The following is a 57,671-nucleotide window of genomic DNA, read 5'->3' on the forward strand; positions in this document are numbered from 1 at the left end:
ATTTTCCACCCACCCGAGAAGCTGTCGAGCGGCTGCCCCTGATTTTCCTCGTCAAAGCCAAGGCCGACCAAAATCCGCGAGGCCCGCGCAGGCGCGGTGTAGGCGTCAATCGCGATCAGGCGTTCATGCACTTCGGCCATGCGGTCGGGGTCAAGCCCCTCTTGCTCGCTTTCGGCCATCAACGCCGCGCGCTCGGTATCCGCCGCCAGCACCGTGTCAAACGGCGTGGAATCGCCCGCAGGCGCCTCTTGCGCGATATAGCCAATGCGCGTGCCCTTGGGCATCTCCAGCGACCCGTCATCGGCCTCGAGCGAGCCAATCATCACCTTCATCAACGTCGATTTACCCGCACCATTGCGCCCGATCAGGCCGATGCGCCCATAAGGCGGCAAAGCCGCCGTGGCGCGGTCAAGGATAGTGCGTCCGCCAAGGCGCACGGTGATACCGTTCAGATTAAGCATGGAGCGGCGCGTAGCAGACCAAGCGCCCGCTGTCAGTCAGAGAATTGGGGTTTATGCGCGGCCAATGCAGATGAGAGAAACCCACGTCGCCACAGCGCAGGATGGGGCCTGTCGCGGCGGTCGTTCGATGCGTGGAGTTCGTAACAAGCGTCCAGGCTGAACGCAAATGGCGGGAGGCCATTGCGGCGGAGAAAAGTTGGGTGCGTTTCCAAATCTCAAATAATACGGCATTGCCGTATTTTAACATTGACTATTCTTACGGCATTGCCGTATAAATATGTCTATGGATGATGCGCCAATCCACACGGTGGTCGAAACCAAGGCTTTTACGGCACGGGCAAAGAAGCTTGGTCTATCCACCGACGAACTGGCATTGATTTATGACACCTATGCCACGACCCCGGATTATGGGAAGGTCATACGCAATACTGGCGGCCTGCGCAAAGGGCGGGTCGCGAAGGACTATGGCGGGAAAAGCGGTGGATACCGTGTGTTCAGCTTTTTTGCCGACCGCAACAACCCGGCGTTCCTGTTCTGGCTGCTAGACAAGACCGACGAGGATACGCTGACCGACGAGCAAGAAAAGACGTTCAAGACACTGACGATGATATTGAAGAAGGAATTGCGAACATGAAGGATGAAGATTTCAAAGGCATCGTTGCCGGGCTGAAGGATGCCATCGCCTTTGCACAGGGCGATGCGACCAAGGGTCGCGTTGTTGCAGGACCCGACGTAAAGGCCATCCGCGCCAAAACCAAATTGAGTCAAGTGAAATTCGCCAGCAAGCTTCGCGTGCCCGTCGGCACCGTGCGCGATTGGGAACAGCACCGCCGCTCCCCCGATGCACCAGCGCGGACGTTGCTGGGTATGGTGGATGCCGATCCTAAGGCGACGCTGGCTTTGATTGAGAAGGCGGCAGTTTAACCGCACCCAAAGCACCCACGCCCTTAAGCTATGGCACAAAAGGACCTTGATCGTGCCCGATCAATTGCCGACCGTGGTTTTATCAGCGGGCGCGATTTGCAGGTGCGCGAAGAAACCTTGCTTGCGCGGCAACAAGGCTTATCGCAGATAGAACAATCGCTTGCCGCCAAGCGCGCAGCCTTGGCCGAAAATGGACGCAGCAAGGGACAGATAATGGCCCAAGCCGTTGCGTAACGGATACAGTTAAAATACTGTATTTTTCTCTATTAAAAAATATGATGGTATCACCTTGCGGACCGGGTCCTCTTTGCGCTTTGCGATATGCAAACGTAATGTCGGACCGCATCGGGGGAAGTCTCGGTGCGATTAAGCGTCAATATTGTCGTTTTTTGTTCTGCGTCTTCCTCTGATCCATATCATAAACCCAACTCTGGTTGGAATGAAGAGAGGATTATTTATGTCTTATATGGATACACATGCCGCCTTTGCACCCGCTGGCGGAATTAAGGAATTGAGCTTTGATGAGATTGATCAGGTTGATGGCGGTGGCGTGAATTGGACGGCAGTAGGCAAATTTGCCGGTCGGGCAGTCGGCGTTGGAGTAAGATTAGGGGTTTGGGGTCTCGCTGGCGCGGCAGTTGCTACCCTCGCATATGTGGCAATTGATGCGATCGACTGAGTTTTTATAGACTAATCTTAATTTTGGAGAAACGATATGCAAATCGTAGATTTAACGAACGTTGAAATTGAAAATGTTGCTGGAGGTCCTTTCTTTCTTGGATTTATAGCAGGGTTCAAGGCAGCAAAAGTAGGGGTGACCCTTGCTGCGGCTGCTTTTGGTGTTGGCGGCGCATCTGCAATTGCAGCGTTAGAAAACGACGATTAACGACTTGAACGCAACAGGGCCATCGGCATCAGCCGATGGTCATGTTGTCTGTTAACGAAAGGACGGCTTATGAGAAGCTTTTTGGAAGGATTTTACGATCAATGGTCAAAAAATGACGAGATTATTCCCGCGATTTCTTTAATCATAGGCGGTGGAATAGCCATATTTGTATTGGTTGGCTGATCCGTTTTTGATTCTGGTAAGATTTTTGCTTTTGTTTAGGTCAGAAGCCATCTTGTATCGGGGCGATCGCTTGTCTGGTGACGTAGCGATTGCGGTGCCTCTACCTTGGCAAAGCATCGGCTTTCTTATCTTCGGCGGTGTCGCACTAAGCGTGCTCTTCCTATCGCTCGCCAGCTACTCCCGCGTCGAGACAGTCACTGGCATCATCACCCCCAATACAGGCGTTTCGAATATTGTCCCCACCCGTGCGGGCATGATCGCGTCGTTGGCCGTGCGCGATGGTCAGAATGTTCCTGCTGGCGCAGCATTGGCCACGATCCGCGCCGAGGAAGATGGCGCAGCGGCGCAGTCGCCCGCCGCGCTCGTGCAATCCGCCATAGACAGACAGGACGCCAGCCTCGCGGCACAGTCCGATGCCGCACTTGCCGCTGCCCAAGCGCAAGGCGCACAGCTTGCGGCGCAACGCTCCGGCTTGGTTGCCGAAATGGTGCAGTTGCAGTCGCAAATAACAACGCAGGAAGCTTTAATCGCTTCGGCACAAAAGGACCTTGATCGCGCCCGATCAATTGCCGACCGTGGTTTTATCAGCGGGCGTGATTTGCAGATGCGCGAAGAAACCCTGCTCGCACGGCAACAGGGGTTGTCGCAAATAGAACAGGCGCTTGCCGCCAAACGTTCAGCCTTGGCCGAAAATGAGCGCAGCAAGGGACAGATAATGGCCCAAGCCCGCGCCCAGACCGCCAGCCTTTCGGCCACACGCGCGCAAGTCGCACAACAAGCGGCGAGTGCAACGGGTGCACGATCCTATGTTTTGCGCGCACCCGTGGCGGGACGCGTGACCGCGCTGACGGCCCGTGTCGGCCAACCAGCCAGCCCGCAAGGGCAGTTGATGGCTATCGTGCCCGCTGGCGCGAAGCTGCATGCCGAATTGGCCGTGCCGAGCGCCGCCATTGGTTTTGTAAAGCCGGGCCAACAGGTCCGTCTTGCCATCGACGCCTTCCCCTATCAACGCTTCGGCACCGTCACCGGCAAAGTGCAAACCGTGTCGGCAAGTGCGGTTAACGCGCAAGGACCGAACGGTGCGCCGATTGCGGTGTATCCGGTCACCGTCGCCATCGATAATGCGCGCGTTGCTGCTTATGGCCGCAATGAACCCTTGGTATCCGGAATGACCCTGAGCGCGCGAATTGTCACCGATAAGCAATCATTGCTTGAATATTTGTTCGAACCGTTATTCGCTGTGCGGCAACGGTAGGCGTTTATGCTTGACCTTGGTTTTTTCACTCGCGCGCGTGTGCGCCTTGTCCGGCAGACCGAAATTGCGGAATGCGGGTTGGCCTCGCTCACGATGGTTGCCAATTTTCATGGGTTGGATATTGACCTTGGCACCATGCGCCGCCGCTTTGCGCCGTCCTTGCGCGGGGCCGCGCTCAAAACGCTGATCGGCCTTGCCGACCGGATTGGGTTGACGCCGCGCGCGGTCAAGCTGCCGCTTGAACAGCTTGGCAACCTGCATGTGCCAGCGGTGCTGCATTGGGACATGAACCATTATGTGGTGCTGGAACGGGTAAAAGGCGAGAAGGCGCTCATCCATAATCCCGATGGCCGCTCGACCTGGATGCCGATGGCAGAGGTGTCGGACCATTTTACCGGCGTTGCCTTGGAATTACGCCCAAGCAATGATTTTCAGACCGGCAAACAGCGCGAGCGGTTGCGCCTGTCGCAGCTCTGGCAACGTATGACGGGTATCAAGCGGGCGTTGCTTCAGGTGCTGGTGCTGACATTGGTGTTGCAAGCCTTTGTCCTTGCCTCGCCTTATTATATGCAGTTGGCGATTGACCAAGCCATACCCGCGCTCGACAATGACCTGATGACGGTGTTGGCGTTGGGGTTCGGGCTGTTCACGATCATTAATGCGGGCGCGGCGTTGTTGCGTTCATTTGTGCTTTTGGTTGCCGGGACAAGCATCGGGTTTAGCCTTGCCTCCAACATTGCGCGCAGGCTGTTTCGCTTACCTATCGACTGGTTTGAAAAACGGCATACGGGCGACATTCTTTCGCGGTTTCAATCCATCAGTCCAATCCAGTCAATGCTGACCACCGGTGCCGTCGCGGCGCTTGTCGATGGCATCATGGCGATCCTGACACTGGCGTTGATGCTGTGGTATAGCGCGCAGCTGGCGGGTGTCGCGCTGATCGCTTTTGCGCTTTACACCGTTGTTCGGCTTGTCTCCTTCTCGTTTGAACGCGAAGCCATTGAGGCGTCGATTGTTACCGGCGGCAAAGAGCAAAGCACGCTTATCGAAACCTTACGCGGCATGACGACGTTGCGCTTGTTCGGACGCGAAACCTTGCGCCATGCGTTGTGGCAAACGCGGCTAACCGATGCCGTTAATGCCGATGTCCGTGTGGCGCGGATTGGCATTTGGCAAGGCACGGCCAATACGCTGATTTTCGGGATTGAGAATATCGTCACGATCTGGCTGGCGGTGGGATTTGTGATCGAAGGGGCTGGGTTCAGCGTCGGCATGGTCTTTGCCTATATGGCCTATAAGGGCCAATTTATCGGCAAAGCTGCCGCGCTGATTGACCAAGTGATCGCATTTCGAATGCTTGGGCTTCATCTTGAACGCTTATCCGACATTGCGCTGTCGGAGGAGGATAGAAGCTTTGGCCAGAGCGCCGACACCGAAACCACGCTCAAAGGCCGGATCGAGCTACGCGATGTGTTCTATCGTTATAGCCCCAGCGATCCATTGGTGCTTCAGGGTGTCAATTTGATTGTGGAACCCGGCGAGCATGTTGCAATCACTGGACCATCGGGCGGCGGCAAATCCACACTGGTCAAGCTGCTGCTCGGCCTTGTCGAACCGGAAGCCGGCGATGTGCTCGTCGATGGGCTGCCGCTGGCACGGTTCGGTTATAAAAGCTTTCACGGGCAGATTGCGGCGGTGCTGCAAGAGGATAGCCTTTTTGCGGGCAGCCTATCAGACAATATCGCATTGTTCGATGAATCGGTTGATATGGAGCGCGTCGTCGGTGCGGCGGTCGCAGCGTCCATCCATGAAGATATATCGCGGATGCCAATGCAATATGAAACGCTGGTTGGCGACATGGGCTCGACGCTATCTGGCGGGCAAAAGCAACGCGTGCTGCTCGCACGCGCGCTTTACCGCCAACCGAAAATATTGGTGATGGACGAAGGCACGGCGCATTTGGACTCCGCGCATGAGCAAGCTGTGAATGCAGCAATCGGGGCAATGGGCATTACTCGCATTATCATTGCACACCGACAAGAAACTATCGCAGCCGCCAACCGCATTGTAGTGATGGACGCGGGAAAGCTTATTCCTCCCCCATCCGCAACGCCGCAATAAACGCTTCCTGCGGGATGCTCACATTGCCATATTCCCGCATCCGTGCTTTGCCCTTTTTCTGCTTTTCCAGCAGCTTTTTCTTGCGGCTGATGTCGCCGCCATAGCATTTGGCGGTTACGTCCTTGCGCATGGCGGCGATGGTTTCGCGGGCGATGACTTTGCCGCCGATGGCCGCTTGCACGGGGATTTTGAACAAATGGCGCGGGATCAGGTCTTTTAGGCGTTCGCACATGCCGCGGCCGCGCGATTCCGCGGTGCCACGGTGGACGATCATGCTCAACGCGTCGACCGGGTCGCCATTGACCATGATGCTCATCTTCACAAGGTCGCCTTCGCGATGGCCGATCTGGTGATAATCGAACGAGGCATAGCCACGGCTGATGCTTTTTAGGCGGTCGTAAAAGTCGAACACAACCTCATTCAACGGCAATTCATAGACGATCTGCGCCCGGCCACCGACATAGGTAAGCTGCTTTTGAATACCGCGCCGGTCTTGGCATAGTTTCAGGATAGAGCCGAGATATTCATCGGGGCAGTAAATCGTCGCCTGTATCCACGGCTCCTGAATTTCGTCGATGCGGTTGACGTCGGGCATGTCGGACGGGTTGTGCAGTTCCATCTCGCACGCGTCTTCGGTTTTGCTGCGGCTGAGTTGCAGCTTATACACAACGCTGGGCGCGGTGGTGATGAGGTCGAGGTCAAATTCGCGAGTCAGGCGTTCCTGAATGATCTCCAAGTGGAGCAACCCAAGGAATCCGCAGCGAAAGCCAAAGCCCAAGGCGGCGCTGCTTTCGGTTTCAAAGCTGAACGATGCGTCGTTCAGGCGCAGCTTGCTGATGCTTTCGCGCAGCTTTTCAAAGTCGGCAGCGTCGGTCGGGAACAGGCCGCAGAACACGACGGGCTGCACTTCCTTAAAGCCGGGGAGCGCTTCTGTGGCGGGGCGCTTGGCATCGGTAATGGTGTCGCCGACGCGGGTTTGGGCGACTTCCTTAATCTGCGCGGTGATGATGCCAACCTCGCCCGCCGCGATTTCGGGGAGTATCTCCAGCTTTGGCCGCATACATCCGACGCGGTCGACCAAATGCTTTGTGCCGGCGGCCATGAACTGAATTTCCTGGCCTTTTTTGATGACGCCATCAATGACGCGGATCAGGATGACGACGCCGAGATAGGGGTCGTACCAACTATCGACGAGCATGGCCTTTAACGGCGCGTTGCGGTCGCCCTTTGGCGGGGGAATGCGGGTGACGACCGCCTCAAGCACTTCGGCTATGCCGATGCCCGATTTGGCGCTGGTCAGGACGGCGTTGTCGGCGGGCAGACCGATGATTTCCTCAATCTCGGCCTTGACCTTGTCCACCTCTGCCGCGGGCAAATCGATCTTGTTGATGACGGGGACGATTTCATGGTCATGCTCGATGGATTGGTAGACATTGGCGAGCGTTTGCGCCTCCACCCCTTGCGCGGCGTCCACCACGAGCAACGCGCCTTCGCATGCGGCGAGGCTGCGGCTGACTTCATAGGCAAAGTCGACATGGCCGGGGGTGTCCATCAGGTTGAGCTGATAGGTAAGGCCGTCGTTCGCGGTGTAATCCAGCCGCACCGTCTGCGCCTTGATCGTGATGCCGCGTTCTTTCTCAATGTCCATATTATCAAGGACTTGGCTCGTCATTTCCCGCGCAGTGAGCCCGCCGGTTTGTTGGATCAACCGGTCGGCAAGGGTCGACTTCCCATGATCTATGTGGGCGATTATCGAAAAGTTGCGGATGAGAGAGAGTTCAGTCATGCAGCCGCCCCTAGCAGGGCCGCCCCGCCCCTTCAAGCATGGCGGAACGCCTGTATCACGCTATGTGAATCGGGATAATGGATGGGGATGTGTGTAGGAAAGTGGTTTTTGCCGTGCCGCCATCGAAAACAAGCGCTTCTACAAATTTCCCTCGAGCAAATCGAACGCGCCGTTGGCATTCATGATTGCCACGATACCTGCGTGAAGTTTCACGATATTGCAGCGCAATCCGATTTAGCTCTCTTTCCAATCTGCGTAGCGGGAGCCGGACCTACATCGAGACGAGTAAGGATTTACCCATCCAAAGTATCGGAAATCAGTATCTCAGCAGGTACGCTTCCGTCACCAGTGGTGCATAACCCAGAGTTCAGTACCTCTGGCTCGTAAACATTAGCCTCATATCCCGATTCCCCTCGGACAGCACAGAAAAGTAAGGGGTAATGAAGGTTACCAAAAGTGTTTCTGATGGAATTCGAATCCAAGCCGCGCGGAGGATGTAACTGGAAATTCGAACTGGATATGGCACCGCTCTCTCGAGCAGCATACCACGCCTCACACATTTTTCTAAATTCGGAATCTTTTTGTGTTCGGACGCACCAGATACGGCACCGGGCTTCTTTCTGAACAGTTTGGTCCCACATAACCAAAAAAAGATATGGCATCTCATCTAGTGAAGCGAGAGAGTCCGACGTGGATGACTTCGTCCCAGCTTTTACTACCCCATTGAAACGGGGAGTGTCTATAGCTTCCCACGTGTTTGCAGCCTTAACGTCTGAACCATCCTCTAAATCAGCTCCTTTTTTTCGAGCTAACCCGCTTAGACCGGTGATCACGCTAGCCAGTATTTGTGACCAACCCCTAGTATCCATCGGAACCGGGTGTCCCGTCGCTCTGGAGATGGGTACGAGCTGGTAAAATTGATCGTAATGCATGTCCAAAAGTTTAATAGCTTCTTCAACATTGTTTTGCTTGGCGCTCATAATTTTCGGTCATTTCGGTCAGTGAGATGTTCAATCCCTTTGACAGCGCAAGAAGCGTCGAAAACGAAACATTGGCTTCTCCACGCTCCACTTCACCAACATAGGCTCGGCTAAGCTCACAAAGCGCCGCGAAGCTCTCTTGCGAAAGACCTCGCTGCTTTCGTTCTTGACGGATAACGGCTCCAAGTGTTGCCAGTTCGCGGGACACAATTCACCTTGTCTTTCATATGAGCTTAGTTCTACATGCCAAGGACATCAAAAACGATTGTAATCGAGAAAATGAATGACTGACCTTTTAGACGTTCTAGAAAGCCCATACATAACCATTAACCGGTCGCTAGGCGAAGTAAGAGAGTTATTCCATCGCAAAGGCCGTATTGCAGACGCGAACGCCAAACTCGATGAGACGATCAAGTTGATGGCCGTCCATTATGCGCACGTCACTGAGCGATTATCGGAAGCATTGTATAGACCATTATCACGTAGGGACAGTTTTTCACTTCAAGGTGTAAATGATGCTCTTAGGGCGATTGCTCACGCACCGCCATTCACGGATGGTTTAGGTCACTCCATATTCGGGCCAACACCTGCTGTCGCATTTGAGAAGGGAGAGGAAGATCTTGCCTTTGAACTGTTCAAATTGGCGGGCATCGCCATCACGGCACAAGCTAGCTCCACCGACCCCCTTGATGTAGTTAATGAGGCGTTTGGTCATCATGTGCGAGATAATTTTCGCAGTAATACTGAAGACGCTCAGTATATGACTCCACCCGAAGTGGTTGAGTTCATGATACAAATTGCAAAACACGAACTCTTGAAAGATGTTGAACGATATAAATGCAATGAGCATTTAGTTGTTTGCGATCCATCCTGTGGAGTTGGTTCTTTTCTAGTTTCTTGGCATAGACTTTATGAGCGTGAACTAATCAATTATCCTGAAATCCCGGAGCCTATGATTATCGGGCAAGATAAAGTTGATAGAATGGCCCGCCTTGGTAAAGCTAATCATATTTTTTCCGGATTTGAAAGTGATAAAATATACGTTGGAAGTTCTATTGAAGATGGAACACCAATTTCGCAATTTGATGGACAGGTGGATTTAATTTTAACAAACCCTCCGTTTGGCGCGAGATTTAATATTGAAGAACTTAGTTACACATCGTGTAATTCTGTTCCATTTTTTTCAAGTGGGAATACATCTGCTAAGACAATTGATTCTGAGGACCTATTCATAGAGCGCTACTTAACTTTGTTGCGTCCAGGAGGTTTATGTATAGTCGTTGTACCTGACAGCGTGATATCGGCAAAAGGTCCATCCTCGTTAGTCCGCCAGCTTCTTGCGCGATCGGCAGAACTCATAGCCGTCATCGAGCTTCCACCCGTTACCTTTGCGCAAGCCGGAACCCGGACAAAGACAACTATCATTGCATTCCGCAAATGCTTGGAACCGTGCAAAGATCAAAACGTATTTTTTGCTGAAGCGCACAGCCTAGGTTTCGAAGTTTCGAAAAGAAAAGGTGTATCCCTAAAGCGATTAGAAGGTAAAAATGAACTGATTCCAATTCTTAATTCTTTTCAAAATCGACAAAATTTTGATTCGGATAATGGCACTTTTGCGGATTGGAGAATCATAAGCCCAACATCTTTAGATGCCTGGACTCCTCGGCGTTTTCGTAGTTTAAATAACAGCAGTTCAGGGCTGCCAGAAGATATCGAATTTAAAACTATACCACTATACGATTTGGTAAAAGTACGCGAAAAAAGGAAACCCAAACCTTATTCACCGGATACGTATTTTATAAGCATTCTTCACGTAATTGGTGAAGGGATTTTGGATATCCCTACCATGATAGGGTACCGCCCGATAACGCCCGGCATCCCGGTTACTCCCGGCAGTGTTATTTTTTCTCGATTGAACCCCCGGATTCCGCGCGTGATGGTGGTGCCAGACTTAGGTCGCCCGTTACTGTGCTCGTCAGAATTTGAAATATTGGAGCCGGTAGAGGGAATTTCGCCATACGCCATCGCATTTTTGATGCTGTCTGGCCCCGTGCAGGCGCAAATTGCGACCTTGACCGCCGGCACCTCGGCGTCACACAGTCGTGTGCGTCCGGATGAAATAAGAAAAATTCTTCTGCCATGGCCTTTGCAGTGCGACGGTAAATTTTCAAATCTTATTGAAAACTACAAAGAAGCTAACCAAGCTATAGTGAGTTCAATATTCCGGATTTTCAGCATGCGATCACAGGAACAATAATTACTCGGCACAGAATTTGATCAGGCAATTTTCAGAAAAAGTGTATTTCAATGACAACACTAGAAAACATACAAGAAGAGTTTGGACTTTTAGAAGCCGACGATCGATATCGTCTGCTGATCGACTTGGGAAGGCAATTACCAGAAATGCCGAGCGCGCTCAAAACATCTGCAACTTTGGTGCGTGGGTGCTCAGCCAGCGTGTGGGTATATCCTGCTTTCGAAAAAGGACACATCAACTTTTTAGCTGACAGCAATACCGCAATCACAAAAGGTATTATCGCGTTAATATTAAAAACGATAGAGGGAAAGGATGCTTCACAAATCCTCGGCACAGACATTGATAATTGCCTTCTCCCATTTAAACTAGAAAGTCAGCTTAGCTCAAACCGGACGCAAGGCATTCCAAATATGATCGCGATCATTCGGTCGACCGCGATGCGGTTGATTAAAGAGCACTAAACTAAATTGGAACCGGCAACGAGGGTTAGAACATTGCTAGCTTGCCATCCTTTTTGGAGACCCAAACGAGTCCTCCAAGTGTAAAGTAAGATCCTGAAACAAGTTCACGATGACGCGCTGGGAGGAAAGCAGCCGAGGATGACAGGCTCCGCCCATCTCTGAACCGCCACACCCCCCTTGAAATGTAGGATTTGCCCTGCCACCATCGCTGACGACATCGCCAACTGCCCCTCTGGCTGAACGGGGCGTCGACAACAGCCGTCCTGCACGTCTCTGCACATTGATTTAGGTGAGAACTTAGTGTGACTTTTCGCGGATAATTCGCGGATAAGACGTGGCGTTTTCTGGCGCAGCTCGCCCTTGACCCCCGCCCCCTGCCCGCCTATACCGCCCTCAACATCCAACCCATCGGGAATGGCCTTGTCGTCGCGCAACTTGGCTAACGTATTGATGGATATGGGTTTTCACATACGCGAAACGGCTGCACGGCAGGGCTCGATTCTTCGGGGCATTGCTATGCGGCCTTTTCTTGTCTGTGGAATGGCACGCCGCGACTGACATTTCTAACTGAGGCAAAGCACCTTATGGCATCCCGTCCCGCTCCTGCGACCCTGTCGCGTCAAAAGCGTATCCGCAAAATCTTCGGTAACATCCATGAAGTTATCGACATGCCCAACCTCATTGAGGTTCAGCGCGAGAGCTATGAACAGTTCCTGCGTTCTGACCCGTCAATTGGTTATGTCTCCGGCCTTGAAAAGACGCTACGCAGCGTGTTTCCGGTTAAGGATTTTGCCGGCACCTCGGAACTCGACTTCGTGCATTACGAGCTTGAAGATCCCAAATTTGACGTCGAAGAATGCCGTCAGCGCGGGATTACCTATGCGGCGCAGATGAAGGTGACGTTGCGCCTGATCGTGTTTGAGGTTGACCCCGACACCGAAGCGCGCTCGGTCCTCGATATTAAAGAACAAGACGTGTATATGGGCGACATGCCGCTCATGACGCACAACGGCACGTTCTTCATCAACGGTACAGAGCGCGTTATCGTATCGCAGATGCACCGTTCGCCGGGCGTCTTGTTCGACCATGACCGTGGCAAAACGCACAGCAGCGGCAAATATCTGTTTGCAGCGCGCGTTATCCCTTACCGTGGTTCGTGGCTCGACTTTGAATTTGATGCCAAGGATATTGTCAACGTCCGTATCGACCGTAAGCGCAAATTGCCGGTCACGACCTTGCTCTACGCACTGGGTCTGAACGACGAAGAAATCTTGGGCCATTTCTATGACCGCGTAACGTTTGAGCGTGGCAAGGGCGGATGGAAGATCCCGTTCAATGCAGAGCAATGGCGTGCGTCGAAACCGATGTTCGACATTGTCGATGCCAAGACGGGCGAAGTTGTGTTCCCTGCGGGCACCAAGGTAACTCCACGCGCCGCCAATAAGGCCGTGAAGGATGGCCTGACCAGCTTGCTTATTCCGACCGAAGAAATCTTTGGCCGTTACTCCGCGTACGACCTGATCGACGAAAAGACGGGCCGTATCTATGTCGAAGCAGGCGACGAAATCACCGCCGAAAACCTCGAAGCTTTGGACAAGGCCGGGATTGACAGCCTTGAGCTGCTCGACATCGACCATGTCATCACCGGCGCGTGGATGCGTAATACGTTGAAGGCGGACAAGGCCGAAAACCGCGACATGGCGCTCGACGCCATTTACCGCGTCATGCGTCCTGGCGAACCGCCAACGCGCGAAACCGCAGAAGCCTTGTTCGCTGGCTTGTTCTTCGATGCGGACCGCTATGACCTCAGCGCAGTTGGCCGCGTGAAGTTGAACATGCGTTTGAACTTGGACGTCGAAGACACGCTGACGACCTTGCGCACCGAAGATATTCTTGCGGTGGTCAAGGAGCTGGTAAATCTGAAGGACGGTAAGGGCGAAATCGACGATATCGATAACCTTGGCAACCGTCGTGTCCGTTCGGTCGGCGAATTGCTGGAAAACCAGTATCGCGTTGGCTTGCTGCGCATGGAGCGCGCGGTGAAGGAGCGGATGAGCTCGGTGGATGTATCGACCGTAATGCCAAACGACCTGATCAACGCAAAACCTGCTGTTGCTGCGGTTCGTGAATTCTTTGGCTCGTCGCAATTGTCGCAGTTTATGGATCAGACCAACCCGCTTTCGGAAGTCACCCATAAGCGCCGCGTTTCGGCCCTTGGACCAGGTGGTTTGACGCGCGAGCGTGCCGGCTTTGAAGTCCGCGACGTGCACCCGACGCATTATGGCCGTATCTGCCCGATTGAAACGCCAGAAGGCCCGAACATCGGCCTGATCAACTCGCTCGCCAGCTTTAGCCGCGTCAACAAATATGGCTTTATCGAAACGCCTTATCGCAAGGTCATCGACAATAAAGTCACCGACGACGTGGTCTATCTCTCCGCCATGGAAGAACAAAAGAACACCATCGCGCAGGCGAACGCCGAACTGAACGCCGATGGCAGCTTTGCCGAGGACCTGATTTCGTCGCGTGAAGCGGGTGAATTCCTGATGGCACCGCGTGACCAGATTACCTTGATGGACGTATCGCCAAAGCAGTTGGTTTCGGTTGCGGCATCGCTCATCCCATTCCTCGAAAATGATGACGCCAACCGCGCATTGATGGGGTCAAACATGCAACGTCAGGCCGTGCCTCTGCTACGTGCAGAAGCGCCGTTTGTCGGCACGGGCATGGAAGAAACCGTTGCCCGTGACTCCGGCGCTGCCATTGGCGCACGCCGCACAGGCATTGTCGACCAAGTCGATGCAACGCGTATCGTTGTGCGTGTCACTGGTGATGTGGAACCCGGCAAATCGGGCGTCGACATCTATACGCTGCAAAAGTTCCAGCGTTCGAACCAGAACACCTGCATCAACCAAAAGCCATTGGTGAAGGTCGGTGACGTGATTGAGGCCGGCGACATCATCGCCGACGGTCCTTCGACTGAACTGGGCGAACTCGCATTGGGCAAGAACAGCCTCGTCGCGTTTATGCCTTGGAACGGGTATAATTACGAAGATTCGATTCTGATCTCCGAACGTATCGTGAAGGACGATGTGTTTACATCGGTCCATATCGAAGAATTCGAAGTCATGGCCCGCGATACCAAGCTTGGACCAGAAGATATCACCCGCGACATTCCAAACGTAGGTGAAGAAGCGCTGCGCAGCCTCGATGAGGCCGGCATTGTGTATATTGGCGCAGAGGTGCACCCAGGCGACATTCTCGTCGGCAAGATCACGCCAAAGGGCGAAAGCCCGATGACGCCAGAAGAAAAACTGCTGCGCGCCATCTTCGGTGAAAAGGCCAGCGACGTGCGCGACACCTCGCTGCGTCTGTCGCCGGGTGTTGCCGGTACGGTCGTTGAAGTCCGCGTCTTTAACCGTCACGGTATCGACAAAGACGAACGCGCCATGGCGATTGAACGTGAAGAAATCGAGCGTCTTGCGAAGGACCGTGAGGACGAACGTTCGATTTTGAACCGTGCGACCTACAACCGCCTGAAAGATATGCTCATCGGCCAAACTGCAGCCGCAGCGCCAAAGGGCATCAAGAAGGGCGACGTCATCACTGAGGAAAATCTTGGTGAAGTCGAGCGTTACGAATGGTGGAAAATCGGCGTTGCCGACGACAAGGTCCAAGGCGATCTTGAAGCGGTCAAGGTGCAATATGACGATGCCGTCAAGTTGATCGTCGAGAAGTTCGAAGATCGTCGTGAGAAGCTGGAGCGGGGCGATGAGCTTGCGCCGGGCGTGCTGAAGATGGTCAAGGTCTTCGTCGCGGTGAAGCGTAAGCTGCAACCGGGCGACAAGATGGCCGGGCGTCACGGGAACAAGGGTGTCATCTCGCGGATCCTTCCGCAAGAAGACATGCCGTTCCTCGCCGACGGTACGCCAGTTGACATCGTGCTCAACCCATTGGGTGTGCCGTCACGTATGAACGTGGGTCAGATTTTCGAAACCCATCTTGGTTGGGCCGCGCGTGGTCTGGGCATGCAAATTGGTGAGGCTCTGGAAGAGTGGCGCCATGCAAACCCGAACCCCGAAGCAGCAGCCCCGCCAGCGGTAGTGCGTGAACGTCTGGCTAAGGCTTATGGCGCGGAATATGCGGACGAGATCAAGAACCGCAGCGATGCGGACATTATTGAGCTTGCCAGCAATGTCACCACGGGCGTTCCCATGGGCACACCTGTGTTCGACGGTGCGCGTGAAGCCGACGTAACAACCATGCTTAAGCTTGCCGGGCTTGATGGTTCGGGTCAATCCGACCTGTTCGACGGACGCACGGGCGACAAGTTTGACCGCAAGGTCACGGTCGGCATCATCTACATGTTGAAACTGCATCACCTTGTTGATGACAAGATCCACGCCCGTTCGATCGGACCGTACAGCCTTGTCACGCAGCAGCCATTGGGTGGTAAGGCGCAGTTTGGTGGTCAGCGTTTCGGGGAAATGGAATGCTGGGCGCTGCAAGCTTATGGCGCTGCATACACCTTGCAGGAAATGCTGACGGTCAAATCGGATGACGTGATCGGCCGTACCAAGGTTTATGAAGCCATCGTCAAGGGTGACGACAGCTTTGAAGCCGGTATCCCCGAAAGCTTTAACGTTCTGGTTAAGGAAATGCGGTCATTGGGTCTCAATGTAGAGCTGAAGGCGCACGACTTGATCGAAGGCGACGAAGGCTTTGCAGAGGCAGCGGAATAAGCAGAGATGGGCGGGCTTAGGTCCGCCCCCTGCCCCTGCCCTTAGGTTTTCATGGGCAAAAGCCCAATGAGGAAAAGATTATGAACGAACTGAGCAAATTCAACAATCCCATCGCCAAGATCGAAACCTTTGACCAGATCCAGATCGGGATCGCGTCGCCGGAGAAAATCCGTAGCTGGTCTTTTGGCGAAATTAAAAAGCCGGAAACCATCAACTATCGCACGTTCAAGCCAGAGCGTGACGGCCTATTCTGCGCGCGCATTTTTGGTCCGGTAAAGGATTATGAATGCTTGTGCGGCAAGTATAAGCGCATGAAGTATAAGGGCGTCGTCTGCGAGAAATGCGGCGTTGAAGTTACGGTCACCAAGGTGCGCCGTGAGCGCATGGGCCATATCGAGCTTGCTGCGCCGGTTGCGCATATCTGGTTCTTAAAGTCGCTGCCTTCGCGCATTGGCCTGTTGCTCGACATGCAGTTGAAGCAGCTTGAGCGCGTATTATACTTCGAAAACTACATCGTGACTGAGCCTGGCCTGACCGCACTGGAGAAGTTCCAGTTGCTGAGCGAAGACGAATTGCTCGACGCGCAGGACGAATATGGCGAAGACGCTTTCACCGCCAGCATTGGTGCCGAAGCCGTCAAGACCATGTTGATGGACCTTGACCTTGAACAAGAGCGCACCGACCTGCTCGACGAGTTGGCCGTTACCAAGTCCGAACTCAAGCCAAAGAAGATCATCAAGCGTTTGAAGGTCGTCGAAAGCTTCATCGATTCCGGCAACAAGCCCGAGTGGATGATCTTGGACGTCATTCCCGTCATTCCACCAGAATTGCGCCCGCTGGTGCCGCTCGATGGTGGCCGTTTTGCGACGTCCGATCTGAACGATCTCTATCGCCGCGTCATCAACCGTAACAACCGTTTGAAGCGCCTGATCGAACTGCGCGCGCCGGACATCATCGTCCGCAACGAAAAGCGTATGTTGCAGGAAGCTGTGGACGCATTGTTCGACAATGGCCGTCGCGGTCGCACGATCACGGGCGCTAACAAGCGTCCGTTGAAGTCGCTATCCGACATGCTCAAGGGCAAGCAGGGCCGTTTCCGCCAGAACCTTTTGGGCAAGCGCGTCGATTATTCGGGTCGCTCGGTTATTGTGACCGGTCCAGAATTGAAATTGCACCAGTGCGGCCTGCCAAAGAAGATGGCGCTCGAACTGTTCAAGCCGTTCATTTACTCGCGTCTGGATGCCAAGGGTCTTTCGATGACCCTGAAGCAAGCCAAGAAGTGGGTCGAAAAGGAGCGTAAGGAAGTTTGGGACATCCTTGATGAGGTTATCCGCGAACATCCCGTCTTGCTGAACCGTGCGCCAACACTGCACCGTTTGGGCATTCAGGCGTTCGAGCCTGTCCTGATTGAAGGCAAGGCTATCCAGCTTCACCCATTGGTCTGTTCGGCATTCAACGCCGACTTTGATGGGGACCAGATGGCCGTCCACGTTCCATTGAGCCTTGAGGCGCAATTGGAAGCGCGCGTATTGATGATGTCCACAAACAACATCCTGTCGCCAGCCAATGGTAAGCCCATCATCGTTCCTTCGCAGGACATGGTCTTGGGTCTATATTATCTTTCGATGGATCGCCGCGGCGAGCCAGGCGAAGGCATGATGCTGTCCGACATGGCCGAAGTGCATCAGGCGCTTGAAGTGGGTGCGGTCACGCTCCACTCCAAAATCATCGCCCGCGTCCCGCAGACCAGTGAAGATGGTGTTGAGCGTATGGTGCGCTTTGACACCACGCCTGGCCGCATGTTGCTGGCGGAAACGCTACCCAAGAGCCACCGCGTGCCCTTCGAAACCGTCAACCGCCTTCTCACCAAGAAGGAAATCGGCGACGTTATCGATCAGGTTTACCGTCCACACAGGTCAGAAAGACACGGTATTGTTCGCCGACGCGATCATGTCGCTTGGCTTCAAATATGCGTTCAAGGCCGGTATTTCGTTCGGTAAGGACGACATGATCATTCCGGAAGAAAAGACCGAAATGGTTGCCGAAACCAAGGCGATTGTTGCCGATTTTGAGCAGCAATATCAAGACGGCCTGATCACGCAGCAGGAAAAGTATAACAAGGTGATCGACGCCTGGTCCACATGCGGTGACAAGGTCGCCAATGCCATGATGGACAAGCTGAAGGCATCACCACTGGACGAACATGGCCGCGAATTGCCGGTCAACTCGGTCTATATGATGAGCCACTCCGGTGCGCGTGGTTCGCCAGCGCAGATGAAGCAGCTTGCCGGTATGCGCGGGCTAATGGCCAAGCCTTCGGGCGAGATCATCGAAACGCCGATCATCTCGAACTTTAAGGAAGGTCTGACCGTTCTCGAGTATTTCAACTCGACCCACGGTGCCCGTAAGGGTCTGGCCGATACGGCATTGAAGACGGCGAACTCAGGGTATCTGACACGCCGTCTGGTCGATGTATCGCAAGATTGCACCATCGTTGAAGTCGATTGCGGAACCGAGCGTGCCTTGGAAATGCGTTCGATCGTTCAGGGTGGTTCGACTATCGCCTCGCTCGGTGAACGTGTCCTTGGCCGCACCACGGCCGAAGACATTATGGGCCTTGATGGCAAGGTGTTGATCCCATCGGGAACCTTGCTCGACGAGCCAATGGTTGTCGCGATGGAAGAAACCGGCATTCAGGCGCTGAAGATCCGCTCGCCATTGGTGTGCGAATCCAAGGTCGGTGTTTGCGCTACCTGCTATGGCCGTGACCTTGCACGCGGTACGCCTGTGAACATCGGTGAAGCTGTCGGCGTTATCGCCGCCCAGTCCATTGGTGAGCCTGGTACACAGTTGACCATGCGTACGTTCCACATCGGTGGTGCAGCGCAGTTGAACGAGCAGTCCAACCTTGATGCCACGGCATCGGGTAAGGTCATGTATCGCGACCTGCCTAGCATCGTCGATAAGCGGAAGAAGCGTTTAGCGATGGCACGTAACGGCGAATTGATCATCGTTGACAAGGATGGCCGTGAAATGGAAATCCACCGTCTGCCTTATGGTGCGACTTTGGCATTCCCGGATGGCGCCGACGTCAATGTGGGTGACCGTCTGGCGGAATGGGATCCATTCACCATGCCGATCATCACCGAAAAGTCGGGTATTGTGAAATATCAGGACCTGATCGACGGCAAGACGCTGACCGAACAGACCGACGAAGCAACGGGTATTGCCCAGCGCGTCGTTATCGAAGATCGTGCCGGCAGCCGCACCAAGAAGGAAGACCTGCGTCCGCGCATTACCTTGTTGGATGACGATAGCGGCGAAGCTGCGCGTTATCTGCTTGGCATTGGCACGATGCTTTCGGTTGAAGATGGTGCAGTGGTGCAGGCAGGCGATGTTATCGCCCGTGTGACCCGCGAATCTGCCAAGACCCGCGACATCACCGGCGGTCTGCCTCGCGTTGCCGAATTGTTCGAAGCGCGTATTCCAAAGGACAATGCGATCATCGCCAAAATCTCAGGCCGCGTTGAGTTCGTCCGGGATTACAAGGCGAAGCGCAAGATTGCGATTGTGCCAGAAGAAGGCGATCGTATTGAATATCTGATCCAAAAGTCCAAGGTGCTCGACGTTCAGGAAGGCGATTTCGTTCGTAAGGGCGACAACCTGATTGCGGGTTCGCCGAACCCGCATGACATTCTTGAAGTCATGGGCATTGAAGCACTGGCGGAATATCTGGTTGCCGAAATTCAGGAAGTATACCGTCTGCAGGGCGTGAAGATCAACGATAAGCACATCGAAACGATTGTTCGTCAGATGCTGCAAAAGGTTGAAATCACCTTCGGTGGCGACACGACTTTGCTTCCGGGCGAACAGGTCGACCGCGAAGAAATGGACGCGATCAACGCAAAGCTGACCAAGGGTCAGGCGCCAGCAACGGGTAACCCCGTATTGCTCGGCATCACTAAGGCATCGTTGCAGACACGTTCGTTCATCTCAGCAGCATCCTTCCAAGAAACCACGCGCGTCCTGACGCAGGCTGCTGTGGAAGGTAAGAAGGACATTCTGACCGGCCTGAAGGAAAACGTCATTGTTGGTCGCCTGATCCCTGCGGGTACGGGCTCTGCCATGAACCGGATGCGGATTGCAGCGACGAGCCGCGATGTTGCGCTTCGTGCCAGCTACAAGAAGCTGCAGGAAAGCCTGATTGCGCCAGAGACAGCAGCGGAAGAGCATGCTGCCGAACTGGCACAGGGTCCTGAAGCCGCGATAGGCGACGATGTGTTGGCAAAGGTTATTTCAGATGACCTGACCACCACCGACGCAGCTATCGACGATGTCGTTGATACGAGCAACGCGGAATAACCTTCGCTTTCAAGGCAAACAAAAACCCGCCGGAGGTAATTCCGGCGGGTTTTTTGTTGGCCCGCTTTGCCCCCAACAATATGGGCGTAAATGCCTAGAATTTACCCGACAACGACAGTTGCAACAACGGGTCCAAGCTACGCTCACGGCTCACAATCTGCCCAAGGCTGCCCGATGCCCGTGTCCCTGCATAGATGAAGCGGTCCCGTCGGGACCCTGCCATGTCCGTCACTTGAAAGCGGATCGTTCCCAGTTTAAACTTGCTATATTCGATGAAAATCGTGGTCCGAGTGCCCTCTTGCTGTTGGCGCTTTTCGTTGAAGAAATAAGCAAAAGTAGCGTCCTGAACGCCGAACGACGCGCCATAGACGAGGCCTAAATCGGCCATATCATAACGAATGTCCCATTGCTGATGCCATAATGGCCGATATGATACACGTCGGTTAAGGCCCGTCACGGGGTCTGTAACACGGCTGCCATGATAATGGCCAACATATCGGACCTCTAAACCCGCAAAGCCGATAGGCTTGGTCAGCCAATCCAGCGGCAGCGTGATTTCTAACTCGCCATTCCACTTTGTGCTTTTACCAATATTGCCCGCGCCATCAAATTGCGCGGTAATATTGCCGCCAGCGTCGCGAACGGTAATCGGAACCAGATCCTGTGTATCGCTGACAAGCCGATAATCGCCCAGAAACTGTATACTGCCGCGATCTAGGAATTTGTGCCGGATCAATGCCGATAATGTCGTGGTCTTCTCCGGCACCAGATCGGCATTACCTGCATCCACCTGATTTCCGGCGGACACGTCCACCGATGTCGCAAATTCGTTGAAGTCCAATTGCGCCACCTGCCGCTCCGCCCGCAGTTCTAACGTGGTCTGGGGACTGATCGTCCAAGTGGCGATTGCGCGTGGCTTGATAAAGGTAAAGCTGCGTTCTGCGGTGCTGTCACCGGACAGCGTCAGCTTCGAAAACTCGGCGATTGCGCCAGCTTCAATCTTCCACGCTGGCCCAAGCGTCCATATATCGCTGATAAAAGGTTCAAACCGCGTTTCTTCGACCAAGACATTTGACGCCGGGAAGTTTGTGACGGCGCCTGCTACGGAGTTCGCAGCACTGAAGCGTGCGGCCAAGCGATTGTAAGCCATCTCAGCGCCAAATTGGACCGCATGCCTGCCTAAACCGCCTAAATCATTCTGCATGCGTATAACGGCTTCTGTGGGGGTGTTTCGGCTTCGTGTTTCGAACAGCGACACTGGCTGTGCAATTCGGGCAGTTTCGATGCTGCTGTCGTTGCTCTCCTGCGCTGAACGATACAGCAGGACGATCTTGGTATTGGTCTTGGGCAAAATGGAAAATTCGATGTCGCCGCCCAATTCATAACTCAGATCGCTGATTGGCCCGCTGCGGAGCAGTAGCTCATCACCTATATCCGCGCCATTACTGTTGAAATATTCCGCCTCGCGCATGCCGAAACCGTCGCTCCAGCGCAATTGGCCATTAAGGTTAACCTTCGCACCGCCAAAGCTGGTTTTAATCGCGCCACCGAGCGCAGCCCGGTCATTTCCGTCTTTACCATTGTAAAAGCGCCGTTCGATAAGCGCGGCGGAAGCTGTCTTAAAATCTTCAGGACCAAAACTCAGCCAGCGCTGCGAAGAAGACGAAAAATTTAATTCATAGCTGGTGTCGCCGCGGCGCATTGTCGCCGATGTATTGATTGACGGCTGGAACCCATAACGCGTTCCCGCCGATATGGTGGCCTCATATGTCCCGTTGATCTTTGCGGAACGCTTGCGGACGACATTGACCACTTGACCTTGCCCCTGTGTTTCGGTGTCTGCACCCGCTTGCTCCGAAAGCGATATGAAGGCGACTTGGCTCGCGGGTATCCGTGATAGGATCTTAAAAATGTCATCGGATTTGGTTGCGGGACGATCACCGTCAATCAGAACATTGCCGGCATTTTCACCGAAACCTCGGCGACCATCACCTTGATCAATGGAAAAGCCGGGAATGCGCCGCACCATATCGAGCGCGGTCACTGGCGCATAAGCCGCAAAAAAATCAGGGTCGAATTTCCGGCTACCCGTTGGCGTCACGGACATATCGGCGTTGGCGCTATCGACATTCGCATTGGCAACGCCGGGCACAGACAAGATAACCGCTGCTGTGGTCAGCAACGCCCGCTGAATTTTCAAACCAAACATCTAAAATCCTCCCGCAAGACCCATAATATCTTCATCTATTGTGAAGTCATCACGGGTTAGCAGTGCGGGATGATCATCCGCCAGCCACCTTCGACAAACGGACTATTGGGTCGACAAACAGCAAAAGGGATAAGCTTCAGTCGTTTGTCGATGTGCGTAGCCATTTGGTAGACAGTAAGTGTCGTTACCGACCGTCCCGCTCGTCCTCAATTTGATCGCGAATGTCCTGCGCTTTTTCGCAGGCATCTCTGTCACCATCGGCGCAGCGTTCTTGGACTTTTTTCAACTGCCGGGACAGCTTACCCAAACTCTCTTCGCGCTTACGCATTTCGCGCCCACGTTTTTCATCGGATTCCGACTGGCTGGTGGTCAGCACATCAGCAGTTTTGGACACAATCTTGCCCGGCGCTGTGACAACACTGGAGACCACGGACGCAACGCATCCTTGCAACAAAATCATGGGCGCTATCGCCAACACCAAACGCACATTCCGTCCCAAAATAATTCTCCCGGAAATTTTACTTCAGCAAATTCAATGCAATTGCTCTAATCTGCTCTGCCATATCTGGGCGTTGCAGCGCTAGTGCTAAATTGGCTTCGATATATCCCACTTTTGATCCACAGTCATAGCGGTTGCCGTTAAATGTGACGGCGTGAAAGGGTTGCCGGCCGATCATCTGTGCCATGGCGTCGGTAAGCTGTATTTCGCCGCCTGCGCCTTTTTCCTGACCTTCAAGTATGCGCATGACCTCCGGCTGAAGGATGTAACGCCCAGACACGATCAAGTTCGAAGGCGCATCCTCAACCTTTGGCTTTTCAACTAAGCCCAATATTTCGGTCACCGCGCCATTCGCCACACCCGGTGCAATCACACCATAGCTGGAAACAGCATTTCGCGGCACTTCAAGCACGCTGATAATGTTCCCGCCAATCTGGTGATACGCATCGACCATCTGCTTCATACATCCCGGCGATCCGTGCATAAACTCATCGGGTAGGAAGATGGCAAATGGCTCATCGCCAATAATATCACGCGCGCACCATATCGCATGGCCAAGGCCCAAGGGCTCTTGCTGCCGGACATATACGCAATTACCGGGACTAAGCCGCGTGTTTGCCAAAACCGACACGTCTTTACCGCGTGCTGTCATTGTGTGTTCAAGCTCAAACGCGATGTCGAAATGATCCTCAATGACGCTTTTGCCCCGACCAGTGACAAAAATCATCTGCTCTATGCCAGCCTCGCGCGCTTCATCCACCGCATATTGAATGAGCGGGCTGTCAACAATCGGAAGCATTTCTTTAGGAATGGCTTTCGTCGCGGGCAGGAAGCGCGTTCCCAATCCAGCAACAGGAAAAACAGCCTTTCGAACAGGTTTATGTGTCATAAACTCCGCTTAACGCCTGAAACAACAAAGTCTACGCAGACTTAGCAATCCGTGCGGCAAATCCTTTTTTCAACTTTGCCAATTTTGGCGGAATGACTGCGAGGCAATATGGGTTGCGCTGTCCTTCGCCGTCCCAATATTCCTGGTGATAATCTTCGGCAGGATACCACATGGCGGGGCCCTCAATGGTCGTCACAATGGGTGTGGGCCAATCGCCCGCGGCCTTTTGTATACCCGCTTCGGCCTCTGCGCGCTGTTCGTCGGACAATGGGAAAATGGCCGAACGATATTGAGTGCCGATGTCATTGCCCTGCCGATTAAGCTGCGTCGGATCATGTGTTGCAAAGAATATTTCGAGCAAATCGGCATAGCTTATGACATCGGCATCGAATGCGATGCGAATTGCCTCGGCATGGCCCGTATTTCCGCCACATATGTCTTTGTAAGTCGGATCGACCGTGTGGCCGCCAATATATCCGCTTACGACACCGCTAACGCCCTGCAGTTGTCCAAACACGGCTTCGGTGCACCAAAAACAGCCTCCGGCAAAAATGGCTTCTTCTTGCGGCATAATCTATCCTTGAACTTGGGCGGCGTTTTCAGCCTTTGCCGCGTCCCCGCGCACCACCAGAAGGTACATGGCTGGCGTGACAATACGTGATAGCAAAGTAGAAGAAATCAACCCCCCGATTAACACGATTGCCAACGGTGAATACAGGCTGCCGCCAAACAAAGCGAGCGGCATCAGGCCACCTATCGCGGTCACGGACGTGAGCAGGACAGGTAAGAATCGCACTTCACCCGCCTTTTCAATCGCTTCGCGCAAGCCAAGGCCGCGCTGCCGCAACTGCGTGGTGAAGTCGACTAGCAATATGGAGTTTTTAATCTCGATCCCGACCAAAGCGATAAATCCGATGATCGCAAGAAAGGACAGGTTGTTACCGGTGATCAGCAATGCGATTAGGCCGCCAAAGGTGCCCAAGGGAATGACGCCGGCGACGACCAAAGCTTCCTTAAACCTACCAAATTCGGCCACCAATATGGCGAATATGCTGAACAAGGCCACCACCACCACCGGGCCGAAGCCTGCAAAGGTATCATTGATTTTCTCTGCCTCACCCCCCACCGCGATGGCGTAGCCGGGCTTGAGCGGAATCTGGTCCATCTGCTTTTTCGCATCGACATTCACTTTGGACACGACGACACCGTCGGTGATCTGGGCCGTGACGCCAACATAGCGCTGCAGATTATAACGATAAATGGCGGCAGGCGTTGATTCCAGTGTCGGGTTTGAAATCTCCGCCAATTGAACGGCCTGTCCGCTTCGGTTCGAAACATAGATCGATTCCAACGCCGAAACCGGCTGCGTCTCTGCCAATGGCAAGCGAACAACAACGGGGTAGCTGTCCCCTTCGGTGTCACGATAGGTGCCAGCTCGTTCGCCACTAAGCGCAAGCCGTATCGCCCGCCGCGCGGCACCCGCAGGCACATCGAGCAACGCCGCTTTGGCATCGTCAACGCGTATATCCAAATCGACCTTATCAAACGCAACTGGGTTGTTAATGTCTCTGGTACCGGGGGTGTCGCGCAAGACTTGCTCCATTTGCCCCGCGAGACGTTTTAGCTCGTCCTGATCAGGGCCATAGACGCGAAACTCGACAGGGGCATTGATTGGGGCCCCGTTCTGAAACAACATCAGCTTGATCCGCGCACCTGATATTTGATCCAATTGCTTACGCAACCTATCGACCATCGCTCTGGACTTGGTGCCTTCCCACTTATCCATGATTGCAATAACTTCGCCATGGGTCGGGTTTTCGCCACGCTGAAATACATTGTAGAAAATGGGCGGATTATAGGCGCCAACATTTTCGGCCCGTACTTTGATCGCGGGTTCGGTTTTCAGAACGGCGGATACCTGGGCGACAATGCGGCCCGTTTCGGCGACACTCGCGCCTTGCTGCGCTTCCACCGTAACGCGGAAATAAGATGTATCGGCGTTTGGAAACAGGCTGAAACCCAGTATTGGCACAAGCGAAAATGCCGCGCATGTGCCAATTAATGCACCCCAAACGGAGCGGCGAGGCCGGTCGAGCGCCCAATGGAGCATCGGGTGGTAAAAGCGGTCAATTTTGCGCATCAGCCATTGCAGAAGCGGGCTACCTGCCTCCGGCTCATCGCCTTTCAGGATTCGGCTTGCAAGAAACGGGACGATCGTGAGAGAAACAATCATCGATGCCGTAATCGTTACAACGATGGTGCCGATGAAGCTCTGGATGAATTTGCCTGCCCCTTCCGGCAAAAAGAACAAGGGCAAAAAGGCAAAGACCAAAACGCCGGTCGACCCCAAAACCGCCATCGTAATTTCTTTGGTGCCGTCAATCGCCGCTTCGCTTCGGCTTTTCCCCATGCGCAGGTGCCGGGCGATATTCTCGACCACAACAATCGAGTCATCGACCAATAATCCCAATGTCAGGATGAAACCCGCGACCACCAATTGGCTAAGGTTAAAACCATAAGCCGATATCGCCAGCAGACCCGATGCAATAGACAGCGGAATCGATATCATCACGATGACCGACGCCCGCCAGCCCAAGGGCAGCAGAGTGATCAGCACAAGAAATAAGGCGATTACGAAGTCGCGGGCGAGCTCGTTCAAGCGTTTACGAATATCCTTGCTTTGGTCAAACTGGATGACGGCCTGTATATCGGGCGGCAACAACGCCTGTTGTCTTGCAAGTTCTTCAACCAACCGATTGCGTAACTTCGTGGCATCGGTACCCTGTTTTTGATTGGCGGTAATGAAGACGGCGCGCTTGCCATTATGGCTGACTTTCACGCGCTGTTCCGCGGCGCTGATTTTTACGTCAGCGACATCTCCGACACGGATTATCGACCCGTCGTTCGACCGAATCGGAAGATTACGAATTTTTTCGAGTTCACGAAATGCGCCGCCTGTCTCCACATTGAATCTGCGTGCACCGCTGATGACCGCGCCAGCGGGCACATCGGCACCGCCAACGCGGATCGCATCGACCACAACGCTTGCTGGCAACCGCAGCTCGGCAAGCCTGCCGGTATTTATCGCAACGCTGATTTCCGGTTGGGGTAGGCCGTAAATTTCTGCCTGACGGACCTCTTTATCCCGCCCCAAGGCCTCGCTGACATCGCGGGCATATTTTTCCATCCGGTACCAGCTTGCACTATCGCTCAGCAGCGCAATTTGGAGAATTGACGCATTTGTCGTGCGGATTTTTTCGAATTGCAGGCCCTGAAGATCCGCAGGTAGTTGGTTCCGGATCGCTGTGACCTCACGCACCGTGTCGTTGAAATACTGGTCCGGATTACCCGCCCAATCGAACTCCGCCCGAATAACCGCATTACCGTCGCTGCTTGCGGATACAACGCTTTGGACATCCTCAAGCCCCTGAACCAGTTCCTCAATCGGCTTGGTAATGGTTTGCTCAATCTCTGCCGCGTCGGCCCCAGGCTGCAATGCCACAATTGACACGACAGGCATCGAAAAATGCGGGTCAACCGCGCGGGGAACTTGCTGAAATGCAGAAAAGCCCAACGCGCACAGCAGCGTGAACAGCACAAGGGTCAGCTGCCATCGACGAATTGCAAACTCCGCGATATGCATGGACTATGGCAGTCCCTTGACGATACGCACGGCAGACCCGGTGCGCAGTTTTTCCAAACCGGACGTCACGATCTTGTCGCCCGGCTGTACCCCACCCGACACATTAACGAAGTCATCAGCTACCCGTTGTATGATGACATTGCGCGTTTCAACGCGGTTCTTGGCATCCACCACATAAACCAAGCCTTCGCCCGCGCGGACGCCAAACAAAGCGCTTGCCGGAATTTGTAATATTGTCCCATCGTCCGACGCTGGCAACCTTATGATTGCTGTTCCTATCTGCCCCGACCGCAATGTTGGCCGATTGGGCAGCCGAAATTGGACGGAGAACGCCCCGGTGGCCGCGTTTGCGCGACCGTCAATCTCCGATATCGTCGCCGTCAGCGGTGAATCACCTGCGGATTCAATCAATATATCTGCCGCCATACCAACGCGCAGTTTCGACGCGTCACGATCAACGATTGGAACGCGGAAGACAAAGCCGTCGTCGGCCTCCCCCAAAATAAGCGCTGGCGTTCCAGCGGCGATGACTTGCCCGGCCTGCACATTGCGCATCAGCACAACGCCGTTTGAAGGGGCGTATAGCTGCGCCGTGTTGCGCGCAAAACTTGCCTGCCGCACACGCGCGTCTGCGCCCTTTAACGTCGCTTCAGCGGCCTCAAACCGCGCCTTGGTTATCCAGCCATCGGCGTAAAGCGCGCGGACACGGTCAAACTCTGCCCGGGCGCGATCACGCTCGGCTGTCGCGACACTCATGTCCGCGCCAACATTCGTCGTGTCGAGCGCAGCCAACAATGCGCCGCGCTTTACAACGTCACCTTCTTCGAAACGCACAACAGCGACCTTGCCTGCGGTTGTAAAACCCAGAGGCGTTTCGCGGCGATAACGTACCGTGCCAACGGCGTTGATCTCCCGATCTGCCGTCTGATTTCCTAAAGTGAATATCTCGACGGGAAAGGCGGCCTTGGGCGCGCGCTTGCTTTCGCGCGCGCTGTCGCTGCACCCAGAAAGGGAAATCAGCAGCAATAAGCCCGTCAAAAATTTCGAAGATACTGGCAAACGGTCCTCCCCTGCGCGGCTTTAACGCATGTGATAGTTGAATATTCGTCAGGATGAAATAGCGTTTTGATATGCAACGTATTTTACATTTTGCCCGGCGCTAGCAATGGGGGCGGCACAGGACGATTTTCAGTAACTGTCTGCTGTATCGCGGTAATTTCACGCTGCATCACCTTTCGTCTATTCTTCCACCGTAAATGCGTTCCGGCGGAAAATATCCCAAGGTCGGTTCTCCGGCCATATCGTTCCATAAAATGCAATGCAGCCTGGGTATCATAGCCTGCGTTCGCCATCAACCAGACCGAAAGCCTGTCCGCCTCGATTTCGGTCTCTAATATCTGCTTATTGCTGTTGCCAGTGGCGGCGAGCCTTTGGCGATGTCCGAGCAGGTTATGCGACATTTCATGTGCGACGACGGCGGCAAGCTGCGCCTCATCGTCGGCGGTAAACGCCATCAACCCGCCAGTCACGCGGACTGACACCCCGTCCGCGCCTGCGTCCAGTTTGGATTTGGTATCCATCCAAAAACGGGATGCGCAGATAGCCAGCGGGGCAAGTTTCACCCTCCTGACGCCTTCTGCAGTCATGAACGTGACGTCGGCAGTGCCGATTGTGTCCAGCGCCTCCCCCAGCATATTTTGAAGTTTTTCCAATCGCGCGCTGGCGCGTTTTTCTTTGACCAAATTTGGGCTGGTAAAATCAACTTCATTTACAGCGATTATGGCATCACCCGGCTTGATCCCCATCGCTTCCGCCGCGCCGCCCGGAACGACCGCAGATACAGCAACCGGCAGGCGAAATCCGAACGCGGCCTGCGCCGTAGCGGGGTCGGGATATTGCGCCTTGTCGTGCAGCACCCAGCCGGGGTTGCGGCTCTTGCGCGCGCAAAATGGCGCATTTGCCAGGGCCAAACGATGGCCCACCATCGCCAGTCGCAAATCCTGTTCGGCCAATGCTTGGTAGTTGGCGATGTCCGGCGCGGACACCGATACTGCCTGCGCCTGCACGGGCACCAGCGCCACCAAAATCATGATGGCGGCCAGCAATTTCATTACCTGACGGCTGCTCTTGCCAGCCTATCGTTCATGGCGATGCCTATACCCTCATGCGGAATTGGCGCGACCGCGATAGTATTGGCCAAGCTCGCATCCGCATTGTGCAGCGCGTCAAACAAATGCGCCGCGGCCTGCGCCAGATCGCCAGTTGAGGACAAGTTTTCGTCGCCCATTATTGCGCCAAAACCAATTAGATATTCGCCCTTTTCTGGGACCGTGGCGTTCAAGCGGACAGGTTTTGACGGCGCATAATGGCTGGCCATTTGGCCGGGAGCCTCAATCGCGCTAATGGGCAAGGACAAAGGCGGGAATCCCAGCATCTGTTCAATTTCCATTGAGCTGACCGGCCCCGGTCTTAACACCTGCCAACCGTCATCGCGCACGGCAACGATGGTCGACTCCAACCCTGCCGAACATGGACCCCCATCCAAAATCATCGGTACGGCCCCGCGCAGCCCTTTTAAGACATGATCCGCCCGCGTCGGGCTGATTGCCCCACTCCGGTTTGCAGAGGGCGCAGCGAGGCTTAAATCGCTCTTTAGGAGCAATGCCTGCATCACGGGATGGGCGGGGCACCGAATGGCGATTGTCGGCAGCCCTGCGGTTACCGCGCGGGCAACCGGAGCGCCGGGTTGCAACGGCAAAACCAGCGTCAACGGCCCGGGCCAGAATGCGTCGGCCAGTGCCTGCGCAGTAGCGTTAAACACACCCAGCTTTTCTGCGGCTTTCCGATCACGAACATGCACGATAAGGGGATTAAAATCGGGACGCCCCTTTGCCGCATAAATATGCGCAACCGCCTCTGGATTTTGCGCGTCTGCCGCAAGGCCATAAACCGTCTCCGTGGGAATCGCTACAATCTGTCCGGCGCGAAGAAGCTGCGCCGCAGCGGTAATCGCAGCGTCGTCAGCGGGCACAACCCAGCCATTCCCCAAGGTATTTGAGCCAAACATCATAAGCGGCTATAGGCGGATGCATATCCGATTTAACAGGAAATTTTATCAACCATGGCGTTTTCAGCACCCGTCGCAGAGCAAAATTTCGTCCTCAAGCATATCGTCGGCATTGACGCATTGGCGCAGCATGCACGTTTTGCCGATGCGACGCCCGATATGGTGCAGGCCATACTCGAGGGCATTGGTGCCTTTGCCGAAGGTGAATTTGCCCCGCTGAACCGCATTGGCGACACCGTTGGCGCGCGGTTAATCGATGGCAAAGTCGTGATGCCCGACGGTTTTGTTGCGGCGTATAAATCTTATGTCGCCAATGGCTGGGGCGCGATCAACGCGCCTGCGGAATTTGGCGGTCAGGGTCTGCCTTTCTCGCTAGCGACCGTCGCGCTCGATTCGCTTGGCGGCGCCAACATGGCCTTTGCCTTGTGCCCGATCCTCTCGGTGGGCGCGATTGAAGCGATCAACCATCATGGCACCGACCGGCAGAAAATATTGTTTCTGCCCAAGCTGTCAACGGGCACCTATTCAGGCACGATGAATCTGACCGAGCCGCAGGCCGGTTCCGACGTCGGCGCGCTGAAGTCGACCGCGACCCCCCGCGGTGATGGCACTTACCAGATTAAAGGCACGAAGATTTATATCAGCTTTGGCGACCATGACATGGCGGAGAATATCGTCCATTTGGTCCTCGCCCGCACGCCCGATGGGCCCGCCGGGACGAAAGGCATTTCCTTGTTTCTGGTCCCCAAATATCAAGTCCATGCAGACGGCAGCATCGGCAAGGCCAATGATATCAAGGTCGTATCGATCGAACATAAGATGGGCATTAACGCCTCGCCCACATGCGTTCTCGCTTTTGGCGAAGAAGGTGATTGCGTCGGCGAACTTATCGGTCCCGAATTTGGCGGCATGCGCGCGATGTTCACGATGATGAACAACGCCCGCCTGAATGTCGGCCTGCAAGGTGTGCAAGTTGCCGAAGCCGCCACGCAAAAGGCAATCTGGTTCGCGCGCGAACGCGTGCAATCGGCCAAGGCGAGCGGACCATCGCGTGAATCGGTGGCGATTGTCGAACATCCCGATGTGCGCCGTATGTTGATGCGGATGAAGGCAGGGACACAGGCAATCCGCGCCTTGTTATATCTCGCCTCCGGCTATGTTGATCGCGCCACGCTTGGCGAAGCAGGCGCGCAGGAGATGGTCGATCTACTAACGCCGCTGGCCAAAACCTATGGCACCGACATGGGCAGCGAAATCGCCTCGCTTGGCATTCAAGTGCATGGCGGCATGGGCTTTGTAGAGGAAACGGGTGCAGCCCAATATTACCGCGATATTCGTATTGCGGCGATTTACGAAGGCACCAATGGCATTCAGGCGGCGGACTTGGTTGGTCGCAAGCTCGCGATGCAAGGCGGCGATGTTATCCGCGATCATCTTTCGGCCATTGCGGCGGATGCGGCGGATCATATTGGCCTGTCGGCGCTTGCTGCGGCAACTGCTGAAGTCACCGAATATATGCTCGGTGCGGAAGTCGATGACCGTTTGGCGGGCAGCTATGCTTATACCAATATGATGGCGGTCGTCACGGCGGGTTGGTTGATGTTGAGGCAATATCGCGCCGCGCAAGCCGACATCGCCAATGGCGGCAGCAGCGCATTTTTGCGCAGCAAGGTTGCGGCCTGCCGTTATTATCTGGACGTCATGGTGCCAGAGGCTGTGGCATATAAAGGGACCGCAATATCGGGGGCGGAGTTGCTCTACGCGCTTGATGCAGAGGAGATGGCTGCTTGAACGAGCAGACGCTGAAACGGATCGCCGAAGCGCTGGAACGGCTGTCGCCCCCGCCAGCGCCGCCGACCGATCTGTCGTCGTCGCCCGCTTACCATTGGAACGGAACAACCTTGGCAGCGGTGCAAGGTTTTAAGCCACTGCCGATTGACCTAATCGTCGGGGTCAACCGGCAAAAGTCCGATCTGTATGAAAATTGCCGACGACACGCCTCTGGCGCGGCGGCGCATGATGTCCTGCTGTGGGGCGCACGCGGCATGGGCAAATCCGCCTTGGTCAAATCGGTGGTGGCTGCACTGCAGGAAGATGGCTTCTTCATCGCCTTGGTCGAAGCATCGTCAAGTCATTTGACGAGCCTGCCAGCCTTGTTTGAAGAGCTTGGCGCATCGGGACGGCGCTATCTGTTGTTCGTCGACGACATCTCGTTCGAACCGCACGACCAAAATGCGCGGCTATTGCGGTCATTGCTGGAGGGCGGCGTTGAGGCGCGTCCAAACAATGTCCGGCTGTGCGTCACATCCAACCGCCGAAACATCGTTGAGCGCGACAGCACTGACCAAGCAGACGCCATGAACGCGCGCGATTCCATGGATGACAGCCTGGCCTTGGCCGACCGTTTTGGCCTAAAACTGGGCTTTCAATATCCCGACCAAGATGCCTATCTGCAGATGGTCAGCAGCTACGCCAGCCATTTTGATCTGGACTGGGACGAATCCGACGCGTTGAGTTTTGCCCAAGGACGCGGCGGTCGTTCAGGCCGGATCGCGTGGCATTATACCGTCGAACTGGCGGGCCGCGCGGGGCGTAAAATCTAATTCTTTGCCCGCACGCGCCAGATGATATTGCCAACGTCATCGCTGACCAACAAGGACCCATCCTTTGCCATCGCAAGCATCGTCGGGCGGCCTTGCGCATTGCCATCCTTGTCCAAAAAGCCTGTTAGGACATTGATTGGCTTGCCAGAGGGTTCGCCCTTGGCAAAGGGAACGAAGATCACGTCATAGCCCGATACGGGCTTGCGGTTCCACGAACCATGGCGGGCAATAAATGCCCCTTCGGTCAGGCCCGCACCAAGCTTGCCATTATAGCCAAAAGCCAACCCAAGCGGCGCTGTATGCGCGCCAAGGGCATAATCCGGACGCCTTTCATATTCGCGCTTTGCCGGCTTTGGCGGCGACACGCGGGCATCGGTAAATCCGCCCCAATAATGTTGCGGCCAACCATAATCGGCACCAAATTCGACGAGCGCCAGATAATCAGGCACCATATCGGAGCCCAGCATGTCGCGTTCGTTTACCACGCTCCACAAGCGGCCCGATTTGTCCCAATCAAGACCAACGGGGTTACGCATACCAATCGCAAACGGAATTTTCTTGTCCTTCGCGATGTCATATTCCAACACCATAGCACGGCCATTTTCGGTTTCGATGCCATTCTCGCCAATATTGCTGTTCGACCCCACCGCGATATAGATTTTTTTGCCATCGGGGGACGCTGCAAGGTTGCGCGTCCAATGATTGTTTGGCGCAAGGGCGTTGAACTTTGTCAGCTCCTTACCCTTAGCCGTAATTTTTGTGTCGCCTTGCTTATAGGGAAAAACGACCAAGCCATCGGTGTTGGCAACATATAGCTTCTCACCAATCAGGACCATACCGAACGGCGAATTCAGCCCCGTCAGGAACGGCGTTTTCAGTTCAGCCTTGCCATCGCCATCGGCGTCCCGCAACAAGATGATGCGGTTGGCAGAGGGGACACCAGCACCCGCCTTGCCCATCAGCCATTTCATCACAAAACCTTCAATGCCGCCAGCTTCGCGGGGTGGCGAATTTGTCTCGGCGACCAAGATATCGCCATTGGGCAGCATATATAGGTTGCGCGGATGGTCCAAGCCTTCGGCAAAGCGTTCGACGATAAGGCCCGGCGCGGCAATCGGTGCCTCACCAGCTTGCCAGCGGTCAACCTCCGCCACCTTTATGGTCGGGAAAGTCTGCGGGCGCGGCGCAGTAATTTGGGGCGAAGTGCCGGTAACGGCATCCAGCGGAAGTTTGGCAACATCGGGCCGGGTAATGTACCAAATGCCCGCAAGCGCCAGAACAATGACGATCAAAATGATGTTGCGCACATGCTTCCACATTTTACCTGCTCCCTTAACGACGCTTGCGATCCATGATCCAGATCACCACCGCAATAACGGTGCCGATTGCCATGCCGATGACTGTCCCGGCAGAGGCTTGGTCCATAGCGACGCCAATTATGGCCCCGATTAATAGCCCAAAGGCGATGAAGATGCCACCGGCAAGGCGGGGCTGACTGTTTTGTGTTTCGGACATAAGCCCCCTTTGCCACCAACAGCGATGTTCAAGCAAGCGCCTTGTTTAACCGTCATCCAATGACAGCAACGACGCATTGCCGCCTGCACTGGTGGTGTCGGTGCTCGTCGTGCGTTCTGCGCAAAAGCGATAGAGATAATGTGGCCCGCCCGCCTTGGGTCCGGTGCCGGATAGGCCTTCGCCACCAAAAGGTTGGCTGCCGACCACCGCGCCAATCATGGATCGATTGATATACAAGTTACCGATGCGCGCCAATTGTTCGACCAATATGCCGCTGCCTGCAATCCGGCTGTGTAGCCCCATTGTTAGGCCAAAGCCCTTTGCATTGATCTTGGCAATGGTCGCTTCCAATGTGCCCGCTTTCCAAGTCGCTACATGCACCAATGGGCCGAAAAATTCTCGGTTCAGGTCGTTTATGTCGTCCAGCCGGATGACCGTCGGCGGCACGAACAGGCCATCTTTTGGAACAATTATTTCATGGATGATCCGGTCTTTCACGCTGGCACGATAGGCCATCAATGAATCATAGGCCGCCTGATCAATCACTGGCCCAATATCCGTGGCTGGGTCGGCAGGATCGCCCATATTCAGCGTATCCATCGCGCCGCGCAGCATTTCGAGCGTGTGTTCGGCAATATCTTCTTGCAACAGCAACAGCCGCAGCGCCGAACAGCGTTGGCCAGCGGATTGGAAGCCCGATACGATGACATCGCGCACAACTTGTTCGGACAAAGCGGTGGAATCGACAATCATTGCGTTCAAACCGCCCGTTTCGGCGATCAAAGGGACCAAGGGCCGGTCGTCATCGGCGAGCAAATTGCGCGCAATCGCCTTGGCGGTCGGAACCGAGCCGGTAAACACCACACCAGCGATACGTGTGTCCGCCGTAAGCGCCGCGCCCACATCGCCTGCGCCCGTCACGATCTGCAACGCGCCCTTGGGCACGCCAGCCTTATGCGCCAGTGCCACTGCGAACCTGCCGATGTCGGGAGTCTGCGGCGCTGGTTTTGCGACCACCGTGTTGCCAGCAACCAAGGCTGCAGCAACCTGGCCCAAGAAAATCGCCAGCGGAAAATTCCACGGGGCAATCGCGATCCACACGCCCCGGCCTTCATGGCGCAGGACGTTGCGTTCACCCGTTGGCCCGGGCAATTCAACAGGGACCAAGTCGGTGCGTGCGCGTGCGGCGTAATAACGACAAAAATCAATCGCCTCGCGGACTTCGGAAAGCGCGTCGGGAATTGTTTTGCGGGCCTCTTGCACCGCAATGGCCATCAACCGGCTGCGGTTTTCCTCCAATAAGTCTGCCAGACGATCAAGGCAATCGGCGCGCACTTCGACGGGTGTGCCGGACCATTCAGGATAGGCCGCAAGCGCCGCCGTCACGGCGTCGGTTGGATTAATGCGCACGTCATCGTCCAGCTTTAATGGCATTGCGATTTCGGCAGCGGTTTCTTTCAATATAACCGCGTCATCCAGATCAAGGCCGTTGCTGTTCACGCGCTCCGGCTGAAAAAGGTCGGCAGGCGCGGCAATCGCGGGGTGGCGTGTGCCGCCAACGGCCATGATTTTTTCCACCGGGTCCGCCAATAATTCGTCTTCGCTGATCGATTGATCTGCCAATTGGTGGACGAAACTGCTGTTCGCGCCATTTTCCAACAAGCGGCGGACCAGGTAGGCCAGCAAGTCGCGATGTCCGCCGACCGGCGCATATGTGCGGCAGTTATAGCCGTCCTCACGCACAAGGCGGTCAAACAGCCCCTCCCCCATGCCGTGGAGCCGCTGGAATTCAAAATCGCGCTGTTTGCCCGTCCATTGGAGGATGGTTGCGACCGTCAAGGCATTGTGCGTCGCAAACGCCGGACGGATATTGCGCGCGGCGAGCATGTCCTTCGCGCAGGCAAGATAGGACACATCGGTCGCAGCTTTCCGCGTGAACAAGGGAAAGTCGCTCAGGCCGCGTTCCTGCGCATGTTTGATTTCGCTGTCCCAATACGCGCCCTTCACAAGGCGCACTTGTAGGATGCGCGACGTGTCCCGGCCCAACGCGTCGGCCCAGGCGAGGACGGGACGGGCGCGTTTAGAATAGGCTTGCACCGCCATGCCAAATCCGTCCCAGCCGGATAAGGCCGGATCGCGCGCGACCGTTTCAATGATGTCGAGGCTCATCTCCAGCCGCGCCGCCTCTTCGGCATCGACGGTGAGTTGGACACCCAGCGCGGACGCAGAACGCGCCAGTTCGCGCACCATCTCGGCAAGTTCCGGCACGCATTTTGCGCTTTGCGCGGTTTCATAGCGCGGGTGGAGCGCGGATAATTTGACCGAAACGCTATGGCCGCGTGCGGGGTTGCGGCCGACCGCAGCGACCGCGGCGGCATAGGATTGGAAATAACGTTCGGCATCCGATGTGGTCCGCGCCGCTTCGCCAAGCATGTCGAAACTCGCGGTAAAGCCGCGATTATCCTTCGACTCCATGCGTTTCATGGCTTCGTCAATGTCACGGCCCATGACAAATACTTGCCCCATCAAGCGCATCGCTGCGCCCACTGCCTGACGCACAAAGGGTTCGCCTGCCTTTGCAATCAGGCGCTTCAATGTGCTCGTGCTGTCGCCCAAGACGGCCTTACCCAGCACTAAACCCCAAGTGGCACTGTTGACCAGCATGCTGGACGATTGCCCTGTGTGATCACTCCAATCGGCGTCTGTCAGCTTGTCCGCAATCAACATGTCCGCCGTCTGCGGGTCTGGAACCCGCAAGAACGCTTCGGCCAGCGACAAGAGCGCCGTGCCCTCTTCCGTGCCAAGCCGGTATTGTTGCAGAAACGAGTTTACCCAGCCATCGGCCTGCACGGCCCGCAAATCGTCCAGCAGGCTGCGCGCAGTGCGCACGATTTCGTCCCGCATGGCCGCCTCGACCGTCGCCGTCACCACGAGAGGTGCCAACACTTCAGTCTCTGACTTGCGGTGATAAGGCCGGATGGACAAGCGAGCGGTTTCTAGCGATGCATTCATGCACGTGCTTTGCCGGATAAAGCGAAAGCAGACAAGTTTCAGTTGTAACGAAAAGGCCAGCCTTCGGGAGAAGACTGGCCGCACGCGTCAGGTCCTGACCCTAAGCTTTTTTAGCGATAGCGACGGCAGTTGCTGTCCGACTTATCGATGGCACGCCCCGCCAAGGCACCGACTGCTGCGCCGATGATGCTGCCTTCGGTCTTTTTACCGCGACGTGCGACTTCATTACCAACAAGGCCACCTGCAACCGCACCGATTATCGTGCCGCCTGTGCCCTTGTCGCAACGCGCGTTATTGCGATAATTATTGTTACGGTCATAACGGTCTCCACGGCGATATTCACGGCGGTCATAGCTTCCCTGACGATCATCACGGCTGTAATAGCCGTCATTATATTCATATTGTTCGCGCGCCATGGCTGGCGCTGCCGAAAATCCGGTCAGTGCCGTTGCTGCAAGGACCAGTGCACCGATGCTTTTGTTCAAATTTCTCATTTTCGATACTCCATGTTTTTTCAGGTTCGGCCCGCGTGCAGCAAATCGGTGATTTGTTTTGCTAACAATTGCCTTATGGACAGCCGCTATTGCACCGAAGCTGAATGCGATTGTTATCGTTCATTCATCTTTAGGCGCAAAACAATGAACGGTTGGGAGTGTCATGACGGCAAAGATAAAACGTCTCGCGCTTGGTATCATCTTGGCGGTGCTCACCGTTGGCGGCGTTCGCACTATTTATCCGAGCGACAGCCAAGACATTATTGTGCGACGACTGGCCCTCAATCCCGATAACGCCACCCAACGGCAGGTGGGCGCTCTGGAATTTATCGCGGCGTGGGAATTACGCAGCCGCAACGAGGATTTTGGCGGGATTTCCGGACTTGTTTCTTTGGGAAATAGCCGTTTTGTCGGGATTGGCGATGCAGGGACTGTGATTGGCTTCAGATTGACCGAGGATGGACGGATAAATGGTTCTTTCATTGCGCCGCTGCCAAATGTGCACGGTCCGAAGGTGCATTACAAAGACCGCGATAGTGAGGGACTGGCTTATGATCCCGATAGCGGCCAGTATTGGGTCAGTTTTGAGAGCAATCACGCGATCCGGCGCTATTCAAAATCCTTTGCCCAACAAACGGGCATGATACGGCCCGCAATATTGCAAAAATTGCCCCGCAATAAAGGCGCGGAGAGCATCGTCCGCCTGCAAGATGGTCGGTTTATCATCATCGCCGAGAGCCTTGACGATGACATGCACAGCGCATGGATATTTTCTAGCGACCCAATTGAAAGCACGACCACCACAACGCCGTTCACATTCCGTCCGCCCGCCGGCTACCGCGTGACCGATGCGGTGCAATTACCCGACGGGCGAATTGCCATTCTCAACCGCGCCATCGGGTTTATGCAAGGCTTCACTGCGAAGGTGTCGCTGCTCAACCCCGATAGCATAGGTCGCGACCGCGTGCTTTCGGCGGACGTCATTGCGTCGCTTGCGGCCCCATTACTCGTCGACAATATGGAAGGGATTGCCGTCACCAGCGATGGGAACAGCATGTTCCTCTGGTTGATCTCGGACAATAATTTCACCCTGTTCCAGCGGACGATATTGATGAAGTTCCGTCTGCCCGATCAACCAGACAGCAAAAAGCCGGAGGCATAGACTGCCCCCGGCTTATGATTCGCTTTTGTAAAAGGCCGCGTCAGCAGCCTAAAGCTTCACGCCGCAGCTTTGTGCTTCTTGGCGATTTCTTTTTTCACTTTGCGCGCATTGGTCGAAAGCTTCTCATCCGAAGTCTTCAACAACCAATTGTCGAGACCACCAACATGCTCAACCGAACGCAGACCGTGGGTCGACACGCGGAACTTGTAGCCTTGCTCCAATGCGTCCGACAACAACGTCACATTCTGCAGATTTGGCAGGAATGTACGCTTCGTCTTGTTGTTGGCGTGGCTCACATTGTTGCCGACCAGACGGCCCTTACCGGTGAGTTCGCAGATGCGCGCCATGATATATGTCCTGTATAAAATGAGTGTATGCGGAATCACTGACCCGCGAAAGTCGCTGCCCCTAACCTTCCACACCGAAAAGGTCAAGCCGATGTGTGGCCAAAAGCGGGAATCTGCGCTAGCAAAATCTCATGTCCCTGACCAAAGCCCGCGAAATGATGCATGAAGCGCTCAATCTTGCCCGCGCTGCGGCTGCGCAAGGCGAAGTGCCCGTTGGCGCAATCATCGTCAAGGACGGGGTCATTATCGGGCGCGGGTCGAACCGCCCGCTGGAAAGCCATGACCCCACCGCGCACGCCGAAATCATCGCAATCCGCGCGGCGGCAGCCTATCTCGGCAACGACCGCCTCACTGGATGCGAATTATGGGTGACGCTGGAACCCTGCGCGATGTGTGCAGGCGCGATTGCCCATGCCCGCATCGCGCGGCTCTATTATGGCGCTGACGATCCCAAGGGCGGCGCGGTTGCCCATGGCCCCCGTTTGTTTGAACAAGCGACGCTGCACCACAGGCCGGAGGTGTATGCCGGCATCGCCGCAGATGAATGCGCCGTCTTGCTCAAAAATTTCTTTGCGGAACGGCGTTGATCCGTTCATCCACCTCAGCATAATGGATCAGCAACGGCGCGTTAATCGCTGGCCTTCATGCGGGTTGGCGGATCGGATTGCTTCATGCCTATTTCCTTAATGGACGAACCGGGCGACGACATCGCGATAGGACCGGCTGACCTTCACCTGAGCGCCCGATTCCAGCACCAAAAAGCATTCGCCATTGGTATGCGGCTTAACCTGACGGACCTGATCCAAATTGACGATCGTGGAACGGTGCACACGTTGGAAGGTGCGCGGGTCCAACCGTTTTTCCAAATCCTTCATAGTCTCGCGCAGGATCAGTGAGTTGTCGGCAGTGTAAATGCACATATAATCGCCGGCCGCATCGATCCGTTCAATGCTCGCGACATCGACGCGGAAAATCTGGCCGCGATCCTTGATATTGATGAGCTTTTCAAAGCGGGTGGATGCCACATCGTCATCCAATGACCCCAAATTGTCCGCCGCATTTGGCGCGACTTCGTTGATAACCGTCCGCAGTCTGTCAAGCTCTTCCGATGTCCGCTTGTCGGACAGCCTGGCGCGCACGCGGTCCATGGTATCGGCCAGCCGTTCGGGTTCCACCGGTTTCATCAAATAATCGATGGCCTGCGCCTCAAACGCCTTAATGGCATGTTCGGAATATGCGGTCACAAACACGAACAAGGGCGGGTCGATGTCCATCACGCCTTGCACAACCGAAAAGCCGTCAAATCCCGGCATTTGAATATCGAGGAAGACCAAGTCCGGCTTTAACGTCTTGATCTTGCGAATGGCCTCGCGACCATTGTGGCAAGTGGCCACAATTTCGATATCATCAAAAGGTTGAAGCCGTAATTCGAGACCCTGAATGGCCAGCTTTTCATCGTCGACCAATATTGTACGAATGCTCATGCGGATATTTTTCCTTGCCGTTGCGCCCCCGCTTGATTGTCTTCCCCTGCTGTAATCCTGCTTTGATAAGGGAGTTCCAACAAAACCTCAAACCCTCCCCCGGCTTTGACATAATGTTCAAAGCGTTGGTCCTCACCATAAGCTTGCAAAAGACGCTCACGCGTGTTCGCCATGCCGACGCCTGTGGATAGGCTGTTATCTTGTTGCCCCGACTGCAAGCCCAAGCCAGTGTCCGAAACGGTGATCCGCACCCTTTGGCCGACGAGTTGAGCGGTCACAGAAATATCAGCGCCCTCTTCCTTCGGCGTCACGGCATATTTGATGGCATTTTCCACAAGTGGTTGCAGCAACAGCGAAGGGACCAATGCATTCTCAACCGCAGGTTCGATGATGAAATATGTCCGCAAGCGTTCTTCAAACCGCATTTTTTCAATATCGAGATACAGCTTTAGCGTCTCAATTTCCTGAGTCAGCGGCACTTTCGCCGCAGCCTCGTTGATCAACGTAAACCGCAAAAATGACGACAGCCGCGACAGCATGGCGTTGGCTTGATCCGTCTGTTTCAACAGCACTAAGGTCGAAATGCTATTCAATGTATTGAACAGGAAATGGGGGTTCAGTTGATAACGCAGCATCGTAAGCTGCGCGCTAGTCGCCTGCGCCTCCAACCGCATCATCTGGTCGGCTTGTTCTTCCGCGCGCACAAAATAATTGATCGCGTAGTATAATGCGGACCATGCCGCCAGCAGCACCGAGTTAATGTAAATCGCCGCCAGCCATAACTGGGCAAAAGGCGTTTCATCAACTCCATCACGAATGGTTTGAAGCACCCACACGTCCAAATAGGCATAGCCAAGAGTCGCGAGTGAGACGGACACGAAGGTCAGACTCCATGTGATAAACGGCCGCTGCCCAATCAAGAACCGGTATATCACCGAAAGAAGCAGCGTGATCGAATAGCCCGTCACCGCAGAAATCAGGATGGGCACCAAGAAGCTGACGGGCTGCCCCTGCGCGATACCCGACGCAGCACGCAGAATGACCGCGCCGGCCCAACCAGCGGAGTGCAAGTTCCAAAAAGCGCGGTTCTTGTCCGAGAAAAAGGGTTTATCTGTAAGCTCTAATACCGCCATATAGTCAGTCTAGCCGCATTTCGCGCGCGCATGAAGCCCTTGTTTCGTCTGTCAACGATGTTAGACGTCAAAGGTGAGAGGATAGCAAAATGGACAGCCAAGAAGACCGCGCGCATTTTCATGATATGTCGCAGAGCACGCAAGAGGATTGGCAGATCATCATGCGGCACAATATCCCGTTTTCGCAAGATGGCGGTCGCCGGATTTTGGACCATCTCAAATTGCTTGATGGGGATTTCGGTGGGTTCGCGGTCGACCGGCTGACGCATTCTTTACAAACCGCGACGCGCGCGCATCGTGATGGCCGGGATGAGGATTATGTCGTGATGGCTTTGCTCCACGACATTGGTGATACGCTGGGCGCGGCCAACCATCCGGACATCGCCGCCGCCATATTAAAGCCGTTCGTTTCGGAAAAGCTCCTTTGGATTGTGCAGAATCACGGCATTTTTCAGGGACATAATTTCTTCCACCATCTGGGCCTTGACCGCGACATGCGTGAGCAGTTTCGAGGGCATGAGTGGTTTGCCGATACCGAAGAGTTTATCGACAAATATGACTGCCCATCCTTTGATCCAGATTATGACACGCTCCCGCTTTCATTTTTTGAACCGATGGTGATGAAGCTTTTCCGTAGCCCGCTCAATAGCATCTACAAGCGCGCGGCAGAGGCAGTCGCTTAAACCAGACAGTTCGCCAGCGCCCTTATAAAGAGCGTCGTTAATGCCTATCTTTTCACCATCTGGGTCGGCGCATCCTGACCCAGCCAAAAACCTGCACGCCGCCTCCGAAGGAAAATATCATGGCGAAGAGCCAAAAGAAATCGAGCCGCGAAGTCCGCAAGCCAAAGGCCGAAAAGCCCAAGAAGCAAAACGCGTCGAACCCGTCGACAAAGGGCAATCCAGCGGGCTTAGGCGAGAAAAGCTGAAGCGTTAACGCTTAGATGCTGACCGCTATATGGGTAAAGCGGAGTGGCATGATGGATGCTGACCCGAGTTATGCTCTACACGCCTTCGGCTCCAGCATGACGTTGGGGGAAACATGCTCTCTTATCACCGTCGCCCCAGCGTAGGCTGGGGCCTATCACGTCTATCGGCTAAGCACAGCGCTATCCGGACAGGCGCGATAGGCTCCAGCCTGCGCTGGAGCGACGGTGGTTAGTATTGCGATGCCGCTCTGCGATCTTTGCGCCCCAGCGCTTTAACGCCCGAGCAATACCCGCGCCTGCCCCGCGACTTGTGCCAACATTGCGGGGGTCGGCGCACCCGTCATCTGGGCGCGGTCCACCATCGCCTTGAACGCCCGCACGCGCACCGCGTTGGTCCCCAACCAGTCTTGCGTATCCTCAAGCGGTTTCTTTGCCGCACGACGCCGCAGAAAGTCCAGACGCATGGTTTGGAAATCTCGTGCGAGGCCAGCAACCAACAGGCGCTCCCACGGATCGTGCGGGTCGACCTGCATTGCGGCTCCCTGCGCCCAACTTAAACCCAGCGCATCACCAAGGGCGGTGAAGGCGCGCGTCAATGCGGTCACATCGCCCTTTTGCGTGAATGAAAGCGCAGCCAGACCAATTGCGCCATCCAACTGCGCCAATTGCACCAGACGGTCCGCGATTTTGCGTGGCGCGCCATTTTCGGTCAACCGCGCGCCAAAGCGTTCGGTCTGAAGCCGGACATCATGGGGCAATAGCCCGTCTAATGAAGTCGTTAGCTTTTGCACCACGGGCGCATACAGCCCCGTGGCCGCAGCGACATCGCGACCTTCATGGGCATTGCGGATGATATCCGCCATTTGCGCGCGCACTTCTAAGGCCGCTTGATGGAACAGCATCAGCCTCGTGGATTCCGGCATCGCTGTCGTATCAATGGCATTCCACAAGGAAGGCAGATCATAAATGCTTTCGGCAATGGCAAAGGCCGCAGCAACATCGCCAAGACTACAGCCTTCCTCTTCCGCCAATTCAAATGGGTGCAACATGCCAAGCCGGTTGATCATGCGGTTGGCCAATTTCGTGGCGATGATTTCCTTGCGTAGCCGGTGTCCCAAAATCGCCGACTTATGCGATTTGACCATCAAGTCCGGGAATGCTGCCAGAAGTTCGCCGTCCATCGACTTGTCCTGCGCCAAAGGTGCTTCCTCAACCCCATCCTGCGCCGCAAGCTTCGCTGTGGAGAGCAATATCGCCAATTCTGGCCGCGTTAGACCTCGCCCTTCGCTAGCACGCCGGAACAGTTCTTCATTGGGCGCAAGCCCCTCGACCACACGGTCCAGTCGGCCAGCGCCTTCAAAAATTTCAATAAGCCGTACATAGGCTGGCAAATCACCCGCGCCGCCGGTTTCCGCGATGGACAAGGCAAGCGTCTGAAGACGGTTATCCTCCAACACCAAATGCGCCACCGCATCGGTCATCTCCGCAAGTAAGACGTTGCGTGCAGGCTCCTTCAACTTGCCTGCGCGCATCTGCGCATTCAGCGCGATTTTGATGTTCACTTCATTGTCGGAACAATCGACACCAGCGCTGTTGTCGATGAAGTCTGTATTGATACGGCCACCGCGCAAGGCATAACCAATGCGTCCAGCCTGCGTCACGCCAAGGTTCGCGCCCTCGCCAATGACTTGTGCCTGCACGTCTGCGCCATTCACACGAATAAAGTCATTGCCAGGGTCGCCGACGTCCAAATGGCTTTCGCTCCGGTCCTTAATATAGGTTCCTATGCCGCCAAACCACATCAATTGAACCGGTGCTTTTAGTATCGCGGTCATCAATACCGATGGTTCAATTTCTTTCGCATCAATGCCCAACAAGCTTCTGATTTCAGACGTTGTTTTGATGATCTTATCGGTACGCGCGAACACGCCGCCGCCCTTGGAGATCAGCTTTGCGTCATAATCGAGCCAGCTTGAACGCGGCAGGTTGAACAACCTTTCACGTTCTTTCCAACTGGTCGCGGGGTCAGGATCGGGATCAAGGAAAATGTGGCGATGGTCGAACGCGGCGACAACTTTCAACATCTTTGAAAGCAACATGCCGTTGCCAAAGACGTCACCGGACATATCGCCGACGCCCGCAACCGTGACCGGTTCCTTTTGGACATCAATACCCATCTCGGCAAAATGGCGCTGCACCGATAGCCAGCCACCCTTTGCGGTAATGCCCATCGCCTTATGGTCGTAACCGACCGATCCACCGCTCGCAAACGCATCGCCAAGCCAGAAATTGCGTTCCAGCGCGATGGCGTTGGCGGTGTCGGAGAATGTCGCCGTGCCCTTGTCGGCCGCAACGACGAAATAGGGATCGTCGCCGTCATGGATCACCACATTATCGGGATGGACGACCCGGTCGTTCACGATGTTGTCGGTAATCGACAGCAAGGTCCGGATGAAGATTTTATAGGCCTCTGTGCCTTCGGCAAACCATGCATCGCGGTCGACGCGCATGTCGGGAAGTCGCTTGGGGTAGAAACCGCCTTTTGCGCCCGTCGGCACGATAACGGCGTTTTTAACGCGCTGCGCCTTCATCAGGCCCAAAACCTCGGTGCGGAAGTCATCACGCCTGTCGGACCAGCGCAAGCCACCGCGCGCCACCGGGCCAGCACGCAAGTGAATGCCCTCCACGCGGGGCGAATAAACAAACACCTCACGCCAAGGCAGCGGCGCAGGCAGGCCAGGCACTTTTGCGCAATCCAGTTTGAACGCCAAGGCTTCGGCCGCTGCTGCGGAAAACGCATTAGTGCGCAATGTTGCCAGCACCACCGCCAAAAACCGCCGCAGGATTCGATCTTCGTCAATCGCCGCAACCGCCGCCAAATCAGCGTTGATTAATTTTTGATATTTTGCCGCTTCCTTGTCGCGGCTGCCGTTGGTTGCAGGATTATGCAAGACATCAAACAACGATATGATGGACCGCGTCACATTGGCGTTTTTGGCCAAGGCGGTCACCACCGTTGGCATCCCATATGTTACACCTGTTTGGCGTAAATAGCGGTACCATGCGCGCAGCCAGATGACCGATTGCGGCGCAAGCCCAGCAATAGTAACGAGTTGGTTGAAAACGTCATTTTCAAATGTGCCGTCCAAAACTTGGCTCAGCGCAGCTTCAAGGACCTGCGGCTTTTCGACGACGGTTGAAATATCACCGCCACGCAAGGCAAGACGGAAGTCATGGATATAATGACCATCGCCCAATGCGGTCGGCAATTCCTCCAAAACATCAAAACCGAAATTCTCCAGCGCTGGCACGACATCGCTCAACGGCAAAGCACCGCCATTGCTGTAAATTTTTAGGCGGAGCTTGCCATCTTCAACGAACAACCGGGTAATCTTGCTGTGGTCGCGTTCCATGGCGAGCAAGCCAATCATGTCCCGCGCAGCTTCGTCGGTCGAATAGGTGCTGCGATAATTGGCCGGGAACCCGGCACCGTAGCGCACAAACATGGCGGCTGCGCGCTTTTCATCGGTCAACTGTGCCAATGCCGCCTCAACCGCTGGCTCCCACCCACGCACCATCAGCTCAAGCTTTGCATCCAGGCTAGCTTCGTCCACTGTCTGTCCACGGTCCGGCAGATCTAGCGTATACCGCAGCAAAGCTACGCCGCCATCTTCCAAACCGATTGTCCAGCCTAACAAAGACCCACCCGTGGCATCCATCAACATCGCCTGGATCTGCTTACGGATGCCCGTGGATACGTCATCGCGTGGCAACCATACAAAGATATACAAATGACGTCCAAGTGGCGACCGCAGCGCAATCAGCTTGGGACGCGGTCGGTCGGTTAGCGACATGGCGGTCAGCGTTACGCGTTCCAGATCATCCAGCTTGAGCGCGACCAAAAGGTCGTGCGGCAGCGCCGTTAGCGCATGGGCCATCGCCTTGCCAGCATGGCCCGAAGGGTCGAAGCCATAACGCGCCATCAGCGACGCCAGATGCGTTCTGAGCACAGGTATGGTTTCCGGAGCAGTTGCAAGCGCCGCGCTGGTCCAAAGCCCTGCTGCGACGGCTAAGCCTGTTACCCGATCTCCCGTGTGCACCGGCATAACGATTAGGTCCAATTGAACACTGCGGTGGACATTGGAAACACGGTTGGACTTCAGCACCAAGGGCGCGATGCCCCCGGATTCAAACCAATTGATAGCAAGGCTGACGCTATCTTCCGAAAGCACGGGCGCGTCGCTCACGCGCGACAATCCAAGGCGGTTGGAACGCGTACCGTCGCTGCCGATCCGCTCATGCGCCAATATGGTCATGTTATTATCATGGAACCACCGGATAAGCGCGGTGCCTTCGCTATCCGGCAGGCTGTCGGCGTCGGCGGACAAGGCCGCGAGCATGTCGCGCCAATCCGTCACCGCACCGCGAACGTCGGCGAGAACAGCCGCCAAATGCGTTTCAAGCTGACGGCGTTCCTTGGCATCGACGCGCGCTGTTTCGAGGTAAATGAAGGATTCGCGCGGCTGCCCATCGATGCGTTTCCGGCTGATTGATGAAAGTGTATTGGCTTCATCGCGGGTAACGCTCAACACCGGATGAATGATGCGATTCACAGCTATGCCATAAGCCGCGACTGCTGCAGACACCGAATCCACCAAAAAGGGCATGTCGTCATTATTCAGCGATATGCGCATCATCAAACGGCCATGCGCATCAGTAAAGCTATCCAGTGCAATGGCCGCGCTGCCCGCCTTGCGAACTAGGCCGGTTTCGATGGTGAAACGCGCAGCATCCTCCGCCGCTTTGGCGTCAAAACCTTCATTCTCGCCCGGCAAAGCCGTCTCGGCAAAGGCGCAAACCATATCCTTCAAAAGGATTTTGTCGATTTTTTCAGCATTTTTAGCAATTTTGGCGACCGCCATGAAATGATCTCCTCAGCCCGCAAGCATCTGGTTATGTGCCATGTTCAACGATAAATTTCGTTGTAATTTTATTACAATACTTATGACGCGCTTCTCAAGCTTAAACAAGTCGCGTCTGTAACTTGTTGCGACGGCCATTGCTCCTGTGTAGCGTCGTTCGGAACAACGAATGTTAGGAGGGTTGCGTGGATAAACGGCTTACATTGTGGATATTGGCAGGAATGATCCTGGGCGTAGCAGTTGGTTACGCGGTCCACGTCAGTTTCGCGCAGGATAGCACGCAGTTTGAATATTTAACCAAAACATTCAAACTCCTCTCTGATATATTTCTGAACCTAATCAAATTGTTGGTTGCGCCCCTGATCCTATCCACGATAGTCGTGGGTATCGCACATATGGGCGACAGCTCGGCGCTCGGTCGCATCGGTTTTCGCGCCATTACATGGTTTATTATCGCCAGCTTTATCTCGATTGGCCTTGGCCTATTGATGGTGAACCTGTTTCAGCCAGGAATCGGTGCGCCAGTGGACAGTATTGGAAATGCTGCGGCAACCATTGGCGAGGTCAAAAAACTCGACTTTTGGGAATTCATTCTTTCGATTTTCCCGAAAAACGCGTTCGAGGCGATGGCGACAAACAATATCTTGCAGATTTTGGTATTTTCATTGTTCGCAGGCATCGCGCTTTCGGCCTTAGGTGAAAAGGGCGCACCTTTGGTGCGGGGTGCAGAGTCACTTGCGGAAATGATGCTGCAGATTACGCATTATGTCATGCGCTATGCCCCAGTAGCGGTGTTTGGTGCATTGGCCGCTGTTGTATCAAAAAGCGGCCTTGCAATCCTTGCGACCTATTTAGAGCTGGTGACGGAATTCTATCTGTCGCTGGCGTTATTGTGGGCGATTCTGCTGTCGATCGGCGCAATTTTCCTGGGCCGGCGTATATGGACGCTCATCCGCTACATCCGCGAACCCATGTTGATCGCATTTTCGACCGCATCCAGCGAAGCGGCGCTGCCCAAGCTGTTTGAACAGCTTGACCGTTTTGGTGTCCCGCGCCGGATTTCGGGCTTCATGCTGCCATTGGGTTACAGCTTCAACCTTGATGGTTCGATGATGTATATGAGCTTCGCGACAATCTTCATCGCGCAAGCTTATGGCATTGACCTATCCATCGGCACGCAGATCCTTATCCTGCTCACGCTCATGATTTCGTCCAAGGGCGTCGCCGCCGTGCCGCGCGCTTCGTTGGTGGTGATTACCGGCACGCTGGCGATGTTCGACCTTCCGGTGGAAGGCGTCGCGCTCATCCTTGCGATTGACCAATTCCTCGATATGGGCCGGACCGCGACCAATGTCGTCGGCAACGCCGTCGCAACGTCCGTCATCACCAAATGGGAAGGCATGTTGGAGGTTGAGGAACCCGATTATGTTGAACCGCCACATGCACCCGCGCACACTATAGCGGACGGAAAAGCGGGGCTCGACCTAGCCGAAGATATGGTCACTGACGCGCGAAAGACGAAGCTTTAAGCGGGGTGTTTGTGTCCAAGCAAGGTGCCCTTGGCACCTTGGCTGTCGAGCGTGAATTCCATGTTGCGATGTTCTTTGCGCCAGCGCCGCGCAACCATGCGCTCACCGGGACGCGCGGCGTCATCCAGCAGCACCCTGCCGCCGGGAGTGATGCGCGGGAACAGGGTTGCCGCAGCGCCGCGCACATGCGGATGGATGGCCCAAGGCGGGCCATCGACGATGAGCAAGTCGATCTCGTTGGGAACATCGGACAGTTGGTACCAGTGCCCAGGCCAGCCAGCGGGCGGCGCGCCTAACGGGGCGCGCCGAATTTCCACATCCATGTTGTTGTCGCGTATCCAGTCTTGAGTCGTTTGCGCGAACGCCGCATGTTGGTCAAAGCTGACAATCTTTCCGCCGCCAAAAAGCTGCAGAGCGCGCGCCGCAACAAAGGTGGACGCGCCGCAGCCCAGTTCGACAACCTGCGCCGGTCGCATGTCTTCGATTGCGGAAACGATATGCCACAAAAAATTTGTGTCGGCTTTCCAGCTTCCCAAATTGGGCAGTGCATCGAGAGGCAAGTCGAGATAAGCGAGCAATGCCGCCTTATCTTTCTTGCGCCCGCCATCGAGGCTACGCAACAGCCATGGCCATTGAATCGCGCCATAGGCCATGACCATGCAACGATCCCCCAATGACTGGCTAAGGTCCAAATCATGCAGAGGCATGTACGCCGTCGTTTCGCGTGTAGTCATTTTCACCCCAAAGCCGTGAAGCGGACAACAGTCAATCAAAGAGTTATCGGCCCGACTGATTTTACGCAGTCATGGCACAGCCCGCCGTTGATAAGGCGCGCGCAACAAACGTTTCAAGGCTTTGACAATGTCAAAATTTATTCCATAACACAGGAAGGAAGAGGAGATATTCATGGAAGACAGCCGGACCGCGCCTGCGGCAAAACCGACGATTACAAATCCGAAATTGCTGCTTTGGATATTGATGGTTGTTTATGTGCTTAATTTCCTCGACCGGCAGATTGTCAACATTTTGGCCGAACCGATCAGTCGGGATCTCGACCTTTCCGATACCCAAATTGGTTTGTTAACTGGTCTTGCCTTTGCGCTTTTCTATACATTGTTGGGCATCCCCATCGCCCGTTATGCGGACAATAGCAGTACCAATCGCGTTGGTCTGATCTCCATATCCTTGGCGGTCTGGTCCGCGATGACGGCCTTATGCGGGTTGGCGCAGAATTTCGCACAACTTGCGCTCGCCCGCGTGGGCGTTGGCGTAGGTGAGGCAGGGTGCACCCCTGCCGCCCACTCGCTCATTACCGACAGCGTCCCGCCGGAAAAAAGATCATCAGCCATCGCGTTTTACGGCCTTGGCATTCCGATTGGCAGCTTATTGGGCCTTGTCGTTGGCGGCGCATTGAACGATGCCTATGGCTGGCGCGTGGCATTCATGGCGGTCGCCATTCCCGGTTTGATATTGGCCGCGTTTTTGCCATTCATATTGCGCGAACCACGCAAGGCCGAGGCGGCTGCCCGCGCATTATCGGGCGAAAAGGCTCGCACGGTTCTGTCCACCAAAGAAGCGCTCAAAGAAGTGTTCAGCTCGCGCGCCTTTGTGATGTTGGCGATCGCGGCCTCATTCACGGCGTTTCTGTCTTACGGCAAAAGCGTTTGGGCGGTGATCTTGTTCATTCGCTCGCATGGCCTTAGCCCAGGGGAAACCGGCCTTTTGCTTGGCCTTGGCTTGGGCGTGGCGGGCATGATCGGTACCTGGCTGGGCGGCATGATGGCCGACAAATTTGGCAAGATCGATAAACGTCATTTGTTGACCACGCCCGCCATCGGCATGGTCATTGCAACACCCATATTGTTCTTGGGCTATTTCGCAACCGACTGGCGCGTGGCGATACTCTTGTTATTTGTGCCAACGGCATTGAACGCGGCGTATTACGGCCCGACCTATGCCACTGTGCAAGGGTTGGTAAAGCCGGAGGCCCGCGCTGTCGCCGCCGCCCTCATGCTGTTCGCGCAAAACCTGATCGGCCTTGGGTTGGGCCCCTTGTTGTTCGGCATGATGTCGGACGCGTTCAAGCCGCTGGCCGGCGATGAAAGCGTCCGTTGGGTGCTATATGGCGCAGCATGGCTTGGCCTCATCCCCGCCTTTTTCTTCTGGCGGGCAAGCTTGCGGTTAAATGCTGAGCTTAAAAGCGGTTAATCGGCAAAAGGATCACGCACCAAGATCGTATCTTCGCGCTGCGGCGAAGTGGATACCAAGGCAACGGGTGTTTCGATCAATTCCTGCACACGCGTGATATATTTGATCGCTTGTGCCGGAAGGTCGGCCCAACTGCGCGCGCCTGCGGTGGTTTCCTGCCAACCCGGCATTTCTTCGTAAATGGGCTCCACGGCGGCTTGCTCTGCGGCATGCGCTGGCAAATAGTCATAGACCTTACCGTGCAGGCGATAGCCGGTGCAGATCTTGATCGTATCAAACCCGTCGAGCACATCGAGCTTAGTCAGCGCAATGCCGGTCACACCAGATACGGCGCAGCTTTGACGCACAATAACGGCATCAAACCAACCACAGCGGCGCTTGCGCCCCGTGACGGTGCCAAATTCATGGCCGCGCTCACCCAGCCTTTGGCCCGTTTCATCCTCAAGCTCGGTCGGGAATGGTCCTGACCCGACCCGCGTGGTGTAGGCCTTGACGATACCCAGCACAAAGCCCGCCGCACTTGGCCCAAGGCCGGAGCCGGACGCGGCGGTGCCCGACACAGTGTTGGACGACGTGACGAACGGATAGGTGCCATGGTCAACGTCAAGCAAGACGCCCTGCGCGCCTTCGAACAATATCCGTGCGCCTGCCTTGCGCACCTTATTCAATCGCCTCCACACCGGCTCGGCATATTCCAGAACAAAGGGGGCGATTTCTTTCAGGTCAGCGATCAAGCGCGCGCGATCCACCGGCGGTTCGCCAAATCCGGCGCGTAAGGCATCATGATGCGCGCAAAGCCGGTCAAGCTGGGTATCCAAAGCATCGAGATGCGCCAGGTCACACACGCGGATCGCACGGCGGCCCACCTTGTCTTCATAAGCAGGGCCAATGCCGCGACCTGTGGTCCCGATCTTGCCCGAACCCGCTGCGGTTTCCCGCAAACCATCCAAGTCGCGGTGGATTGGCAAGATCAATGCGCAGTTATCCGCCAGCGCAAAATTCTCGGTCGTGATTAAAACGCCCTGCCCGCGCAGCTTCGTCATTTCATCGCGCAACGCCCATGGGTCAAGAACCACGCCATTGCCGATAATCGACAGCGTGCCGGTTACGATCCCCGACGGCAGCAACGATAATTTATAGACATTGTCACCCACGACCAAAGTGTGGCCGGCATTATGCCCGCCTTGAAAGCGGACAACGGCATCGGCGCGTTCCGCCAGCCAGTCTACAATCTTGCCTTTACCCTCGTCGCCCCATTGCGCGCCAATTACGGTTACATTCGCCATCAGATATTCCCTGTCAAAGCCAGATAGCTCTGGGGCCTTTTTCTGCGCAGGAGATTTTTCCTGCGAAGGGATTCGCCATGGGCTCCGTTATGATTATGCGAGGCTGGCGTCCACCCTAAAGCTGCGTGAGAGACGATTTCAGACGGGAATGGCCTGACCGTTTATCCAAATATGGGTGCAGCCCAGCACAGCGGCGCTGTCTTCCTCATCCAATGCCGATACCGTCACCCAACCTTCATGGCGCATTTTTGCGCCGGTCACGGCGTCGGTGCCAAGTGGCAGGAAAAGACGCCGGATGACGCCTTCGTCAGCCAGATCAATCAACGGGTCGGGATAGAGCGAGAAGCCCGTTGCCGGTTCCGATGGTCCATCGGCACGATCAATATAATAAGTGCCCCCGCGACCAAGTGCAGCGCTATACCCTTTGGCGAAGATCGTGAAACCGAACCAGCTTTGATATTCAAAGCCATGCCGCTCGGTCGGATCAAGCGTCACATTGGCGCGGCCCGCAATATTGCTAGCAATGGCTTCCAAGGCACGGATTCGCGACGCGAGCGCCCCGCCAGCATCAATCGCCCGCAGCTTCTGAACCGCGTCTGCAAATGGGCCGGTCGCCGCAAGCAGCGGCAAATAGGCGTCGGCACCCAGCGCACTCAGTCCGCCTGCATCCTTCATATCCAGCTCGGAGCGAACGGCATCAATCTTGTCCTTCGCCAAAGGCAGCGCCTTTTCCGCCAGCCGTTCCACAAGATCAGGCAATGTGAAATCAATGGTGATGTCTTTGACGCCCGCCGCCTCAAGCGCATCAATGGCAACGCCAACAATTTCGCAAGCGGCCGCAACGCTGTCATTGCCAACCAATTCCGCACCCAATTGCGTCAGTTCCCGTTCGGGTCGCAATTGCTTGGCGCGCAAACGCAGCACCTGACCATGATAGGCCAAGCGCAGCGGTCGCGGCGCGTCCTTCATCCGGGTCGTGGCGATGCGCCCGACCTGCACGGTGATATCACCGCGCAGCGCCAGCGTGTGGCCCGACACAGGGTCGGTAAAGCGCAAATGCTGATTACGGTTGGCATCGCCGCTATGTTTGGCGAGCACCGATTCAAATTCCGCCATGGCCGGTGCTACGCGCGCATAGCCGTAGCTTGCCAGCACGTCGATCATCGACCGAGATACCCGCGCAGCAACCTCCGCTTGAGGCGGAAGGCGGTCGCGATACCCTTCGGGCAGCAAATCAGGAGGAATATTCATGCGCACTCTTTACCGCAAAAGTCGTAGCGGGGAAGCCCCGCCTAAAACTTCAGCGCCTTCACGGTTTTCACGCCGGGAAGCGTACCAAGCTGTTTAAGGACAGATTCAGGGATCGCCGCGTCCATCGAGAGCAGCAAAACTGCCTCACCGCCCGCGCTGCGACGGCCCAGATGGAATGTGCCGATGTTCAATCCGGCCTCACCCAAGGTCGTGCCGACACGGCCAATGAAACCAGGGGCATCTTCGTTGACGATGTAGAGCATGTTGCCTTCCAGCTCCGCCTCAAGGCTGATGCCGAAAATCTCGACAAGCCGTGCTTCGCTATTGGCGAACAATGTACCTGCAACCGAGCGTGGGCCTTGCGCCGTGTTGACGGTGACGCGCACCAATGTGTGATAGGCGCCAGTCTTGTCATGGCGGACTTCGCGAATGTCGAAACCACGCTCTTTGGCTAAGAACGGCGCGTTGACCATGTTCACTGCGTCGGAAAAACGCCGCATGAAACCGGCAAGAACCGCCGCAGTAATTGGTTTAATATTCAGTTCCGCCGCAGCGCCCTCAACCTCAATCGCGATATTGTCGAGATTGTCGTGCGCCAATTGGCCAACCAGCGAACCCAATTTTAGTGCAAGGGTCGTATATGGCTTCAACTTCGGCGCTTCTTCAGCAGACAGGCTTGGCATGTTCAGCGCATTGGTAACGCCGCCATTGACGAGATAATCCGCCATTTGTTCGGCGACCTGAAGCGCGACATTGACCTGTGCCTCATTGGTCGATGCACCCAGATGCGGGGTGCAGATGAAGTTTGGCGTGCCAAACAGGGGCGATTCCTTCGCTGGCTCGGTCGCAAAAACGTCCAAAGCTGCGCCGCCGACTTGGCCGCTGTCCAACGCCTCTTTCAGCGCCTCTTCATCGATCAACCCGCCACGTGCACAGTTAATGATGCGAACACCCTTTTTGGTCTTCGCAAGATTTTCCCGCGACAATATATTGCGGGTTTGGTCGGTTAGCGGCGTGTGCAAGGTAATGAAGTCTGCCTTGGCGAGCAAGGTATCGAGGTCGGCCTTTTCAACGCCCATTTCAATCGCGCGATCGGCGGTGAGGAACGGGTCAAAGGCCACGACCTTCATCCGCAATCCCAGCGCACGGCTCGCGACAATCGATCCGATATTGCCAGCCCCAATAAGGCCAAGCGTCTTGCCCGTAACCTCAACGCCCATGAAACCGTTTTTCGGCCATTGACCCGCTTGCGTTTGCGCATTCGCCTCTGGCAATTGACGCGCGAGGGCGAACATCAAGGCGATGGCATGTTCGGCCGTGGTTATGGAATTGCCAAAAGGCGTGTTCATGACGACCACACCTTTGGCCGACGCATACGGGATATCGACGTTATCGACGCCAATGCCGGCGCGACCAATAACCTTCAGGTTCTTAGCCGCGTCCAGTATCTGCTTCGTCACCTTCGTCGACGAACGAATGGCCAAGCCATCATAATCGCCAATGATCGCGGCAAGTTCGTCGGGCGTTTGGTCCGTGATGACATCAACGTCGCAGCCGCGTTCAGCCAAAATCTTGGCGGCGTTTGGATCCATTTTGTCGGAGATGAGTACGCGTGGTTTGGTCATGTGGAGTTCCATTTCAAATATCGTCATGCTGAACTTGTTTCAGCATCTTAATTTCACAGTCGAAAGTAAGGTCCTGAAACAAGTTCAGGACGACTGTTTAGGATTGAGAATTTGCGCTGTGGTACGCCCAATCGAGCCATGGCCCGAGCGCCTGAATATCGGCGGTATCAACGGTCGCACCGCACCAAATGCGCAAGCCCGGCGGGGCGTCGCGATATCCGGCGATGTCATAGGCTGCATGCTCTGCCTCAAGCAAAGACGCCATTTTCTTGATCATCGCTTCGTCCGCACCCTTGACGGTTAAGCACACGGAGGTTTTCGAACGAATAGCGGGATCAGCGGCGAGGAAGCCAAGAAAGTCGCTTGCCGCAACAATGTCATCGAGTGCCGCCGCATTGGCGTTGCTGCGCGCCATTAGGCCCTGCAATCCGCCAACGGTCTGCGCCCATTCCAGCGCAAAGATCACGTCCTCAACGGCGAGCATGGATGGTGTGTTGATCGTCTCACCCTTGAAGATTCCTTCGGCGAGCGCGCCTTTCGACATCAAGCGGAATAGTTTAGGAAGCGGCCATGATGGCGTATAGCTTTCCAACCGCTCGACAGCGCGGGGCCCGAGAATAAGAACGCCATGCGCGCCTTCGCCGCCCAACACCTTCTGCCAGCTAAATGTTGTTACATCGAGCTTGTCCCAAGGCATGTCATAAGCAAACACCGCCGAGGTTGCGTCGTTGAAGGTTAGGCCTTCACGGTCATCGGCTATCCAGTCGCCATTGGGCACCCGCGCGCCCGATGTCGTGCCATTCCATGTGAATACCACATCATGGGTAAAATCGACTGCGCCGACATCCGGAATTTCGCCATAAGGCGCGTTCATGACATTGGCGTTCAGCTTCAACTGCTTGTTCACGTCAGTGACCCAGCCCTCGCCAAAACTTTCCCACGCCATCATCGTGACGGGGCGCCCGCCCAACATGGTCCACATCGCCATTTCAATCGCGCCGGTGTCGGACCCCGGGACGATGCCAATGCGATGCGTATCGGGAACCTGCAACACTTCGCGCATCAGATCGATAGCGCGTTGCAGCCGTGATTTGCCGATTTTCGCGCGATGCGATCGGCCAATAGATTCGGTTTGAAGTTTTTCCGGGCTCCAGCCTGGCGGCTTCGCACAGGGTCCGGAGGAAAAGAACGGACGCGCCGGTTTAACGGCGGGTTTTACTATAGTCATGTAAGCGTCTCCTTGCAGAGAGCAGCGCGGCGTTGGGACCGCGTGGCCCGGAGCCGCATCTAGGCGCGGCCCCGGCTTTGTCAATGACTATTACAAAAAGCTATCAATAACCCGCCTTGCGAAACAATATTTCGCCACGGCGGCTAACATATAATTTTTCCAAAGTTACGGGGTGAAAATAGGCCTCGACACGGTCGCCTTCAGGGGTAGTGCCATAAA

Annotated in this window: 46 protein-coding genes (2 of these 46 running past the window's edge); 20 read left to right on the forward strand and 26 right to left on the reverse strand. The window is 55.3% G+C overall.

Features of this window, described 5'->3' with window-relative positions; all coding sequences use genetic code 11:
* Positions 1 to 461 carry the 5' end (the start) of an ABC-F family ATP-binding cassette domain-containing protein gene (locus HEQ18_RS05255; protein ID WP_432815784.1) on the reverse strand. 1,405 nt of this gene lie to the left of the window's left edge, so 461 of the gene's 1,866 nt are visible here — the first part of the coding sequence; the start codon lies at positions 459 to 461; its stop codon lies beyond the left edge, outside the window.
* A gap of 277 nt (positions 462 to 738) precedes the next feature.
* Here HEQ18_RS05255 and HEQ18_RS05260 point away from each other — a divergent pair, with 277 nt between their 5' ends.
* The 7 genes from HEQ18_RS05260 to HEQ18_RS05290 all read left to right on the forward strand — a co-directional run bounded on the left by HEQ18_RS05260 (position 739) and on the right by HEQ18_RS05290 (position 5,830).
* Positions 739 to 1,095: a type II toxin-antitoxin system RelE/ParE family toxin gene (locus tag HEQ18_RS05260; RefSeq protein WP_432815785.1), complete on the forward strand. Its 357-nt coding sequence runs from the start codon at positions 739 to 741 to the stop codon at positions 1,093 to 1,095.
* The gene (locus HEQ18_RS05265; RefSeq protein WP_432815786.1) at positions 1,092 to 1,385 is read left to right on the forward strand and encodes a helix-turn-helix domain-containing protein; all 294 of its coding nucleotides are present in this window, start codon (positions 1,092 to 1,094) and stop codon (positions 1,383 to 1,385) included. The genes HEQ18_RS05260 and HEQ18_RS05265 overlap by 4 nt, the downstream gene beginning before the upstream one ends.
* 30 nt (positions 1,386 to 1,415) lie before the next feature.
* The gene (locus tag HEQ18_RS05270) at positions 1,416 to 1,619 is read left to right on the forward strand and encodes a hypothetical protein (RefSeq protein ID WP_432815787.1); all 204 of its coding nucleotides are present in this window, start codon (positions 1,416 to 1,418) and stop codon (positions 1,617 to 1,619) included.
* A gap of 223 nt (positions 1,620 to 1,842) precedes the next feature.
* A complete protein-coding gene (locus HEQ18_RS05275) occupies positions 1,843 to 2,064 on the forward strand; it encodes a hypothetical protein (protein ID WP_432815788.1) in 222 nt (73 codons plus the stop codon).
* 36 nt (positions 2,065 to 2,100) lie between these two features.
* On the forward strand, positions 2,101 to 2,271 hold the full coding sequence (locus HEQ18_RS05280) for a hypothetical protein (protein ID WP_432815789.1): 171 nt from the start codon (positions 2,101 to 2,103) through the stop codon (positions 2,269 to 2,271).
* A gap of 253 nt (positions 2,272 to 2,524) precedes the next feature.
* The gene (locus tag HEQ18_RS05285; protein WP_432815790.1) at positions 2,525 to 3,709 is read left to right on the forward strand and encodes an HlyD family secretion protein; all 1,185 of its coding nucleotides are present in this window, start codon (positions 2,525 to 2,527) and stop codon (positions 3,707 to 3,709) included.
* A gap of 6 nt (positions 3,710 to 3,715) precedes the next feature.
* Positions 3,716 to 5,830, forward strand: coding sequence for a peptidase domain-containing ABC transporter (locus HEQ18_RS05290; protein WP_432815791.1), 2,115 nt, complete (start codon positions 3,716 to 3,718; stop codon positions 5,828 to 5,830).
* Here HEQ18_RS05290 and lepA read toward each other — a convergent pair.
* From lepA to HEQ18_RS05305, 3 genes are all read right to left on the reverse strand, one after another.
* Positions 5,799 to 7,616 (reverse strand): translation elongation factor 4, encoded by a 1,818-nt coding sequence (gene lepA, locus HEQ18_RS05295; protein WP_432815792.1) that lies wholly within the window; start codon positions 7,614 to 7,616, stop codon positions 5,799 to 5,801. The two genes, HEQ18_RS05290 and lepA, sit on opposite strands and share 32 nt — an antisense overlap.
* 293 nt (positions 7,617 to 7,909) lie before the next feature.
* Positions 7,910 to 8,596 carry a MamI family restriction endonuclease gene (locus tag HEQ18_RS05300; protein ID WP_432815793.1) on the reverse strand — a complete coding sequence of 229 codons (687 nt, stop codon included), beginning with the start codon at positions 8,594 to 8,596 and terminating at the stop codon, positions 7,910 to 7,912.
* Positions 8,571 to 8,804: a helix-turn-helix domain-containing protein gene (locus HEQ18_RS05305; RefSeq protein ID WP_432815794.1), complete on the reverse strand. Its 234-nt coding sequence runs from the start codon at positions 8,802 to 8,804 to the stop codon at positions 8,571 to 8,573. Before HEQ18_RS05305 ends, HEQ18_RS05300 begins: the two co-directional genes overlap by 26 nt.
* Before the next feature lie 75 nt (positions 8,805 to 8,879).
* Between HEQ18_RS05305 and HEQ18_RS05310 the strand changes: the two genes are divergently transcribed.
* From HEQ18_RS05310 to HEQ18_RS05330, 5 genes are all read left to right on the forward strand, one after another.
* Complete coding sequence (locus HEQ18_RS05310; RefSeq protein WP_432815795.1) at positions 8,880 to 10,853, forward strand: HsdM family class I SAM-dependent methyltransferase; 1,974 nt, start codon at positions 8,880 to 8,882, stop codon at positions 10,851 to 10,853.
* A gap of 50 nt (positions 10,854 to 10,903) precedes the next feature.
* The gene (locus HEQ18_RS05315; protein ID WP_432815796.1) at positions 10,904 to 11,314 is read left to right on the forward strand and encodes a SufE family protein; all 411 of its coding nucleotides are present in this window, start codon (positions 10,904 to 10,906) and stop codon (positions 11,312 to 11,314) included.
* Positions 11,315 to 11,898: 584 nt separating this feature from the next.
* Complete coding sequence (rpoB, locus tag HEQ18_RS05320) at positions 11,899 to 16,056, forward strand: DNA-directed RNA polymerase subunit beta (RefSeq protein ID WP_432815797.1); 4,158 nt, start codon at positions 11,899 to 11,901, stop codon at positions 16,054 to 16,056.
* Positions 16,057 to 16,136: 80 nt separating this feature from the next.
* A complete protein-coding gene (gene rpoC / locus HEQ18_RS05325) occupies positions 16,137 to 18,056 on the forward strand; it encodes a DNA-directed RNA polymerase subunit beta' (protein WP_432815798.1) in 1,920 nt (639 codons plus the stop codon).
* 34 nt (positions 18,057 to 18,090) lie between these two features.
* A complete protein-coding gene (locus HEQ18_RS05330) occupies positions 18,091 to 20,418 on the forward strand; it encodes a hypothetical protein (RefSeq protein ID WP_432815963.1) in 2,328 nt (775 codons plus the stop codon).
* 94 nt (positions 20,419 to 20,512) lie between these two features.
* Here the strand turns inward: HEQ18_RS05330 and HEQ18_RS05335 are convergent, their stop codons facing one another.
* The 8 genes from HEQ18_RS05335 to HEQ18_RS05370 all read right to left on the reverse strand — a co-directional run bounded on the left by HEQ18_RS05335 (position 20,513) and on the right by HEQ18_RS05370 (position 30,728).
* Positions 20,513 to 22,627 (reverse strand): hypothetical protein, encoded by a 2,115-nt coding sequence (locus HEQ18_RS05335; RefSeq protein ID WP_432815799.1) that lies wholly within the window; start codon positions 22,625 to 22,627, stop codon positions 20,513 to 20,515.
* Positions 22,628 to 22,811: 184 nt separating this feature from the next.
* On the reverse strand, positions 22,812 to 23,114 hold the full coding sequence (locus HEQ18_RS05340) for a hypothetical protein (protein ID WP_432815800.1): 303 nt from the start codon (positions 23,112 to 23,114) through the stop codon (positions 22,812 to 22,814).
* Between the two features lie 31 nt (positions 23,115 to 23,145).
* Complete coding sequence (gene galU / locus HEQ18_RS05345; protein WP_397604759.1) at positions 23,146 to 24,015, reverse strand: UTP--glucose-1-phosphate uridylyltransferase GalU; 870 nt, start codon at positions 24,013 to 24,015, stop codon at positions 23,146 to 23,148.
* 31 nt (positions 24,016 to 24,046) lie between these two features.
* Positions 24,047 to 24,586: a peptide-methionine (S)-S-oxide reductase MsrA gene (gene msrA / locus HEQ18_RS05350; protein WP_432815801.1), complete on the reverse strand. Its 540-nt coding sequence runs from the start codon at positions 24,584 to 24,586 to the stop codon at positions 24,047 to 24,049.
* Between the two features lie 3 nt (positions 24,587 to 24,589).
* A complete protein-coding gene (locus tag HEQ18_RS05355) occupies positions 24,590 to 27,658 on the reverse strand; it encodes an efflux RND transporter permease subunit (RefSeq protein WP_432815802.1) in 3,069 nt (1,022 codons plus the stop codon).
* 3 nt (positions 27,659 to 27,661) lie between these two features.
* The gene (locus tag HEQ18_RS05360) at positions 27,662 to 28,717 is read right to left on the reverse strand and encodes an efflux RND transporter periplasmic adaptor subunit (RefSeq protein ID WP_432815803.1); all 1,056 of its coding nucleotides are present in this window, start codon (positions 28,715 to 28,717) and stop codon (positions 27,662 to 27,664) included.
* 83 nt (positions 28,718 to 28,800) lie between these two features.
* Positions 28,801 to 29,769, reverse strand: a complete 969-nt coding sequence (locus HEQ18_RS05365) for a PDZ domain-containing protein (RefSeq protein ID WP_432815804.1) — start codon at positions 29,767 to 29,769, stop codon at positions 28,801 to 28,803.
* On the reverse strand, positions 29,769 to 30,728 hold the full coding sequence (locus HEQ18_RS05370; RefSeq protein WP_432815805.1) for an L-threonylcarbamoyladenylate synthase: 960 nt from the start codon (positions 30,726 to 30,728) through the stop codon (positions 29,769 to 29,771). Before HEQ18_RS05370 ends, HEQ18_RS05365 begins: the two co-directional genes overlap by 1 nt.
* Positions 30,729 to 30,779: 51 nt before the next feature.
* Here HEQ18_RS05370 and HEQ18_RS05375 point away from each other — a divergent pair, with 51 nt between their 5' ends.
* Positions 30,780 to 32,516 (forward strand): acyl-CoA dehydrogenase, encoded by a 1,737-nt coding sequence (locus HEQ18_RS05375; RefSeq protein WP_432815806.1) that lies wholly within the window; start codon positions 30,780 to 30,782, stop codon positions 32,514 to 32,516.
* Positions 32,513 to 33,328, forward strand: a complete 816-nt coding sequence (locus tag HEQ18_RS05380; RefSeq protein WP_397604752.1) for an ATP-binding protein — start codon at positions 32,513 to 32,515, stop codon at positions 33,326 to 33,328. The genes HEQ18_RS05375 and HEQ18_RS05380 overlap by 4 nt, the downstream gene beginning before the upstream one ends.
* Here HEQ18_RS05380 and HEQ18_RS05385 read toward each other — a convergent pair.
* The 4 genes from HEQ18_RS05385 to HEQ18_RS05400 all read right to left on the reverse strand — a co-directional run bounded on the left by HEQ18_RS05385 (position 33,325) and on the right by HEQ18_RS05400 (position 38,349).
* A complete protein-coding gene (locus HEQ18_RS05385; protein ID WP_397604751.1) occupies positions 33,325 to 34,647 on the reverse strand; it encodes a PQQ-dependent sugar dehydrogenase in 1,323 nt (440 codons plus the stop codon). The two genes, HEQ18_RS05380 and HEQ18_RS05385, sit on opposite strands and share 4 nt — an antisense overlap.
* Positions 34,648 to 34,660: 13 nt before the next feature.
* Positions 34,661 to 34,843, reverse strand: a complete 183-nt coding sequence (locus HEQ18_RS05390) for a hypothetical protein (protein ID WP_432815807.1) — start codon at positions 34,841 to 34,843, stop codon at positions 34,661 to 34,663.
* Positions 34,844 to 34,888: 45 nt separating this feature from the next.
* On the reverse strand, positions 34,889 to 37,855 hold the full coding sequence (locus HEQ18_RS05395; RefSeq protein ID WP_432815808.1) for an L-glutamate gamma-semialdehyde dehydrogenase: 2,967 nt from the start codon (positions 37,853 to 37,855) through the stop codon (positions 34,889 to 34,891).
* A gap of 110 nt (positions 37,856 to 37,965) precedes the next feature.
* Entirely contained in the window at positions 37,966 to 38,349 is a 384-nt protein-coding gene (locus HEQ18_RS05400) for a glycine zipper 2TM domain-containing protein (RefSeq protein WP_432815809.1), read from the reverse strand.
* Positions 38,350 to 38,512: 163 nt separating this feature from the next.
* On the opposite strand from HEQ18_RS05400, the gene HEQ18_RS05405 reads away from it, so the two are divergent.
* Positions 38,513 to 39,511, forward strand: a complete 999-nt coding sequence (locus HEQ18_RS05405) for an esterase-like activity of phytase family protein (RefSeq protein ID WP_397604747.1) — start codon at positions 38,513 to 38,515, stop codon at positions 39,509 to 39,511.
* A 56-nt stretch (positions 39,512 to 39,567) separates the two neighbouring features.
* Here the strand turns inward: HEQ18_RS05405 and rpmB are convergent, their stop codons facing one another.
* Complete coding sequence (gene rpmB, locus HEQ18_RS05410) at positions 39,568 to 39,858, reverse strand: 50S ribosomal protein L28 (RefSeq protein WP_295491958.1); 291 nt, start codon at positions 39,856 to 39,858, stop codon at positions 39,568 to 39,570.
* A 131-nt stretch (positions 39,859 to 39,989) separates the two neighbouring features.
* Between rpmB and tadA the strand changes: the two genes are divergently transcribed.
* The gene (gene tadA / locus HEQ18_RS05415; RefSeq protein ID WP_397604746.1) at positions 39,990 to 40,445 is read left to right on the forward strand and encodes a tRNA adenosine(34) deaminase TadA; all 456 of its coding nucleotides are present in this window, start codon (positions 39,990 to 39,992) and stop codon (positions 40,443 to 40,445) included.
* 96 nt (positions 40,446 to 40,541) lie between these two features.
* Here the strand turns inward: tadA and HEQ18_RS05420 are convergent, their stop codons facing one another.
* Positions 40,542 to 41,342, reverse strand: coding sequence for a LytR/AlgR family response regulator transcription factor (locus HEQ18_RS05420; RefSeq protein WP_432815810.1), 801 nt, complete (start codon positions 41,340 to 41,342; stop codon positions 40,542 to 40,544).
* Positions 41,339 to 42,475 carry a sensor histidine kinase gene (locus tag HEQ18_RS05425; protein WP_432815811.1) on the reverse strand — a complete coding sequence of 379 codons (1,137 nt, stop codon included), beginning with the start codon at positions 42,473 to 42,475 and terminating at the stop codon, positions 41,339 to 41,341. The genes HEQ18_RS05420 and HEQ18_RS05425 overlap by 4 nt, the downstream gene beginning before the upstream one ends.
* An 89-nt stretch (positions 42,476 to 42,564) precedes the next feature.
* Between HEQ18_RS05425 and HEQ18_RS05430 the strand changes: the two genes are divergently transcribed.
* Entirely contained in the window at positions 42,565 to 43,158 is a 594-nt protein-coding gene (locus tag HEQ18_RS05430; RefSeq protein WP_432815812.1) for an HD domain-containing protein, read from the forward strand.
* Between the two features lie 119 nt (positions 43,159 to 43,277).
* On the forward strand, positions 43,278 to 43,403 hold the full coding sequence (locus tag HEQ18_RS05435) for a hypothetical protein (protein ID WP_432815813.1): 126 nt from the start codon (positions 43,278 to 43,280) through the stop codon (positions 43,401 to 43,403).
* A gap of 272 nt (positions 43,404 to 43,675) precedes the next feature.
* Here the strand turns inward: HEQ18_RS05435 and HEQ18_RS05440 are convergent, their stop codons facing one another.
* Positions 43,676 to 48,325: an NAD-glutamate dehydrogenase gene (locus tag HEQ18_RS05440; protein ID WP_432815814.1), complete on the reverse strand. Its 4,650-nt coding sequence runs from the start codon at positions 48,323 to 48,325 to the stop codon at positions 43,676 to 43,678.
* 185 nt (positions 48,326 to 48,510) lie between these two features.
* On the opposite strand from HEQ18_RS05440, the gene HEQ18_RS05445 reads away from it, so the two are divergent.
* Positions 48,511 to 49,854: a dicarboxylate/amino acid:cation symporter gene (locus tag HEQ18_RS05445; protein WP_432815815.1), complete on the forward strand. Its 1,344-nt coding sequence runs from the start codon at positions 48,511 to 48,513 to the stop codon at positions 49,852 to 49,854.
* On the opposite strand, the gene HEQ18_RS05450 is transcribed toward HEQ18_RS05445, so the two are convergent.
* Positions 49,851 to 50,588: a class I SAM-dependent methyltransferase gene (locus HEQ18_RS05450; protein WP_432815816.1), complete on the reverse strand. Its 738-nt coding sequence runs from the start codon at positions 50,586 to 50,588 to the stop codon at positions 49,851 to 49,853. The two genes, HEQ18_RS05445 and HEQ18_RS05450, sit on opposite strands and share 4 nt — an antisense overlap.
* A 172-nt stretch (positions 50,589 to 50,760) precedes the next feature.
* Here HEQ18_RS05450 and HEQ18_RS05455 point away from each other — a divergent pair, with 172 nt between their 5' ends.
* Positions 50,761 to 52,062, forward strand: a complete 1,302-nt coding sequence (locus HEQ18_RS05455) for a spinster family MFS transporter (protein ID WP_432815817.1) — start codon at positions 50,761 to 50,763, stop codon at positions 52,060 to 52,062.
* Here the strand turns inward: HEQ18_RS05455 and HEQ18_RS05460 are convergent.
* From HEQ18_RS05460 to HEQ18_RS05480, 5 genes are all read right to left on the reverse strand, one after another.
* Positions 52,059 to 53,348, reverse strand: coding sequence for an adenylosuccinate synthase (locus tag HEQ18_RS05460; protein ID WP_432815818.1), 1,290 nt, complete (start codon positions 53,346 to 53,348; stop codon positions 52,059 to 52,061). The two genes, HEQ18_RS05455 and HEQ18_RS05460, sit on opposite strands and share 4 nt — an antisense overlap.
* Positions 53,349 to 53,486: 138 nt before the next feature.
* On the reverse strand, positions 53,487 to 54,599 hold the full coding sequence (locus HEQ18_RS05465) for an ATP phosphoribosyltransferase regulatory subunit (RefSeq protein ID WP_432815819.1): 1,113 nt from the start codon (positions 54,597 to 54,599) through the stop codon (positions 53,487 to 53,489).
* A 41-nt stretch (positions 54,600 to 54,640) separates the two neighbouring features.
* Entirely contained in the window at positions 54,641 to 56,224 is a 1,584-nt protein-coding gene (gene serA / locus HEQ18_RS05470; protein WP_432815820.1) for a phosphoglycerate dehydrogenase, read from the reverse strand.
* Positions 56,225 to 56,321: 97 nt separating this feature from the next.
* Complete coding sequence (locus HEQ18_RS05475; protein ID WP_432815821.1) at positions 56,322 to 57,452, reverse strand: phosphoserine transaminase; 1,131 nt, start codon at positions 57,450 to 57,452, stop codon at positions 56,322 to 56,324.
* A 103-nt stretch (positions 57,453 to 57,555) separates the two neighbouring features.
* A protein-coding gene (locus tag HEQ18_RS05480; RefSeq protein ID WP_397604732.1) for a PepSY domain-containing protein crosses the window boundary here: on the reverse strand, positions 57,556 to 57,671 show its final stretch. It continues 199 nt past the right edge of the window; 116 of the gene's 315 nt are visible here — the last part of the coding sequence; its start codon lies off the right edge, out of view; it ends in the stop codon at positions 57,556 to 57,558.

This window comes from Sphingorhabdus sp. (assembly GCF_050921905.1).
GTDB lineage: Bacteria > Pseudomonadota > Alphaproteobacteria > Sphingomonadales > Sphingomonadaceae > Sphingorhabdus_B.

Bases quoted from the DNA above. Each gene is read 5' to 3' on its own strand.
- HEQ18_RS05260 (WP_432815785.1), top strand. From the start codon at position 739: ATGTCTATGGATGATGCGCCAATCCACACGGTGGTCGAAACCAAGGCT.
- HEQ18_RS05275 (WP_432815788.1), top strand. From the start codon at position 1,843: ATGTCTTATATGGATACACATGCCGCCTTTGCACCCGCTGGCGGAATT.
- HEQ18_RS05400 (WP_432815809.1), bottom strand. From the start codon at position 38,349: ATGAGAAATTTGAACAAAAGCATCGGTGCACTGGTCCTTGCAGCAACG.
- msrA (WP_432815801.1), bottom strand. From the start codon at position 24,586: ATGCCGCAAGAAGAAGCCATTTTTGCCGGAGGCTGTTTTTGGTGCACC.
- HEQ18_RS05430 (WP_432815812.1), top strand. From the start codon at position 42,565: ATGGACAGCCAAGAAGACCGCGCGCATTTTCATGATATGTCGCAGAGC.
- HEQ18_RS05365 (WP_432815804.1), bottom strand. From the start codon at position 29,769: ATGAAATTGCTGGCCGCCATCATGATTTTGGTGGCGCTGGTGCCCGTG.
- HEQ18_RS05370 (WP_432815805.1), bottom strand. From the start codon at position 30,728: ATGATGTTTGGCTCAAATACCTTGGGGAATGGCTGGGTTGTGCCCGCT.
- HEQ18_RS05355 (WP_432815802.1), bottom strand. From the start codon at position 27,658: ATGCATATCGCGGAGTTTGCAATTCGTCGATGGCAGCTGACCCTTGTG.
- HEQ18_RS05395 (WP_432815808.1), bottom strand. From the start codon at position 37,855: ATGAATGCATCGCTAGAAACCGCTCGCTTGTCCATCCGGCCTTATCAC.
- HEQ18_RS05440 (WP_432815814.1), bottom strand. From the start codon at position 48,325: ATGGCGGTCGCCAAAATTGCTAAAAATGCTGAAAAAATCGACAAAATC.
- HEQ18_RS05455 (WP_432815817.1), top strand. From the start codon at position 50,761: ATGGAAGACAGCCGGACCGCGCCTGCGGCAAAACCGACGATTACAAAT.
- HEQ18_RS05330 (WP_432815963.1), top strand. From the start codon at position 18,091: ATGGTTGCCGAAACCAAGGCGATTGTTGCCGATTTTGAGCAGCAATAT.
- rpoC (WP_432815798.1), top strand. From the start codon at position 16,137: ATGAACGAACTGAGCAAATTCAACAATCCCATCGCCAAGATCGAAACC.
- HEQ18_RS05465 (WP_432815819.1), bottom strand. From the start codon at position 54,599: ATGAATATTCCTCCTGATTTGCTGCCCGAAGGGTATCGCGACCGCCTT.
- HEQ18_RS05280 (WP_432815789.1), top strand. From the start codon at position 2,101: ATGCAAATCGTAGATTTAACGAACGTTGAAATTGAAAATGTTGCTGGA.
- HEQ18_RS05300 (WP_432815793.1), bottom strand. From the start codon at position 8,596: ATGAGCGCCAAGCAAAACAATGTTGAAGAAGCTATTAAACTTTTGGAC.
- lepA (WP_432815792.1), bottom strand. From the start codon at position 7,616: ATGACTGAACTCTCTCTCATCCGCAACTTTTCGATAATCGCCCACATA.
- HEQ18_RS05460 (WP_432815818.1), bottom strand. From the start codon at position 53,348: ATGGCGAATGTAACCGTAATTGGCGCGCAATGGGGCGACGAGGGTAAA.
- HEQ18_RS05385 (WP_397604751.1), bottom strand. From the start codon at position 34,647: ATGTGGAAGCATGTGCGCAACATCATTTTGATCGTCATTGTTCTGGCG.
- HEQ18_RS05335 (WP_432815799.1), bottom strand. From the start codon at position 22,627: ATGTTTGGTTTGAAAATTCAGCGGGCGTTGCTGACCACAGCAGCGGTT.
- HEQ18_RS05435 (WP_432815813.1), top strand. From the start codon at position 43,278: ATGGCGAAGAGCCAAAAGAAATCGAGCCGCGAAGTCCGCAAGCCAAAG.
- HEQ18_RS05390 (WP_432815807.1), bottom strand. From the start codon at position 34,843: ATGTCCGAAACACAAAACAGTCAGCCCCGCCTTGCCGGTGGCATCTTC.
- HEQ18_RS05310 (WP_432815795.1), top strand. From the start codon at position 8,880: ATGACTGACCTTTTAGACGTTCTAGAAAGCCCATACATAACCATTAAC.
- HEQ18_RS05405 (WP_397604747.1), top strand. From the start codon at position 38,513: ATGACGGCAAAGATAAAACGTCTCGCGCTTGGTATCATCTTGGCGGTG.
- galU (WP_397604759.1), bottom strand. From the start codon at position 24,015: ATGACACATAAACCTGTTCGAAAGGCTGTTTTTCCTGTTGCTGGATTG.
- HEQ18_RS05450 (WP_432815816.1), bottom strand. From the start codon at position 50,588: ATGACTACACGCGAAACGACGGCGTACATGCCTCTGCATGATTTGGAC.
- rpoB (WP_432815797.1), top strand. From the start codon at position 11,899: ATGGCATCCCGTCCCGCTCCTGCGACCCTGTCGCGTCAAAAGCGTATC.
- HEQ18_RS05425 (WP_432815811.1), bottom strand. From the start codon at position 42,475: ATGGCGGTATTAGAGCTTACAGATAAACCCTTTTTCTCGGACAAGAAC.
- serA (WP_432815820.1), bottom strand. From the start codon at position 56,224: ATGACCAAACCACGCGTACTCATCTCCGACAAAATGGATCCAAACGCC.
- HEQ18_RS05375 (WP_432815806.1), top strand. From the start codon at position 30,780: ATGGCGTTTTCAGCACCCGTCGCAGAGCAAAATTTCGTCCTCAAGCAT.
- tadA (WP_397604746.1), top strand. From the start codon at position 39,990: ATGTCCCTGACCAAAGCCCGCGAAATGATGCATGAAGCGCTCAATCTT.
- rpmB (WP_295491958.1), bottom strand. From the start codon at position 39,858: ATGGCGCGCATCTGCGAACTCACCGGTAAGGGCCGTCTGGTCGGCAAC.
- HEQ18_RS05420 (WP_432815810.1), bottom strand. From the start codon at position 41,342: ATGAGCATTCGTACAATATTGGTCGACGATGAAAAGCTGGCCATTCAG.
- HEQ18_RS05315 (WP_432815796.1), top strand. From the start codon at position 10,904: ATGACAACACTAGAAAACATACAAGAAGAGTTTGGACTTTTAGAAGCC.
- HEQ18_RS05290 (WP_432815791.1), top strand. From the start codon at position 3,716: ATGCTTGACCTTGGTTTTTTCACTCGCGCGCGTGTGCGCCTTGTCCGG.
- HEQ18_RS05265 (WP_432815786.1), top strand. From the start codon at position 1,092: ATGAAGGATGAAGATTTCAAAGGCATCGTTGCCGGGCTGAAGGATGCC.
- HEQ18_RS05475 (WP_432815821.1), bottom strand. From the start codon at position 57,452: ATGACTATAGTAAAACCCGCCGTTAAACCGGCGCGTCCGTTCTTTTCC.
- HEQ18_RS05270 (WP_432815787.1), top strand. From the start codon at position 1,416: ATGGCACAAAAGGACCTTGATCGTGCCCGATCAATTGCCGACCGTGGT.